The sequence below is a fragment of the Xanthomonas arboricola genome (assembly GCF_003353015.1).
Classification (GTDB): domain Bacteria; phylum Pseudomonadota; class Gammaproteobacteria; order Xanthomonadales; family Xanthomonadaceae; genus Xanthomonas; species Xanthomonas arboricola_E.
Genome location: NZ_QREM01000007.1, coordinates 1 through 56,335, shown reverse-complemented (window position 1 = coordinate 56,335; position 56,335 = coordinate 1). Strand labels below are relative to the sequence as shown.

Here is a 56,335-nt window from a genome sequence, read left to right as displayed (position 1 = left end):
TGATGACCGGCCTGATCGACCTCACCTACACCGTGGACGGCCGCTGGTACGTGCTCGACTACAAGTCCAACCGCCTGCCCAGCTACGACGCCGACGCCCTGGCCCGCGCCATGGCGCACAGCGAGTACGCGTTGCAGGCGCTGATCTACACCGTCGCCCTGCACCGCTGGCTGCGCTTCCGCCTGGGCGAGGCCTACGACTACGCCCGCGACTTCGGCGGCGTGCGCTACCTGTTCTGCCGCGGCCTGGACGCGGCGGCTTCCACCGACCCCGGTACCCCGGCCCCCGGCGTCCACGCCTGGCGCTTCGACCCGATCCTGGTCGACACCCTGGACGCCCTGTTCGCCGGCAGCGCCCCGGAGCCGATATCCAGCAACCCAGGCACGCCCGATGCCCACTAGCGCACAGCTCCTCACCGCCGACGCACCAAGGCCGCGCTCGCACCGAGAGAGTGCACACCCGGCCAGCGCCGACGCACCAAAGCCGCTCTCCTCCCGGGGCGATAAGGCACTGGTTGCCTGCCACTGGCGCGCATGCCTTGAAGCGCCCGCGCCGCTGGCGCAGGCTGGGGCGCGAAGCGGGGGTTGGGGCGAGGGTCCGTCCGCCCGTCAGGCCTCCACCGCATGAATCACCCAAACCTCTTCAGCGCGCTCATCAAGGCCGAAGCCCTGCGCACGCTGGACCTGGCCTTCGCCCAAAGCCTGCAACGCCTGGCCCCGGAGACTGACGCCCTGGTCCTGGCCGGTGCCGCCCTCGCGTCCCTGGCAGTCACCAGCGGCCATGCCGGGCTGGACCCGGCGCGCGCCAGCATCCTGCTGGACCAACGCGACGGCCCCACGCCCACCCTGCCAGACCCGGCCGACTGGCAACGCGCGCTCGCCGCCTCGCGCTGGGTCGACCAACCGGCTCCGCAAGACCCCGCCGCCGCGGACTGCCCACTGGTCCTCGAACACGGCCTGCTCTACCTGCGCCGCTACCGCGAGTACGAACGCCGCCTGGCGCTGGGCCTGCAACGCATCGCCGCCCAGTCGCCGCCGCCCTTCGACGCCGCCACGCTGGCCCCGCTGTTCGCACAGCTATTCCCGAACGCCACCGCCGCATCCCCTCTCCCCCCGGGAGAGGGTGCCCGAAGGGCGGGTGAGGGTACGGGCCTGCCCGAGCCATCTGTCGACCAAGAAGGTAAGGCCCCGCCCAAGCCATCCCACCACCAAGACGTTACGAACCCACCGGCCCAATCCCACCACCCAGACCGCCAGGCCCAGGCCGCCGCCCTGGCGCTGCGCCGCACCCTGCTGCTGGTCACCGGCGGCCCCGGCACCGGCAAGACCACCACCATCGCCCGCCTGCTGCTGCTGCGCATCGCCCAGGCACACGCATCCAACACCCCGGCACCGCGCATCGCCCTGGCCGCGCCCACCGGCCGCGCCGCCGAGCGCATGGCCGAGAGCCTGCGCCTTGCGGTCGCCCGCGCCATCGCCGACGGCATCCAGCTCGCACCCACCTCCGCTGCAGCCGCGCCCGGGCAAGCGAAGCCGTCACCGCACCCTGTCGCTTCCCCTCCCCATCAAGCGACAGAGCCAGCAAACCCCGCCGTTTCCCCTCTCCATCAAGCGACAGAGCCAGCAAACCCCGCTGCTTCCCCTCCCCATCAAGCGACAGAGCCGGCAAACCCCGTCGCTTCCCCTCTCCCGCCTGCGGGAGAGGGTGCCCGAAGGGCGGGTGAGGGCCAGCCGTCCACCTGGAACTCCCTCCTCCCCACCGGCGCCAGCACCCTCCACCGCCTGCTCGGTGTCATTCCCGATTCCCCGAACTTTCGCCATAACGCGGACAACCCGCTGCCGTTCGACCTGATCGTGGTCGACGAAGCCTCCATGGTCGACCTGCCGCTGATGTGCAAGCTGGTGGAAGCCGTGGCCGACGGCACCCAGCTGATCCTGCTCGGCGATGCCGACCAGCTGCCCTCGGTGGAAGCCGGCGACGTGCTCGCCGCCATCCTCCAGGCCGCCGGCCCCGGCGACACCCTGCAGCCGCAGGATGCACAGGCGCTGCAACCGCTGCTCGGCAACGCGCCCGCTGACACCACGCTCGCCGCCACCCACAGCGGCGGCCTGGCCGGCCACCGCGTGCACCTGCTGCGCGGCTACCGCCAGGCGCACGACTTCGCACTGGCCCCGTTGGCCGACGCCGTGCGCGCCGGCGACGCCGACACCGCCCTGGCGCTGCTGCGCAGCGGCGAGCTGGCCGGCGTGCACTTCCACGAAGACGGCGAAGACCCGCTCACCCTGGGCCGCGACGCACTGCTCGCGCACTGGCGCGCGCTGGCCGACGCGCACGACCCGGCCGCCGCCCTGCGCGATGCCGCGCGCCTGCGCCTGCTCACCGCCGTGCGCGCCGGCCCGCAGGGCGCACGCGGCCTCAACGCCCGTATCGAACAACTGCTGGCCGAAACCGGCTCCGGCGCCCGCCGCCTCGGCAGCGCCTCGCCCTGGTTCCAGGGCCGCCTGCTGCTGATCACCGAAAACAGCTACCGCCACGGCCTGTTCAATGGCGATGTCGGCATCTGCCTGCGCAGCGATGCGAGTCCCTTTTCGGGGCGCAGCGACGAAGGCCCGCCTTCAGGGCCAGGCCAGTCCGCCGCCAACCGCCACGCCCCAGGCACCGACAGCCGTGCCCAGGGCCCGTTGGTCGCCTGGTTCGAAGGCGACGGCGACGGCCAGGTGCGTGGCTTCCACCCCGCCGCACTGCCCGCGCACGAAAGCGCCTTCGCCATGACCGTGCACAAGGCCCAGGGCAGCGAGTTCGACACCGTCTGGCTGCAACTGCCCACCCGCGACGCCCGCGTGCTCAGCCGCGAACTGCTCTACACCGGCATCACCCGCGCCCGCCGCGCCCTGCACCTGGCCGGCAGCGAAGCGGTCATCCGCAGCGCACTCGCCCGGCACGCCGCACGCATCTCGGGCCTGGCATGGCGGTTGGGTGCGCAGCAGCAGGCGGCACCCGCTACGCAAGCAGCAGAACCATCCACTGTCATGCCCGTGCAGGGGTCGTTGTTCTGATGGATGCGATCCGGCGCAATGGCAGGATCACTTACGGCAAAGCGGCACGTTCGCCCATCACCATCACCGTGAATACCTGGATAGCAGGGTGTTTGCCGACAACGAGTTGCCTCCAGAGGCAGTTATTCGAAATTTTCGGATAACTGCCGCCTACGGCAAGCGTGCACGTTGAATTGAAAGATCGCGCCGAGGATGAGTCGCCATTGCCGTCTGCCCGGGAGTCGCCTGCCAAGGTGGTTCCATCCGTCCAGGGCTCGTTGTTTGATAGCTCCCAAGTCCGGAGATGATGTAAGAACGCATGACAAGGATGTGTTTGCGCTAGGGAGGAGATGATGAAAGCAGTATGGATTCTCGGGACGGTTGTGCTGACTACCTGCTTCGCCGCTACTGCGGCTGGGAGGCTGGACATCAATCTCCAGAACATGCAGACAGCGTATGTAGCGATAGCTGGAGCATCCGTCTCAGTCACGATGAACAACACAGGTGACCGGCCCATCGAGCTACCTGCCTCGTATGTTCCAGACGTGGATAAAGGTGGGAGATTGCAGACCAATCTGTTCAAGGTCCTGCAAGAGGATGGCAGCACCGTCGACTATCGCGGCATCTACGTGCATAACGTCCGCGGTTCCATGCAACCTCTTGTCTTGAAGCCCGGGCAGTCAATCGTCAGGACGATCAATCTGTCACGGAGCTACCAGATCATGCCTGGACGCACGTATTCGGTGGCGGTCTATCCGTTTGTGCGTTATCGAGAGCAATCGGAATCAAAAAGTAAAAGCACCTCAGCCGATATGACGTCTCTGAAGACTGCTACATCCAACAGCATCGAGATCACACCTCGATAGGTCTGCGATGATGGAGGGCGATGTCGCCGAGGTCGAAATTGTCGATTACCACTGAGCACGAGGCATCTGTCCATGACAGTCCTACCCAACATCCACCCAGGCGAAATCCTGCTTGAGGAGTTCCTCGAGCCGATGGGCATCAGCCAGAACGCACTGGCGCGGGCTACCGATGCACCGCCGCGCCGCATCAACGAGATCGTGCTGGGCAAGCGTGGTATCACCGCCGACACCGCCGTGCGCCTGGCTGCAGCGCTGGGCACGACCGAGCGGTTCTGGCTGGGCCTGCAGGCCGATTACGAGCTGGAACAGGCGCACCGCGCGCTGGGCGATCTGCCATCGCGGATCAAGCGGCTGGCGGCTTGAGTCGAGAGCCACACCACCGCTACGTGGATCGTGCGCTATAACCTGCCGGCCAAACGCACCATCAGATCCATGCGCTCATGCAGGATCGCCACGATCAGCGATGGAGCCTGCTCACGCGGCAGGCAGAAGATGTAATGGTGCATGCAATGCGACATGCGCAACGCAGGGTACAGCGCACTCAGATCCTTGAAAGTGCATTCCCCTGCTGCGAGATGGGCAATGCCCTGTTCCAGGTCTGCGATGTATCGGCGAGCCTGCGGCTGGCCCCAGCGTGCCGAGGTGTAGCGGATGATCCCGCGCAGATCGGCTTCGGCTGCGTCGGTGAGGACGTAGCCGTGCATCAGCCGCGACGGCCCTCGGCCAATTCTTCATCCAGGATGGTGCTGATGCTCTTGGTAGACACCTTGCCGGCAAGGCCTTCCTCGACACGTCCCCCAAGCAGGCTTTTCAACTCATGCCATGCCTGATCAGCGTTTATATCGCCAGGGAACAGGCGTTCAAGGGCGTATTGCTTGATGGTCTTGCCTTGCAAAGCCGCCAGCGCCTTCAGGCTCTGGTGCTGCTGATCGCTTAGGTCGATGGTCAAACGGCTCATGACACGCTCCGAATTCCGCACAAACCCACATTAGCACAGCCGGTCTGGCCGGCCCGTTGTTCGGTCAACAGCGCGTTGGGGCGCTACGCAGGCCATGTCAGTAGCGATTGAGAGAATCTGACAGGCCGGGTTCACAGGCCAACGCTCAGCGCCACGCGCCACGCCTAAAAAAACGCGAGGCCAGGCCTGCGCCTGACCTCGTCTGCCGTCTGGCAGGCCGGGCGGCTTACTTGCCCTTCTTTTCCTGCTTGGCCGCGCGCTTTTCCTTCAGCGTCTTGGTCGGCTCTTTCTTCTGGCTCTTCTTCTGGTCCATCCCCTTGCTCATGACACCCTCGTAGTTGCTGGATTGATCGGTCGGGCAGCGCCATGACCCTGGCGTGCCTGCGCACTGTACGGCTTGCGCGGGGTGGAAGGGCAGCGGCAGCGCAAGGCCGGGCGACGGGCGGTGCGTCCGGCCCGGCGTTTGCTCAACGCAGCAAGCGCCAGCAGCCCCCCGGCGCGCCCGGCAGGGCCACAAACGCAAACGCCCGCGTGCGACCGGCAAGGTCCACACGCGGGCGCCGGCGGCAGCGTCGGGCTTACTTGGCCGGCACGCGCTGGTACTGCTCGCCGCCGGTGTTGAGGTGGCCGTTGGTCGCGTCGATGGCGAAGTTCACCGTCTCGCCATCGTTGGTCACCTGCAGCGCCCCGTCCTTGTAGACCGCCGGGTAGCTCTCGGTCTTGGGGGTGCGGCTGAAGAACTTCGGCGTGGTGCTGCGGACCATGAAGGTCTCGCCATTGCGCTCGATGTCCATCGTCTCTTCCTGCGTCTGCACGTTGACCCAGTGGCCGACGAACTTCTCGCCCTCCACCTTGGCGCAACCGCTCACCAGCAGTGCCGCGGCCAGCGCGGTGCCCATCCACTTCATCATCGTGTGTTCTCCAGTTGAGTCTGCGGCGAGGATGGCGGGTGGGGGATGTATGGGAAGTCAAGAACCAGGACTTCTATTTAACAGCCTAGCCGCACCACAACTCATGACTAAGCTAGGTTTCGCCGGGTCTAATCATGTAACAAGAACGATACTGCCCCCGCCGCTGGCCCGAGCCGAGAAATTGTATGTGCCGCAACCATCTAGTGACGTACGCTGAGCCATCACAAGCCACCCTGTTTTTTTGATTATGGTCCCTACGAAGAGCGCCAAGTGATCTCTCTACTGCCGCCGCACGATTCCGAGCCGTTAGCAGCGCTACGTGCCAGGTTCAAAGCCATTTGTTTATCAATCGGCAGTAACAGAAACCTCTTCACCGTGCCACAGCCTGACGGGGCAGCCCATGTGGAGTTTCGAGAAGGTCTCTATCATTACGTTGTTGTCGAGCGCGGCATGGAGTTCCAGCGTCGCACAACCTCCGACATCGACGAAATACTTTACTGGTTGACCTCAAGCGTTGTTTCTGAGATTGCCCGTGACTATGAAGTGCGCAACCGCAACACGTCGCAGGACAGCCGCCGCATCTGGTTCGCAAAGCACGAAGAGCTGATGTCCTCTTTGTTTGCGCAATGGGGCGATCGAAGTAGACACGAGCACCAAGATACCCTGAAACGATTCCCCTTCAATGACTCCAACCCGATGACTCCAGATCCAAGAGATAGCACATCGCCAGAGCGCATGAATTGGCATCGCATCTTACGAAAGTGTGTGCTCATGACACTTCTTTTCGCGGTAGCGCTGTCGGCAAAGCCACTCACCTAATACCTTCTGGTAATGGTTGAAAAGCGCGCACCACAGCTACATCCCGTGGCTCCATCGCCGCAGGACGTGATCCTTATCTGGACAGCGATCGCAGATCAGCCATATCCCGGCTTACCGTTCCTGCCGAAGGATGGAGACGCCCATGCGGCTACAAAACGTAAACCGGTGGTACTGCTCGATAGATCCACGCAAACGTGTTCAGGTGCCAGAGCGCAGCAGGTGTGCGCCTCAAGTCTGGACCAAGAGCTGCTCTCAAGTTCTGCTGTCGATGCATTTGTATCGAAGCAGGCGCGAGAAGCACTGATCTTGGCGAATGCTAGCCAAGTGACGGTACGGCTACCTGACAGCGATTACGTGCGAGGAGCGCCAACCGCCACCGTCGACGCCCTGCTTATGGACGTTAACTGGGCGGCCTTCTACAAGGCGTTCCCGGGGACGGCCGGGTACTTACAACTAAGCGTCCCAGTTCTCATCGATGGAGGCTCCCATGCATTGGTGTATGCCGAACAACGCTGCGATGGACTATGCGGCACGGGCACGCTATATCTTCTGAGCCGTGCAGGTAATGGATGGGAGATCGCCAACGGGCTGGTGCTTTGGGTCAGCTGAAGTGGCCGTGCCGTCGTCGTAGTGGTGGATTTTGCAGTGGATTGTGCAGATGTCACCACTGCGAATAGATCGAAGTAAACTTGACCCCGTTCAGTCTGAAAAGGCCCGACTCAAATTCCAGCAATGCGATATATGAGTAAGAGAGTGCCTGACCAAGGCAATCTTGAGGTAGTAATAGGACCGTGCATGTCAAAAATGAGTGAGTCTGATCGCGTTATCGACTAGAGAGGCGACTTACGAGTCTATTCAAGGTATTCTTCTCGGTAGTAGCGATGAGCATATAACTAGGTCTGTATGGAAATCCACCATTACACAAGAGCATCTACACTTCCTTTGATACTAGGTACAAGGACTATTCGCTTCACGCGAGCGGATCTCCTTGACGATGCTTCAGAAGTTCCGGTTAAAAATCAGCACATAGATGCGCGATATTTTTACGTTAGCTCATGGACACTACAGGGCAACGAACAATCTGGGCAATGGCATCGTTATGGGGATGCCAGTCGTGGGGTGAGAATTAGCTTTCACGAGTCGCCTTTTGAATGGGAGAATGTAAGCGTACTAATACGCCGAGAGGTGGCTGGCGATCCTGGCGAAGATCATTTGGAAGATGTACGTTCAGTAGGAGTCAGAGTTGATGGTGTTGATGCGCCTTATCCATCTTCATCAATGTTCGGAAATGGATATATATTGATTCCAGATGGTTCGGGGACTAGGAGAGAGTTTGGCTGTGCTGTCACCTATGTCGACAACGTGGAACTCGAAGCTGCTAAGTATTGTATTAGCGACAATGGGAAAACGACAATTTATGGATCCGCATCTAATGTCGCCTGTATCAAAGCGTCGGCATGGGCCGACCAAGAAGAATATCGATATGTACTGATGGCAGTTGCTGGACCCGAAAAGACATATGTGGAGTCGCCCTCAGCCTATGAATCCGAACTTTTAGATTCTATTGAGAGTAGAGGAGTTGTGCCTTTTCCCCCAGCAAAGGTTGGTCATATTGATATTCCGCTATCTTTGGGTGCATTCGAAAAGATGACTGTCACGCTTGGTCCTTTAATTTCTCGCGAGGACAAGGAAACAGTTCTGGAGGCACTCAAGTTACTTGCCCCGAAGGCAAGTATAAAATTCAGCGCACTAAAGCTCCGCTAGATGAAGACTTTCTGTGCAAATTTACCTAGACCCCAGCTAATTCGGGATGGTATCCATGCCAGCTCGTCGGAACTTGGGCGGGAGCCTTGGGTGACGGTGTTGCCCCAAATCGGTTTGGATGGTGCCGATCGTGTAGCCACTGTTGTCGGCCGGCGCCAGCAACGGTGTCCTGAGATTGTCGCCAGCGACTTCCAATTGATAAGCGGCATATCCGCTTTCGGACGAAACGCCGACAGCAAAGTACAGCGTGGCCCGCAATTCCTGATCTGTCAGCCTGCTCATGAGTCGCTCTCGGTGTCCGCACAGGTTTCGGATGGAATTTGCTTGCCCTTGATATCAGGGTGCAGGGCGACATCTCGCTTATATGTATTGCCGAACTTCTGGTAGCGAACCAAGGCCCCCTTTTCAAGAACGAAGTAATCTTCCTCCCCCGAGAAGTTGGGGCATGCCTCATAGCCTGCCTCGCCATCATCGCTGCAGTAGCGAACGTAGAGCTTTCCGCTACGCACATCCCCTTCCAATTTTCCGCCACCTCCACGCGCGTTGGTTCCTTCGCTCCAATCTCCCGTGACATGGCTCTTCTGCTGATTGAGGTCAACGCTCAGAAAGTGGCCAGAACCGCAGGCGGTGGCGTATGCCCACTTGTTTGCAAAGTTACCGACCGTCGCACCAGCCGGTGGCGAAGCATTCGAGCATGCTGCACTCAGCGCGATCACGGTAAGTGACATGCAACGCATGATCTTCTTGTTAAGTTGTCTTTGGGCTGTCATTGAACGCTTCCTTGATCTTCGCTATCGGCGAGTCGGGCGTAGGGCACAGCGACTTTACTGCAAACAGCAGTTTTCAATTCGCTTACGGTACAAAAATCGTAGGTAGGCTGTTGGCAAAAGTCACTACTGAAGAACCGAAGTCACTACTGAAGAACCGAAATGTCTTTCGCACGCCCAAGACCGGTTGGTGTCTGAAGCAACAGCGCATCCCCATCTACTTGGTATGGAGCTGCGGCATTGCCTAACGTGGCGTTATGCGTATCGCCTGACAGTCACTCGTTGCGGTTGGGGCTTGTCTGTTCACCTTTGCAGAAATCAGGAGAGAACGGAAAACGCGGCCAGGGTACGATTCCATCCCTCTTCGTGTGAGTGCGCCTTGTTGTGGTCATGCTTCCAGCACGCCCGATGCTTGATGGCCTTCCCGCCAGCCAGTTCCAGCTCCCGTCCGGCCCCTGGTCCACGGTGTTGGAGGCGTTATGCGCGTGCTTTCCGGGGGTGGATGCCGCCATCTGGCAGGACCGCTTCGCGCGTGGGCGTGTGCTGGATGTCGAAGGCAGCGCGCTTGATGCCTCTGCGCCGTATCGCCTGGGTGCCGAGATTTTTTACTTCCGCGAGGTAGTGGACGAGCCGGTCATTCCATTTGCCGAGATGGTGGTGCATGCGGACGCGCACCTGGTGGTGGCCTGCAAGCCGCATTTCCTGCCCGTGGTGCCAGCTGGAGCGTATGTGCGCGAGACGCTGCTGACGCGGTTGGTGCGGCGCTTCGATAATCCCGCATTGGTGCCGCTGCACCGCATTGATCGCGACACCGCCGGGCTGGTGTTGTTCTCTGCCAACCCGGCCACGCGCGGAATCTACCAGGCGCTGTTTCGTGAGCGACGCATCCGCAAGCACTACCTGGCAGTGGCACCGCCGCTGCCGGGGCTGACGTTTCCGTATGTGCATCGCAGCCGGCTGGAGCCGGGTGAGCCGTTCTTTCGCATGCGCGAGGGCGTGGGTGAGCCGAACAGCGAGACGGTGATCGATGTGGTCGCGCGCGGTGCGGACACGTGGGCGTACCGGCTGGAGCCGGTCACCGGGCGCAAGCACCAGTTGCGCGTGCATATGGCCGCGCTGGGCGCACCGATCCTGCATGACCGCTTCTATCCAGAGCTGGAAGACCAGCGGCCCGATGACCCGGAACGGCCGCTGCAATTGTTCGCGCACACGTTGGCATTCGATGACCCGATCACCGGCGAGCTGCGGAGTTTTACAGCGACGGTCGGGCTGAACAATTAGGAACGAAGCACCACGCACTGCCCCGGTGGACTACTTCAGTTCCTTCTCGAACTCGGTAACGAACTTGGTCAGTGAAGTTCCGCAGGCATTGCAGAAGTCCCGCAACTGGAGAAGATCCATCCGGCGACTGCCACGCTCAACGTCACTTACATACGACTGCGGGCGCTCCAGCGCAGTGCTCAGGGCCGCCTGTGTTAGGCCCGCGGAAAGGCGAAGTTCGCGCAGTTGCTGCAGCAGGACGTCGTAATCGTCTTTGTGGATCGACTTGATTGGCATGGCGGCGACGTTGAAAGGCCGCACTGAAGCTATATCCCCTTTTCAAATATCTGAAAAAGGGATAAATTTGAAGGGCGGATATCTCGTCCGCTCACGTCGAGGACGGATGCCATGACGACTTCGAAAACCCTCAAGGCACCTACGCCAGAGGCCACGCTGCAAACGCAAGAAGAACACTTCACCTTCGGCGTCACAGTCGAGCAGATCGACCAGTTCCACACGCTCTTGCGCACGATCACCGCGCAGAGCGACATGGTGGCGGTGTGCAGCGGCAAGCCGCTGGACGCTACCAGCCTGTCGGTATTGGGCGAGAGCATTTTCAACGCCGCCCGCGCCGTGCGCGGGATCGTTGACGAGATCCACGAACAGCGGCTCGGCGGGAACGATTCGATCCCGGCGTCGCACGGCGTGCCGCGCCACGTGTGAGCCTTGCTCGCGCACCGCCCCCTAGCGCTTCTGCTGCGTGTCCATGCTAGCGTGCTGCTACCGAGAGCCGGCTGGCCGAAGGAGCGGGGCATGCGGGTCGATCCAATGCGCGACGGTGTTGCGGTTGCTGGTGGCGGGCCGGTCGCCCGTGTGGCACGGGCGCTGCTGTGGCTTGCGCTGGCCGCGTTCGCGGCCGAGTTTGTGCGTCACGTGTACCTGAAGTACGCCGCGCTGGAGTCGCCGGCATATGCCATGTTCCTGACCCGGCGCGGCTGGCTGTGGTGCCATCTGGGTGGCGGCGCCGCCGGCATTGCACTGGGCACGCTGCAGTTCGTCACGCAACGCTGGCGCAGGCACGCATGGGTGCACCGCTGGGTTGGGCGTGCCTACTTCGCCGGCATGCTGGTGGCGATGGTGGGCGCCACCGGGTTGATTGCCACCTCGCCAGCGCCGATGGTCATCCGCGTGGCCTTCGCGGCGACGGAAGCGGCGTGGCTGGTGGTGGCCTCCGCCGGCCTGGTGGCCATCCGCCGCGGGCAGGTTGGCCGGCACCGGCGCTGGATGGTGCGGGCGTACCTGGTGACCCTGGCGCCTGTGGTGTTCCGCGTGGTGCTCTACGCTGCGGTCGGGGCCGGGGTGGCTCCATCGCCCGATACGATCGCGGTATTGCTATGGGCCAGTTGGGCGGTGCCGTTGCTGATTCACATGGCGGGGAGCGCAATCGCCAATGCCATGCGCCGGCACGAGCGAATCCCCAGCAGGGCTTAAAGCATTTCGACGCGATCGCTAATCCGCCAGCGTCTACCCAGCAGTCGCCGCAGCATTAGATCTCATTGAAGACCGCGCAGCGGAACTGCTCCATGCGCTCTTTGCCAAGCGCTGGCTCCAGTTTCTGTAGTCCATCCAGCGCGCTTTCTACATCGAACGGTTGCCCTGCGAGCGTGGCAAGTGCCTGGTTATGCAGTCGGTACGCAATCCACGCGGCGCTTCCCAATGCGCTTTGATCGTTGGGGTCGACGTAGCTGGATAGAAGCAGTCGCAGCTCGTAAAGCGCTGCGGCAAAGAGTCGCTTTTCCAAATCGGCGTTGTCGCTCATGTGCGTTTGCTCGCTACGGTGATCCATTTCAACGACCGGCATCAAATGCCGAGCGTGCGCGCACCGTGCGTTGGTGCCTCTTGTTGTTGCGTCAGCGTCTGCGCGTTGTGCTGCTGCAACTGTTGGCGCTGATCGACCTGCGCCAGTTCGCGGAACGAGGTTTCCACTGGCGTCGTGACCGCTTGATCCGTTGGCATATGCGCGCGCAGATGCGCCGGGTTGCCTGGATCGCCCTGGACGACGAACACATGTTGGCCTGCCTGCGCCTCGCTCCCGGCCTTACTCAGCAACACATGGTCCACACGGTCGAGTCCATTGGCTGCCGCCAGGGTGGTCAGGCTGGCGGTCATGCATGCGCTGCGCTGGTCAGGTTGGCGCCCGAGTTGGCGGTCCAGTGCATCGACGCCTGCGCTGCATTGCTGATGCAACGCGAATCGTGGGTGACCGGGTTGATCGGGCGTGGCAACGGATGCGGCGGCCGCCACTTGCGTTGCCTGCTCCTGCGCATTGGACGGCGTGTTGTCGGACAACAGGTAAGGGCTGCGGACGATCGGCAGGTTCCGGTACGGGTCATCGGGATGGAACTCGCGCCTCAGCTCCTGCCGATTCAACCTGAGTTGGCGCGTGTCGTTGAGCTCCTGCAGTTGGTGGGCATCTCGGATGGGTTGAGATGTGGGCACCTCCCCGGTTGTGGTCACCTGGGTCCATTGTTTTGAGCGCGCGTCGTATAGCGCATAAGAACTGACCGCCCCAATCCGGTCTGGATCCGTATTGGTCAGTGCCTGGGTCGCCAATGTCCTTGCCCCAGCCATGCGGCCCATGTATGCCGCCGCATCCAGCTCCTGGTCGTTGTAGGTGTGCATGGTGTCCCAGCTGGTCGAGCGCATGCGCGACAAGCCAAGGGCCGTGTTGTCCAGCATCATCGTCCAGGCCTGTTCTGCCTCACCTTCACCGCCATGGCGCCGTGCGGCTTGCAGAAACTCGCGTGGCGTCCAGGCATTGGGATCGATCTGGTGGGCTTGGAAGGTACGGTCATGCACGTCCTGCACGTCCCGGACCGGGAGATTGAGCGCCAGGTCCGGGTGCCCGGCATTCAGTTGGCCCCGGCGTTCGTCCAGATCGCGCCGCATGAGGCTGACACCAAACTGGTTCCATTCGCGCTCGCTCATCCTGATGCCGCCATCGCGTGCGCGGTTGTCGGCGAAGATGTTTGCGGTCGCTCCGGGAGCGTTGTCGTTGCGCACCACACCCAAGGCAAGCAAGCCGTAGCCATCGTTGCCGTCCTTGTGGGCGAGGTAGTTCCAATACAGCTCGCGGTTTTCCTGCCGCGCATAGGCAGAAAGAATCCGAAGATCGTCTTGTGTCAGTCCTGGCATGCATCACCTCCTTGTCGTTAGAAAGCACTCAGGTGCCGGTGCGGGCCGGCATGAAGTCTTTCAGTGCGCTGCGTGCGCGGTCCTGGATCTTCTTCCAGTCCTTCAACGCAACGCGCACATAGTCGATCTCCACTGCGACCTTCAGTTCCGGAATGACGAAGATGTGCTCGCAGCGGGGAAGTTCGCGCTCCTTGCTGCGCACTAGCTTGCCCTCGCGGACCTCCACGCCCGACTGCTCCACCTCGCGGGACGTGCACTTGATGATGGTGTCGATGTTTCCCTGTGCGTCGCGGCTGACATACCAATCCTTGTAGTAGCTTGCGTCCATGATGGAATTGGACGGTTTCAGCCCTTGCGCCAGGTAGTGCTCGCGGTACGCAGCGATGTTGGCGTAGTAAGGCGTGAGCCCGTCTCTTTCTGCTCCCTTGATGCGCGTGTTGATATCCGCCTCCGGGGTGTCCTGCGCTGCGCCGTCCGGCGTGTACTGCCGGCGCAGGAATGCATCGGGGTCGATCCGGTCAAGGTAGCGGTAGCCGATGTTGACGGTGCGGGTGGCCACGTCCAGCTTCAGGTGGGCCCGCTCGCCAGGAGCAAACGCGTTCAACTCCGGGTACTCCAGATACAGCCCGAAGCTGCCATCGAAGTTCGGTCCCATCTGGTCGTCGAAGTAGTTGGCGGGAATCTGTAATTTGTACGGGCCCAGACACGCCTCCATGACCGGTGGCGGGCTGGTGCCGGGGTCTTGCGGACCGCCACGTTGCCGGACGCATCCCTGTTCGTTGGTCATGGTGTTAGCGCCTGTTTGTGTTGCGCTGCAGCCGGGAACGGCGAGGCCCAATGCGATGCATGCGAGGCCCGCCAGGGCCAGTGGGTGTCTCATGCATCCTCCTATGCTGCGTGCCGAAGTCGAGTATAGGCAGTGGATGGAACGGCGTGCCGCATGCGCCGACAATACGGTCCATGCCCACGGCCGGCTTTCCTGCAGATCGCCGGCTGCCGCACCTGGCGCGATGTCAGGTACGGCAGCCGGCGGGCGTCCTTGTGGACGAGCCGCGGCTGCAAGCGATGGAATGAAAGGATGCAGCCGTTGCAGCCCGGGAACTGAGTGCTTTCGTGAGCCTTGGACTTAGCGCACCTTGTACAACACCGCCGCGCCCGGCCTGGGCTCGAACATCGGCACGGTCTGCTGCTTGAGCGCGGTGCCCTTGGCGTCCCACACCAGGGTCTCGACGGGGTAGTCCTCGCTGCGGGTCATGGTGCCGATCTGCTTGACGATCACGGCCGAGCTTGCGGGCACTTCCGGGTTCCAGGCGAACACGCCCAGGCGGCCGTAGAACACTGCTGGCGCGGCGGCATCCAGGCGGCGGTCCGGGCACATGACCAGGCCGCGTTCCAGCATCACCCGCAGCGCGCCCACGGGCACGGCCCTGACGGTGGGGCCGGTGCGGTCGGTGCTGTGGCCGGGGCAGACATTGGCCGAGCGGGTGAGCATGTCCTCGACCACCTGGCGGTCGGGTTGGGCCAGCGCCGGCAGCGCGGCGGTGGACAGGGCAAGCGCGGCGAGAGCGGGTTTCCAGGGCATCTGACAACTCCTCATGAGGTGACACTCCAGTACTGCAGCCCTGCAGGTGCGGGCTGCTGCCAGTGACGCGCCCGGATGCTAGCAACGTGGACGTTAAGCACGGCCAATGGCCTGCGTGGCTTCCGGCCGGTGCGCGCACGCCGCAATCGGCCGCCAACGCCGCTGCCGGGCCGCCAGCGCTGCCCACGCCGGCCGGCACGGAATGCAACGGCCGCCGATGCCCGTCTCCGCTGTCAGGAGTCTCCCGATTGAGCGGCGGCGGCAAGGCCGATAGCGTGCCCGCTATCACACCGCTGGACTGCCCATGGAACGCGCCGACCTCATCGCATCACTGCTCACCGGTATGCGGCGTGCCGAAGATTTCCGCGCGCAGGCGTTGATCTACAGCACCGCGCACAGCCAGCGGATGGAGGCCGACTATGGCAAGGCGGCCGATGCCGAGCTGGTGCTGACGCTGTTCGCCTTCACGCCGGAGCACCTCAAGCTGCTGGGCAGCAGCGGTATCGAAAACCTGGGCGAGATCGTCTGCCACGCCTGGGCCTTGAACGGCGGCAACAACGAGGCGCTGATCGGCTGGTTCCGCAAGCCCATGAACGCCCTGGACGGGCAGACACCGGCCGCGCTGGTGCGCGGCGGCGGCCTGCAGGTGCTGTTGCTGGTGCTCCGGCAGCAGCTGGAGTGGGAGTTGTCCAAGCGCTCGGCCTGAGGATCGGGAGCGTCGCCCGCCACGCCGGTGGCCGGCACGCCGGTCGACAGCCCCGGCCGTGCATCGACGCGCTTACTGCTTCGGTCGCGCCACGGCGTACATCTCCCAGGCAATCTTCTTGATCAGGGCGCTGCTGTCCTCGCCCTCCTTGTACAGGTCGAAGTGGCTGCGGCCTTCCAGGTAGCGGAAGTCGCTCTTGGCGCCCAGGCCGTCCAGCACCGCCTGGAACTTGCGCGCGGCGCCATCCAGGTAGAACGTGTCGGCGGTGCCGACGATCAGGTGGATCTTGCCGTCCAGGTCCGGCTTGAGCGTGGGCCACTGCGCCGCCACACGCGCGGCAATGTCGTAATGCGTGCGCCAGTAGGCCACCACGGCCGGGTCCACGGTGCCGGTGTTGCGGTCGAACATCGGCAGCGGGCGGCCGTCGGGCCCGCGCGGGGAGAACACCCACTCGAACGAGGTGAGCTGGCCGCCGTACGGGCCGAGCACGCGCTCCAGCCGGGCAAAGGTTTCCACGTCGGCCACCACCTTGCCCTGGTCGCGGATCAGTGGCATCTGGCTGCCGTCGGCACGCCGGTACATGTTGGCATTGGGCGCGTACAGGTCCGGCCCGCTGAAGTCGTGGAAGTCGCTGGGATCGGGCGCGGTGGACCAGGTGCCGCCGAACAGCTTGGGGTAGCGCGTCTGCAGCCACAGCGTGGCCCAGCCGCCGGACGAATGCCCGTTCAGAAACCGGCCGTTGGCATTGCCGTCCATCTTGTACTGGCGTTCCAGCGCGGGAATCAGCTCTTCGGTCAGTGCGGTGCCCCAGGGGCCGTTGTTGACCGAGTCGGCGAACTCATGGGTGCCGGTGGGCGTGGACTGGTCCAGGAACACCCAGATCATCGGCGGCATCTGCCCGGCCGCCATCGCGCTCCAGGTGACGGCGATGCTGCCGGCAAACTGGTTGTAGCCGCTGCCAAATCCATGGGTGACATACACGGTGGGATAGCGGGCGGCGGCCTTGGCGTCGTAGCCGGGCGGGGTCAGCACGCGGGCGCGGATGGAGATCGGCCGGCCCCAGAAGGCACTCAGCGACGGGCTCACCAGCGAGGCATCGGCACTGTGCAGTTTCGCCTCGGGCACGGCATCGCGCACGGCCTGCGGTGCGCGTGGCGACACCTGCCACGGGTCGTCCGAGGCGGGCACCCGGGTGCCGAGCGTCAGTGCGGGCAGCGGGGTGCCCTTGCCCAACGTCACCGGCGTGACGGCGCTCAGCAGGTCGCCGCCATTGCGGCCGCTATAGCCGTAGCTGTGGTCCGGGTCCAGCACGGCCTGGAACAGATAGGCGCCGGCCGGCAGCGCGGAAAACCCGCTGGGGAAGGCGGTGTTGTCCAGGTCGATCTGTACGCTGGCACCGGGTGCGAGCGCGGTCACCTCCTGCGCTGCCACGGCCACGGCGGTAGGCTGGAGCGGGTTCACGCTCACCTGCTCCACCTTGCCGTCCTTGGCCTGCGCCTGCGCGTCCTTGGCCAAGGTGGCGAACACCAGCAGGCGGCCGGACACGGGCCGGTCGCTGGCCCCGTCCAGCGTGACGCGCAGCAGGCGATGGGCCGCTGCCGGTGCGGCGGCCTGCGCGGCGCAGGCGCACAGCAGGCCAACGGCCAGGCCCAGGCGGGGGGCAAGACGATGCAGGAACATGCAGATCCTTTGGTGCCAGGTGGATGAGTGGGGTGCACACGGCCCCGCGCAGACTGTAGCCAGTTCCCGGCCGACCGTGCGCCGCCATCGCGAGGTCTGGTCACCGTATCCGATCTGCCTGTCCAGGGATCACCTCCTCAACCGGACCCGACCCCGGCTCCACCCGGTATCACGAGCAGCGCAAGCCATAGCGTGAAGCTGGGTCAGCCTCGCCAGCCCCAAGTAACTAAAACGAAAGCCCGCGTCAGTTCCAACCAGGTAAATGTCTGACAGGCAGCCAATCTAATATCTTTTCTAGGTTCCGCTTGTTCCTGTTCACTGCCGGAACAATCTAAAGCCGGCTTTAGATTCGATCACTGCCATGCGCGTCCCAATCGATCAAACATTCGACATCGGCGCCTATGTCCGCGCAGTCAGCAATGCGGAAGGCTTGCTGCGGGAGCAAGACGATACGACTGTATTCCCAATTGCTGTTCACCGCATTCCAAGTGCACCATGACTTGGTTGGTCCACCGTGCGTGATGCCTCCTGCGTAGACGCCTGCACGGCCTGTTTATTGGCAACTTCGAGTTTCTGCAGGTTCTCGGCCAATGGCTGCTTGACGGCTTCGGCCTTATCCACGTGCGTGCGTAATACATCCATGTCATTTCCTGGATTTTTGTACGTCGCGAAAATATTGCCGTTTGTGTGATTGGGAATAACGTCCTGAATCTCGGGCAGCGGCGGGCGATTGAGTTTGGCCTGGACCGCCAGGGCACCGGCAATACGTTCCTTTTCTTGCTGATTGGTGTAGACGCCTGCATCCGGGCCGAGCTTATCGAGCCCCGCCAAGGCTTGCTTGAACAATGGGTCATCGCGTAGCCGCGCTTCCTGATGCGGATCGAGTGGTGCTCCGCCTGTGCTGAAGGTACGCCCTGAGTTACCTAATCCTGGCACCGACGGCTGGATCGATTCGTCGAGCTGTCGTCCCGATGCAGGCGCCCAGTGGCCGAAAACGCCATCGTTCTTTGGTTCCGGAAGGCGTACATCCCGCAGTACGCTATCGGCCAGTGTGTTGGAGTTTTGCAACTGGGGATCGTAGGGATACTTGTCATCCTTGCTCTTGGCATTGGCGACCATGCGTGCCCAGGTTCCCGACAAGTCCGCACCGTGTGTGATCTCTTCGCGATACTGCTTTTGTCCAACCGCATTCGGGTTGTCGCGATGATCGGGGTTGGCCCGGTTGTAGGGCAGGTTAGTCTCGACGTGCATGCGGCCATACGGCAATCCAGGTTGCTCATCGCCGGTCCAGCCGCTGATGGTGTGCTGCTTGCCCTCTTTATCTGTGTAGAGAAGGAATTTGTGGTGGTATTCCTTGCCCAGCGCAGACCCGATGTTCCGATATCCAACTTCAATCTTCTCGTCCATGACAGTCTCCGTTGGCTTACTGATTCTTGATGTGGACGGCGTCGACGTGTGTCACCTTGCCGTCGGTATCCAAAGAAAAAGTCATCACGACGGAACGTGCATCTGGATCAAGCATTGCCTGCCCCTTATTGTCCCTGACGACCACCCTACCTGGGGTGTCTTCAACAATCTTGGACGTTGGAGATTTGCTGAACGTCTCCAGCACAACCAACTTTGTTGTTCCCAGAGGAACGTACTTGGCAACGATGCTGCTAACGTCGACCTGTTCGAATCGAACGGGCTTTTTTGATGCATAAATCTCTTCAAGCATTGGGCTGGCTCCTGATTTCATGATGTCTTCCTGTGTCGAAGCGGTGCGTGCAGTATCTGCATTGGCGCAGGATGAAAGCGGGAGCACCGCAAGCCCAGTGAGTGCGAGCGTTGCGGCCCACCCGTTTAGCACGATGCGTGGCATGGTGATCTCCTGATACAACCAATCACTTGAATAGAATGCCCGCGAAGTCTTGAGCCTTCCCAGGCAGGCTGGTACATCAATACTCCTTCCGTGCAGACGATACCAGCGTACTACAAGCTTCCCATGGTTGATGAATAGCTGAGTTGGATCGTCAGGGCTGCCCAGGCGATCTATTTTGTGCCACATCCAAATGCATGCATTGGGATATTCCTGCAATGCACGCCTCTTCAAGTAGACGACCACAATTCAGTGGCGTTACTGGAAGTTGCAAGTCCCTAAGCGCTTCAAATAGTCGCTTTGCCTCGACTGATGCTTGATGTGAGCGATGGATAGCGCGGTGTTCGCTCCCGAATTCCAAACTGCATCACGCAACGAGGTTGTTGAGACGATTTGCCGGGTTTGCGAGGCCTTGGTCTTCAAGGATGAACACACCAGCGGCGTGGCCAGCTGGTGGCGTAGGTGTGGTGCTTCCCACACACACGCAGGGCGTCATCGTACGCAATCGATCATCTGCCGCTTGGCGTTATGCACAGGTGCCGTTGCGAATTCCATTCAAGGCGCAAGCGGCAGCCGCGCAACGGCCGCTGCCGGCACCTTGCATTACAGACCAAGGAGTGATCGAAATGAAACGTAAAACCAGCTATCGCGGTGCGCTTGCGGCCTGTGGCCTTTCATTCGTCGTGGCCGCGCTGTGCATGGACGCTGCTGTTGCAGCACCGGTCAGCAAGACGGACACGGTCACGCTGACCCATGTTTTTGCCACGCTGCAGACGGGCCAGCAGGATCAGAAGCCTGAAGACATTGCGGCATGTCGCAAGCAGGTGTCGGCACCAACATCCAAGTATCTGGGTGTGGCGGTCACCACCAAGTACTCCATCGACGTGCAATCCAAGATGATGTCCGCGTCCTCGTCGCTGCCATCGCCTGTGGCCACACAGCCGCTGACGGTGACGATACCGCTGGCGCCGTTGGGCGTGGCTGGGGAGTATGCCTTCGGCGCGTTTCGGCCGAGCGCGCTGCCCGACACCTATGTGCTGTTTTCGGTCGGGCTGGATTTCAAGGGGCCGCAGTCGTCCGTGCTGGTTCTCAACAGCGACAAACCCTACAACTGCCTGGTGACCAGCAATCCGGCGCCGTTCAAGGGAGCACTGGCTACCAAACTGGGCAAAGACCAGGGCCGCTGATGTCTGCAACCGCCGGGTAATCGGCGAACGAGCCGAAGACAGCGTCGGCTCGTTCGGCTGCTGTTTTCAAAGCAGCACGTTGGAGGGGCGGGCGAAACGGCGGTTTATCACCGCACGCGCCGGATCAACTCCACGGGTCAATGACGTCCAGCGCCATCGCCGCGAACGGTGCCGTGTCGCGAGTGGCAACGGTCAGGCCTTGCGCGGCTGCCGTTGCAGCGATGTAGGCATCGGCGCGACCGAGTGTGAGTCCTGCGGCTCTGGCTTTCGATGCGAGTGTCGCGAATGCGTGCGATGCGTCCAGATCAAACGCCAGCAGGCGCGCATTGAACAGTGGCAATACATCGCTTTCCAACCGTGCATGCAACGTGGATCGCTTGCGGCCCTCGGGCATCACGGCAATGCCATAACGCAATTCGGCCACCGTTACCACCGACAGGAACAGTGTCTCGACAGCCTGCGCATCGATCCAGGCAACGACCTTCGGGTTGGGCTGAGGCCGCCAAAGCTCGGAGATGACATTGGTATCGAGCAGGATCACTTCAGGCTGATCGGTTTGATTGCGGTCTTGTCGCGTAAGGTGTCGAACGCGTCGGCCTGTTTTGCTGTCAGGCCAGCGTCGCGGCCAATGTCCACCAGCAGGGAGCCGAGTTTGACCCGGTCTGCCGGTTTGGCCGCTGATTCAAGGATTGCGCGGATCTCCGCCTCGGTGCTGCGGCCGTGGAGTGCGGCCCTCGCGCGGATCGCGCGATGCACCTCATCGGGGATATTGCGGACGGTGAAAGAAGGCATGTCGCCCTCCCGGTGGAATCAGGTTGCTTGCACTTTAGAGAAGTGCAAGCACTTAGACAACTTCAACACACCCGGTATCGAAGCAGTCATCACCGCACCAGCCGTAGTGGCATCCGGGGCCAACCTGGCCCCACCACTTACCGATACGGCCCGGGCCCGCGCCACACCGGCTCGCCCTGCTTGTAGACCTCCATCATGTTGATGACCTCGCGGGCATCGCCGATGTCTTTCAGCTCCGGGGAGTCCGGCGGCAGCAGGCGGCATTTGCTGGAGCCGCGCTTGAGCGCGACTTCCAGCGGGCAGACCATGCGGTACTGGGTGCCGGGCAGGATGATGGCCAACTCCTTCATGCCCTGGTCGCGCCAGTTGCGCAGCTGGGTTTCGCTGCGCACTTCGTAATAGACCTGGTAGCCGCCCACATCCATGCTGGGTTGGGCGTTGCTGCGGTCGCGGCGGCGGCCTTCGCTGATGGTGGGCGTGTTGGACATGCCGTCTTCGGCGGCATCTGCCTCTTCTTCGAGCATGCCCGGTGGGCGGCCGGTCCAGGTTTCGGGGCGGCGCTGCGGCGGCGACGAGGGCTCTGCCGGCGGTTGCGGCGGGGTAGGACGCTGCACCGGTTGGGCCTGGCGTTGCTCGACCAGGCCGCCGCGGCGGGTGTTGCCTGCCGGCGGGATCGGGTTCCTGGCGGTCTTGACCAGGGTGGACTGCACCGGCGAGGCGGCCGGTGGCGGCTGCACGGGCGCGGGCGTTGGCGACGGCGGGGTGGGCGTCGGTGACGGAACCGGCTGGTCGGGCGTGGAGGTGTCGCCGACGAAATCCACCTTGGTGCGGCCACCGCTGGCCGAGCCCTGCGGCGGGGTCATGGTGGGGGTGGAGGCCGACAGCAGGATCAGCAGCATCAGCACGTGCAGCAGGGCGCTGATCAGCGCGGCGATCCACGGTTCGATGCGCTCGATCAGCGGCTCGGTGCGCGGCAGCCAGTCCTGCGACTCCAGGCGGACGTGCAGCAGCTGCAGCGCGTCGTCGCGCACGCGGTAGACCAGCACGTAGGGCGTTTGCCTGACCACCCATTCGCGGGTGCCGGCGACGCGGCCGGCGCGGCCGCGGCCGGGTTGCTCGGCCAGGGTGCGGGTGGCGTCCAGCACCTGCCGCGCCATCGCGGCGGCGGCGGTGGGGTTGAGCGCGTGGTAGTGATCCTGGGCGTGTGCGAGTTGCCTGGCGGCCGGGACGGTCCAGTCACGCCGCAACATCAACGCCCCATCTGGCGAATAACGCCGTCACCTGGGCCGGTGCGGCGAAGGCGCCCTGATCCGCTGCGGCCATGCCCTCCAGCACGGCGGCCTCGAAGCTGGCGCTGTCCACGACGCGGACCACGTCGTCCCATCCTGCCGTCTCCGGCAGCGTGTCGATCAGCGTATGGGCGTCTTGCTTGATGGCGGACATGGCACTGCGGTGGGGAGCTCTGCCGGCAAGTCTACCCGTGCGGCTCCGGTTCGCGTGTGGCAAAGGCTGGCGTGCGGTTGAGGCGTTTATTGGCCGTGGCAGGCAAACCGGTCCTGCGCGAGGGCCTCTGGTCCGTCGCGATGGCCGGACGTGGTGGCAGCGGGCCGGCCAGGCCGCCCGCGCGCGCAGAAAGTGACACTTGGCACCTTGTTCGCTACCGGGGGCGGTTTCATTCTGCGGTGTCACCTCACCCCGCAAAGGAATCGCCATGCCCGCTGCTGCCATCGCACCGCTGACGCCGTACCTGTCGATGGCGGCCATCGCCTTCCTCTACTACCGGCGCATCCGGCGCAGCTTCGGCCGCCAGCGCTGGAAGCCGGTGAACTCGGCGCTGCGTGGCGTGGTGCTGGTCGTTGCCGCAGCGGCGCTGGCATACGCGCTCCATGGCTTGCCGCAGGTCCGGCCAGGGATCGTCGTGGGGACGCTGGTCGGCATCGGGCTGGGCGCGGTATCGCTGCGCTACACGCATGCCGAATGGGTGGAGGGACGCGGCTGGTATACGCCCAATCCGTGGATCGGCGGTGGCTTGATGCTGGTGCTGCTCGGGCGCCTGGCCTGGCGCTGGGCCGATGGCGCCTTCAGCGCGGGCGCGGCGGCGGCCGGATCGCAGGCCAGCCCGTTGACGCTGGGCATCGCCGCGGCGCTGGTGCTGCATTCGCTGGTGCATCTGGGCGGGCTGTGGTGGCGGCTGCGCCAGCTGCGGCTGCAGGCGTGAGCGCCTGCGCCAGTGTGCGGCGGCAAGCGCGGGCGACAAATCCACCGCACCCGCCACCAGGCAAGCGTGGCCGGTGCCCGGGACAGGCCTGCATCACCCGCATGCTCCGCACCTGGACGCGCCGTCCGCCTCGGTCAACCACTGCCAGCGTCGGTGTGTCAGCAATGCCAGGCCGCGCCGGATGCGCCTGTCCTGCCTCCCTGCCAGGCGGTGCGGGCGGGCTGGAGCGTCTGTCCGGCCGGTGCCGGGCGGCCAACTCCAGCGCGTCAAGGCGTGCGTTGCCTACACCTGCGAGCGGATCGGCAGGACCAGCTTCTCGCCCAGCTTCTGCCGCAGCGGCCGCTTGCGCCAGCGCTCCAGCGTGTACAGCTCGGCCCGTTGCAGGTCGCGCTCGAACACCTCGGTCATCTGCGCGGCCAGGTCACGGTCGTAGACATTCAGGCTGGCCTCGTCGTTGAGGCGGAACGAGCGGATGTCGAAGTTGGTCGAGCCCACCGAGACCAGCAGGCCGTCGATGATCAGCAGCTTGGTATGCAGCATGGTGGGCAGGAATTCGTGGATGGCGATGCCGGCCTGCAGCAGCGGCTCCCAGCTGGCCTTGGAGGCCAGCCGCACCGAGACCGCATCGATATGCTTGCCCGGCAGCAGCACGCGGATGCGCACGCCGCGCGCGCGCGCGTCCAGCAGCGCGCGGGTGATCAGCGTATCGGGCACGAAGTAGGCCGCGGCCAGGTCGATGGAGCTGCGCGCCGCGGCGATGGCGATCAGGTACATCAGGTGCATGCTCTCGCTGCCGCCGGCCGGCGAGGCCACGAACAGCTGCGCGTCGCTGTCGCCGGCCGGTGCCAGCTCGGGGTAGTACTCGGCGCCATTGAGCACGCGGCCGGTGCTCTTGATCCAGTTGTCGTTGAAGGCGGCCTGCACCTGCGCCACCACCGGGCCTTCGATGCGGTAATGCGAGTCGCGCCAGTGCTCCGGGTCCTGCGCATCGCCCATCCACTGGTCGGCCACGCCGACGCCGCCGGTGAAGCCGATGCGGCCGTCGATCACCAGCAGCTTGCGATGGGTGCGGTTATTGACGCGATGCAGGTTGTACCAGGTCAGCGGGCGGTAGCGATGCACTTCCACCCCGGCCTTGGTCATGTCCTCGATCAGCGACGCATCCATCTTCAAGCTGCCGCCCCAGTCGATGGTGACACGCACCTTGACCCCGGCGCGCGCGCGCTCGGACAGCGCCTGGCTGAACTCGCGGCCGATCTCGCCCGACCAGTAGATATAGGTTTCGAAGGTGATGGTGCGCTGCGCGCTGCGGATGGCGGCCAGCATCGCCGGGAAGATCTCGTGGCCGTTGTGCAGCACCTGGATCTTGTTGCCGGGCAGGATCGCCGGCCCCAGCAACACCGACATCTCGCGCTTGAACTGCGGATCGGACACGTCGTAGCAATGGCTGGGGATGTGCTCGAGCTTTTTCTCGGGCGTGGCGAAGTTGAGCAGCAGCAGCCCCACCACCAGCGTGGTGACGACCGTGGCCACGATGATCCATGTCATGCATCCAACCCCTGTTCCCCTGCCATCGACAGCCCCAAGCGGCCAGCATTCTGGCAAGGCTGGCGTCATGCAGGTTGTGAAGGGCAATTATGAAGAGGCATGAGTAACCCGCCGCGACGTGGGCATCCTGCATGCCAAGCGGTTTATCGCCATGACTTGTCCATCGGATATCGCCTTTGCCCTCAGCGTCGTTCTGCGCTGGGGCAGGCGCATTGTCCGGTCATCATCTCAATGCGTTTGACGCGACCCGTGCAGTGGGTCTGGACAGCGCGGAAACACCGCAGTGTACGAATGGCACATGCCGATTCCAAACACCGGCCGCGCCCGCCTGGCGGTAAGCGCAGTCCTTTTGATAGCCGCTTCAAACCAATCGTAAAGTAGTTTCAACCGCTCGGCATGTGGCGCTGGATTGTTCGCCCAACGCCCTAGTATTTCGTCTTCTATCGTGAACTGGAGATGCGATTCATGGGACGTTGGAGCAACGATGGATGTGTCAGAACAAGTTGCAGGAGCCATGACGCGTTCGCGCGCAGACCTGAGCAATAGATTCAGTCACGACATCTGCGCCGATGACTGCTCGCAACGTTGGTCAATGCACAGGCACCTACAGTGCGGTCCGCTTATATCGGATGAGGTCTTCCCTTGAGATTGCTGTCCATACCAAAATTTCATAAACAGCAGCCGCAATCTGCTGCCCAAGGTCCGAGTGACACAAGAGTGGACGCGCACCAGCCGCCGGGCAATCGAGCTCCTGACCCTGGCAGTCCGCTTGCGCGCAGGCCGCCCACTCGGAAGACATCGCAGAAACCCAGCGTCAGGTCCGAGAAAAATTTACTTCAGACATTGTGTTTCACTTCTGGGGCAAGCACATCACGCAAGAACAGCCTCACGCCTGGTGGCAGGCTATCGCCTGACGCCAGTCCCACCGCTGGCGTCAGTGCATCCCGACCGACGAGTGAAATGCCTGCGGAAGCGCCAGCTATGCAGGCAACGCCTGGCCAAGCCCCGGTCAGAGCCGCGCGCGTGCCCAGAAGAGGCAAAACGCTGGCACAACTTTTCAAAGAAACAAAAGAGATGCACGAAGCTGACGCGCCACTTGGTGTTTTTAGCGATGCCATGAACAAGCCCGCTTCATCCGTTCAAGCGCATTTCCTGAACGTCGGCGGCACCAGCACGCACAGCGAAATCGAAGAGCTCGAAGAGCCGAGAAAAAATGCGGCTGCGCCAGAAGGACGTGTGGCCATCGAGGAAAAAATCAACGAAGGATTGAGCGAGGCAGAACAAGACGACATCGTCAAGCCAGACAATGAGCTTTCGATACCCTGGGCGCATGACGCCAACCCAAAAAACCTTTTCTGGCAGAAAATCGATGAATCCCACAAACAGGATATCTTCAATTTATTTTCCGATGAAGACGACATGGAAGGCATCATGCTTTATGAAAAGATCCAGGGCATGGAGCATGATGAAACGTCAGGCGCTAGCGAAACGGTCAGTCAAGATCCTGAAAAGCACAACGTCGATGTCAGCCCAGAAAGAAAAGACTTTCTGAAGAAAATAGAATTCATGGAAGCGATGGAGCGTCACTTGTTGCAGCGTTATCAGGCTCACGATCTGCGCAAGCTTCGCAAGGCGCCGGAACCGTCTGCGTCGTCGAAGGCGCTCGTGCCCCGGTTTCAAGAAGCGTCAAGGCTTGCTGCGTCAGGTTCGGAGTCGCCTGAGGGCTTGCCGATATCAGCTCCGCCAACACCGGATTATTTTCGGGACGCGTCAACCCGGGCGTCACCAGATCTCGAGCATTTTGAGTTCGCCAACGGGTCAACATCGGCAACATCGGATCGTTTTCAGGAGAACACCCGGGCGCGATACGAAGAGGCAGTAGAGATCGAGGCGAACAAGCAACGAGTCGCGCGACAAGCAAAGCGCCTCGATAAGCCATCGCCCAAAGGGTTCTTGCGTTGGCTCCGCGGCTAACATCAGTGCGAATGACCCGGTGGGCCGCTGCCTGCGCAACAGGCTGAGCTGTCCAGCTGCCGTCAGCTCTCGTCATGTGGAAACCTGTGATGGGCAGGGCTGAGGCATGCTCTAGCGAACCGGTGGCCATGATCCGGTGGTAACTCGCTGACGGGGTCGGCGTTGAATCAGGCGACTGCTTCCGGATCGTCGGTGGAGAACGCAATGTCGCGCTGGTCGTCGAGTGTGGCCAGTCGCGTGCTCAGCGCGTTGCGAATCGAGTGGTACGCCGATCCGCCCATGACCAGGCGAAACGGCGGTGGCGACTGTTCGGTGCAGGCGATCATCGCCGCGACCATGCGCTGCGGGTCGCCGACGATGACCCAGCTGCCGTCGTCCAGCGCGCGGCTGAGGGCGTCGACCGGTGTGCCGAGGTAGTCGGACGGGATGTCGGTCCTGACCAGCGCGGCGCCGAAGTTGGTGCGTGCCGGGCCGGGTTCGGCCAGGGTGAAGTGGATGCCGAAGCCGGCCACTTCCTGCGCGGCGGCTTCGACGAAGCCTTCGATGCCCCATTTGCTGGCGTGATACAGGCTGAAGCCGGGATAGGCGATCTGGCCGCCTTCGGACGACACCTGCACCACGTGCCCGCCGCCTTGGCGATGCAGGTGCGACAGCGCGGCCTGGATCAGCGTGATGGAGCCGATGAGGTTGGTGCCGATGAGATCGCGCACCTGCGCGTCGGTGGCGGCCTCAGCGGCACCGAGCGTGCCGTAGCCGGCGTTGCTGACCAGCACGTCGATCCTGCCCAGGGCCTGGAAGGCCCGGGTGACGGTCTCGCGCACCGCTGCGCTGTTGCGCAGATCCAGCTGCAGGACGGTCAATGCGTCGCCGTGCGCGGCCTGCAGATCGGCAAGCGCTTCTGCGCGCCGCACGGTGGCCGCGACGCGATCGCCGCGCGCCAGCAATGTTTCGACCAGGCCGCGGCCGAAGCCGGAGGATGCGCCTGTGATGAGCCAGGTCCGGGACATGGTGGGTTGCCTGTGCGTGGAAGGGAATTCCACTCTAGGCGCGGGGAATTGATGGGTCTATGCCATAGAATCCGGATGAGTTGATGTGAAATAGCCACCAATGCCGAAGCCGACCTTCAATGACCTGGCCGCGTTCACGAGCGTCGCGGTGCATCGCAGCTTTCGGCGTGCGGCCGCCGAGCTGGGGCTGGCACCGTCCTCGCTCAGCCATCTGATCAGCGCGCTGGAACGCAACCTCGGCGTGCGCCTGCTGCATCGAACCACGCGCAGCGTGTCGCTGACCGAAGCAGGCGAACGGCTCTACGCCAAGCTGGTGCCGGCGTTGCAGGACGTCGAACAGGCGCTGGGCGAACTGGATGCCTTCCGGAGCGGACCCACCGGTACGGTGCGCATCAATGCTCCCGAAGTGGTGGTGCGGCTGTTGTTGCAGCAGGTGGTGCCGCAGGTGCTGGCGCGTCATCCGGCGCTGTCGGTGGACCTGGTGAGCGAAGGGCGGCTGGTGGACATCGTGGCGGCCGGCTTCGATGCCGGCATTCGCCTGAGCGAGTCGGTGCCGCAGGACATGATTGCGGTGCCCTTTGGTGGGCAGACGCGTTTCATCGCGGTGGCCGCACCTGCGTATCTGCAGCATGCCGGCTACCCGGACACGCCGGACGATCTGCATCGCCATGCGTGCATCCGGCATCGCATGCCCAGCGGCAGGCTGTATCGCTGGGAGTTCGAACGGCGCGGCCAGGAGGTGGCGATCGACGTGCCGGGGCGGCTGACGCTGGACCAGCTCCTGATGATGAGCGAAGCCGCCGAGGCCGGCCTTGGCATCGCCTATGTGCCCGAGCATGCGGCGATGGCCGCACTGGCGCGCGGCACGTTGGTGCGCGTGCTGGAGCAATGGTGTCCGGCGATTCCGGGACTGGTGCTGTATTACCCGGGGCATCGACAGATTCCACCCGGGCTGCGCGCATTCATCGAGACGCTCAGGCAGGTGTTGCCGTAGCCGTCGATCGGCATCCAGGGCGGTCACGCCCATGATGGGCCGCAGGCGTCGCGGCCGACCTCGAAAGCGGGCTGAAGCGCGTGCGCCGATGCGGGTTGGGGTGCCTGTATATGCGCCGAAATGCTTACATGCGTCACACCAGCAGGCACCTATACTTCCGGGGTGTCCCACCCCACGAGGTTCTGTCTGCATGAGCGCACCCCCAACGTCTCCGATCGCCGCCGGTTCTGGCGCAGCCCCCGGTAGCCTTCGCCGTTCGGTGTCCAATACGCTCAAGGGATCGGCCGGCAATCTGGTCGAGTGGTACGACGTCTACGTCTACTCGGTATTTGCCACCTACTTCGAATCGCAGTTCTTCTCCAAGGAAGACAAGAACGCCACGATGTTCGTGTGGGCGATCTTTGCGATGACCTTTTTGATGCGCCCGATCGGTGCGTGGTACTTCGGCCGCTTTGCCGACCGCTACGGCCGCCGCCTGGCGTTGACCATCTCGGTGTCGATGATGGCGCTGTGCTCGTTCGTCATCGCGGTGACGCCGACAGTGGCCACGATCGGCATCGCCGCGCCGATCATCCTGCTGCTGGCGCGCCTGCTGCAGGGCTTTGCCACCGGTGGCGAATACGGCACCAGTGCGACCTATATGTCCGAGGCGGCGATTCCGGGACGGCGCGGGTTCCTGTCTTCGTTCCATTACGTCACGTTGGTCGGCGGGCACGTGCTGGCGCAGACCACGCTGCTGGTGATGCTGCATTTCTTCGATGCGCCGCAGGTGTCCGAGTGGGGCTGGCGCGTGGCATTCGGCCTGGGCGGCATCGGCGCGCTGGTGGTGTTCTGGCTGCGCCAGACCATGGACGAGTCGCTGAGCTCCGAATCCATTGCCGATTCGCGCACCGGCAAGGCCAAGGCGTCGGGCTCGATGCGCGAGCTGTTCGTCAACCAGTGGCGCCCGCTGCTGCTGTGCTTCCTGATCACCGCCGGCGGCACCATCGCGTTCTACACCTATTCGGTGACCGGGCCGAAGATGATCCAGACCGCGTTCGCCGGCGGCGACGTGATGGCCGGCACCATCATCAACCTGGTCGCGCTGACGGTGCTGATGCTGATGCAGCCGGTGGGCGGCTGGCTGTCGGACATCGTCGGGCGCAAGAGCCTGCTGGTGTTCTTCGGTATCGGCGGGGGGCTCTACACCTGGTTCCTGGTGATGGAACTGCCCAAGCAGACCGACTGGCTGACCGCGTTCGCGATCCTCACCGTGGGCTTTGTGATCCTGACCGGCTACACCTCGATCAATGCGGTGGTGAAGGCCGAACTATTCCCCACCCATGTGCGCGCGCTGGGCGTGGGCCTGGGCTATGCGCTGGCCAACTCGGCCTTCGGCGGCACCGCGCCGCTGCTGTACCAGGCCTCGTTGAAGACCGGCCACGTCAGCGAGTTCGTGATCTACGCAACGGCGGTGATCGCGGTGTCGTTGGTGGTGTACATGTTCTTCCTCACCAACAAGGGCAGCAACTGGCTGGACGACGAAGCGGCGATGCAGCAACGCAAGCGCTGATGTGCTTTGCCCTTCGCCCGTCGGGAGAAGGTGCCCCGCAGGGGCGGATGAGGGTACGAGCGAAGCCTAGTGACATTGAATACGCAAGGAGGCTTCGCCCCGTACCCTCACCCCAACCCCTCTCCCGGCGGGAGAGGGGCTAACGGCAGCTGCATCGTTGATACGCCGAAGTGCTGCGGCGCCGGCTGCACAAACAAGCTGTAACGCAAACCAATCAAACCCAGCAACGCATCGTCGCGATGCCTCCCTGCCGGCACCTTGCCGACGCGCGCCAGCGAGGCATCCAGCCGCGCACGCAAGGCATCCGGCGCAGGCAGCGGGCGCTTGCGTGCCACCTGCTGCCGGTAGTGCGCGGCAACTTCGGCCAGGATCGCGTCCACCGCCTCGATGCTCGGCTGCGGCAAACCGTGCCGCGCGCTGCGCAGTTGCAGGATGTTCAAGCCCACGCGCACTTCGTTGAGCATGTCCAGCGAGGCCAGCTCGCTGCCTTCCGGTGTCAGGGCCAGCCGTGGTGCGAGCAGGCCCAGCAGGTCCAGCATGCGGGCGGCAAAATGCGGCCGATCCTGCGCGCCGCGGCCGTCGGCGGCATCGGCCAGCGTGCGCCAGCCCTGGCGCACCAGCCGGCGCGCGCTCCATTCGGCACCCACCGAGCGGAACAGCCGCGTCAGCACCACCGCAAATCCAATCCCCAGCACCATCGCCACCGCCGCGTTGACGAAGCTCTGGATATTGGCGTTGTAGGTGTTCTGCAGGCTCAACAGCGCGGTGAGGTTCACCACCAGCGGCAGCGCGATCAGCATGGTCTTGGGGCGGTGCAGCAATGCGCCGATCGGCAGGAACACCGCCGCCAGCACCAGGACCAGCATCGGGAAATCGTGGATGGCCGGAAAGATGCCGAACAGATAGATGCCGGCGACCACGCTGGCCACCACCGCCCAGGTCAGGAACGACAGCATGCTCGGCGCCGGGTCGTCCTGCGCGGCGAAGAAGGCGGCGGTCACCGCGGCCATCATCGCGCCGTTGCCGCCGCCTTCCCAGCCGATACCGATCCACAGCACGCAGTACGCCATCAATGCGAAGCCCGCGCTCAGTGCGGAAAACGCGGCCATGCCGAAGTCGACATGGCGCGTGGCGCTGGCAGGTGCCGGCGCATCGGCTGTGTCGCGCGGTGACCAGGTCAGTCGCTGCAGCAACGAGGGGTGCATGCGCGAACGCGCGGCGGGTTCGCTTTGTGCGGTGTCAGCCCGTTCGGATGATTCCGCCGTTGCAGGTGGTCTCGCCGCAGCCGGCAACGCACGCAGCACCGGCATCGCCGTGCCGTGCACCACTGCCTGCTGCAGCGCGCGGCAGTCCTGCCACAGGTCGAGCAGCTCTTCCAGCCGCAGCAGCAGGCTGGCCAGCAGCAGATGTTCGATGTCCTGATCCACCACCGGGCGCAGGGCGGCGATGCGTGCACGCAAGGCGTCCACGTCCGCATCGCTGCCTGCGTCCTCGCCCTGGTCCACCCAGGCCGCGACGTCCTCCAGCAGCGTGGCCGTCTCGGGCGGCAACGCCGACCCATCGCGCTGCAACGCATCCAGCCGGTCGGCCACCGACGACAGCACCGGCAGCAGCATCAGCATGCGTGCGCGCAGCTGTTCCAGCGTGGGTACCGCACCGGCATGGCGTGGGTCGTCGTGGCGCACGAAGGCGATCAAGGCCTCGAACTGCACAAGATCGGCGGCCAGCCGGTTGCGCGGTGCCTGCGCTGGCCCACGCTGCAGCACCTGCCGGCACCATTGCGCGGCGTCGCGCATCCAGTTGCCGATGCGCGCGGTCAGCATCGGCTTGACCGAGGCGGGGAACACCAGCGCGGCGAACAGCACCGCCATCACCGTGCCCAGGATGATCTCCTCGCTGCGCGCCACCACGGTGTCGAAGATGCCTTCCGGCGCGGTCACCGCCGGGAAGCCGATGAAGGCGGTGGTGTAGCCGGCCAGCAGAAACGCATAGCCGCGCGGGCCGCGATTGAGCAGTGCCAGGAACAGGCAGGCCGACAGCCACAACGCCATCGCCGCACTGAGCAGCAGCGGCGTCTCCACCAGGTTCGGCAGCATCACCAGGGTCGCCGCGCCGGCCAGCAAGGTGCCGAGCACGCGGTACACGCCCTTGGCGCGGGTGGGGCCGAGCAGCGGCTGGGAGACGATGTAGACCGTGGCCATCGCCCAGTACGGCCGCGACAGGTTGCCGGCCAGCCCCACGTACAACGCCGCGATCGACGCGGCGAAGGTCTTGGCCGAAAACAGCCAGGCCTGGCGGTCGCGCAGCAGCGCACTCATCGCGCGGCCGTGGCGTCGGTGCGGCCGGCGGTCGCTTCCCAACCGCCACCCAATGCCAGGAACAGCTGCAGTTGATCCTGCGAGACCTGCGCCTGCGCATTGGCCAGCGTCATGTCGGCGGTGGCCAGCGTGCGCTCGGCATCCAGGCTGGACAGATACGGCGTGCGCCCGCCCTGGTACAGGCGCCGGTTCTGCGCCGACGCCAGCTCGGCCTGTTGCTGCGCCTGCTCCAGCAGGTGCAGGCGGTCCAGGTCATGCGCATAGCGCGACAGGCTGGTCTGCACCTCGCGCAGCGCCTGCAGCACGGTGTGGTCGAACTGCGCCAGCGCCGCGTCGGCGCCGGCCTCGGTGGCGCGCACCCGCGCACGTGCGCCGCTGGAGGGCAGCGTCCACGAGATCAGCGGGCCGAACGACCAGGCATGCGTGGCCGGCTCGCCGACGTCGGCCAGCAGGCCGGTGGCGCCGATCGAACCGCCCAGACGGATGTCCGGATACAGCTCGGCAGTGGCCACGCCGATGCGCGCGGTGGCTGCCGCCAGCCGGCGTTCGGCCTGGCGCACATCCGGGCGACGCGCCAGCAGTGCGCGGCCGTCGCCGATCGGAATCGGTTGCTGCAAGGCCGGCGCGTGCGCACAGCTGTCCACGCCGGCCGGCACCTCGCCGGGGGTCTTGCCGAGCAGCGCGGCCAGTTGATACCCGGCGGCCTGGCGGCGCGCGCGCAGCGGCGGCAGCGCCGCTTCCAGCATCGCCACCTGTGCGGTGGCGCGGGCCAGGTCGGGCGGGGTGCCGCGGCCGGCAGCGATCAGGCGCTGGGTGATGTCGCGGCTGCGTTGCTGCAACTGCAGCGAATGCTCGGCCACGTGCAGCTCATGGTTGGCGTGGCAGATCTCCACGTAGCTGCCGGCGACCTGCGCGGCCACGTTGACGCGCGCCAGATCGATCGCGGCCTGGGCGACCTGCGTATCGGCCTGCGCGGCCTCGGCGCCGCGTTGCAGCTTGCCGAACAGATCGAACTGGTACGACACCCCGAGCTTGCCATCGGCCAGGTTGAACACCGGCAGCTTTTCCTGCTGCAGGAAGGCCTGCGCCGAGACCTGCGCGCGGCTGACGCCGGCCTCCACCTCGTAATCGAAGCCGCCCGCGTCCAGCGCCTGTTCGTACACCGCGGCGGCGCGGCGCAGGTTGGCACCGGCCACCTTCAGCTCGACGTTGTCGCGCAAGGCCTGTTCGATCAGGCCGTCCAGCATCGGGTCCTGATACAGCGCCCACCAGCGTGCCGGCAGCGGCGCACCGGCCTGCACCTGGGCGTCGCCGGTGTCGCCAAACGCGGCGTTGGCGGCTGGGCGCTGGTAGGCCGACTCCGCCGGCATGGCGTAGTTCGGGCCGACCGTGGTGCATGCGCTCAATGCGGCCAGCAGCGTGGCCAGTCCCAGGGGACGCAAGACGCTGCGGTTCATGGCGCGGCCTTGGCCTGCACGCGGGCAGGCGCGTTGGCGGCAGCGTCACGCACGGCGTCCGGCAGGATGCTCACGGTGGCGGTGCGCCCGGCGATCAGCTGCACATGCGCCGGCACCTGATCCAGCACGATGCGTACCGGGATGCGCTGCGCCAGCCGCACCCAGTCGAACGCCGGGGTGACGTTGGGCAAGGCGCCGGCGCTGCCGCTGCGGTAACGGTCCTCGATCCCGGCGGCGATGCTCTGCACATGCCCGTGCAAGGTGGCCGGCTCGCCCATCAGGTGCACGTCCACGCGCTGGCCGGCATGCACGCCCTGCAGGCGGGTCTCCTCGAAATAGCCATCGACGCGGAACGAGCCGGTATCCAGCACCGCCACCACCGGGCGCCCGGCACTGACGTAATCGCCCACGCGCACGGTGCGGTCGCTGATGTGGCCGTCGGCCGGGCTGCGCACCTGCGTGCGCTCCAGGTTGAGCTGGGCCAGGTCCACCGCCGACTGCGCGGTGGCCACGGCGGCCTGCGCCTTTTGCACATTGGAGCGGCGCACCTCGGCATCTTCGGCGGCCACCAGGTCCTGCAGGCTGCGGTCGCGCGCGATCTCGCGGCGCAGCTGGCTCAGCGTGGCCTGGCGTTCGGCCAGCGCGGCGCGCGCCTGTTCCAGTGCGATCGCATAGCGCGCGCGGTCCACCACGAACAGCAGCTGGCCGCGCGTCACCGCCTGGTTGTCGGCCACCGCCACCTGCTCCACCAGCCCGGACACATCCGGCGCCACCTGCACCACATCGGCGCCCACGTGCGCATCGCGCGTCCACGGGGCCTCCATGTAATACCGCCACAGGTGCTGCAGCACCACCGCAGCCACCACCACCATCGCCAGGGTCAGCAGCGCCGGCCCCGCGGTCTTGATCAGCTTTTTCACGATTGCATCCAACGGGTCAGGAAAAACAGGCCACCCAGCAGCGCGATGTACAGCGCCAGGTTGAACAGCGCCGGGTGCCAGATGTGCCGGTAGGCGCCGGCCCGGGTCAGCAGCGCGCCGATGGCGCTGTTGAGCAGGTAGGCCAGCGTCATCAACGCCAGCAAGGTGGGAACGAACACACCGTAGAGACTGAATTCGCCGTACATCGGGACGTCCTGCATCGCTAAAGAAAAACACCACCGGGCAGCGCCGGTACGCCGCCTTGCACACTCACCGCGCATGGCGACCAACAGACCTGCTGCGTGGCCGCCAGGCCGGCGCGGCCAGTGCGGAACCGGCACGCTCCACGCACGGGGGACGGTGCCTCCGCGCTGTCGGTCGCTGCCGCTCGGGCGCCTGCCGCGGTCCGTCAGCCGCTCGGGTCGGACTGGCCCAGCCGCGCATGCGCCTGCGCGATCTGCTCCCACAACGTCAGCACCACCTGCACCTGTGCCTCGCTGAGCGTGCCGAACACCTCCGCACGCAGCGCATCCAGGCGGACCTCGATGCGCCCGACCAGCGCCTGGCCTGCGTCGGTGAGCCACAGCTGGTTGGCGCGGCGGTCGCTGCTGTCGGCCTCGCGCCGGACCAGGCCCTGCGCGGCCAGCTTGTCCAGCAGCCGCACCAGCGAGGGGCCTTCCATGCCCAGCTGCTGGGCCAGCGCCACCTGGCGGATGCCGCCGCCGGAGCGGCCGACCATCAGCAACGGCCCGGTGCAGGCGCTGGACAGCCCGAAGTCGGCAAATGCCTGGTCGGCCAGCCGCTGCCATTGGCGGGCGGCGACCAGCAGGCCGGAGCTGAGCTGGGCACGGGCGGAAGGAACGCTGTTCGTCATAATAGATAGGATGCTATCAATTCAACAATGAATCAATAGTCACTGAACCCGCGCAAGCCGGCGCAACCGCCACTGGGGCGGCCGGCCCGTCCTCGGGTACCATGCTCGCCCCCTTTGGGTGCACCTGCGCATGAGCCAGTCCGACCAGCCCGATTCCCCCGTCACCCAGGCCCAGGCCGAAGATGCCGTGCGCACCCTGCTGCGCTGGGCCGGCGAAGACCCGGCCCGCGAGGGCCTGCTGGATACCCCGCGCCGGGTCGCCGAAGCCTATGGCGACTGGTTCAGCGGCTACCGCGAGGAACCGCGCGAATACCTGGAACGCACCTTCGAAGAGGTGGCCGGCTACGACGAGCTGATCGTGCTGCGCGACATCTCCTACGAAAGCCATTGCGAGCACCACATGGCGCCGATCATCGGCAAGGTGCACGTGGGCTACCTGCCGCGCGGCAAGGTGGTCGGCATCAGCAAGCTGGCACGCGTGGTGGAAAGCTATGCGCGGCGCTTCCAGGTGCAGGAAAAGATGACCGCGCAGATCGCCCAGTGCATCCAGGACGTGCTGCAGCCGCGCGGCGTCGGCGTGGTGGTGGAAGGCGCGCACGAGTGCATGACCACCCGCGGCATCCACAAGCGCGGCGTCAGCATGGTGACCTCCAAGATGCTGGGCAGCTTCCGCGAGGACGCGCGCACCCGCGCCGAATTCCTGCAGTTCATCGAAGTGGGCGGCAAGCGTTGAGGCAGCCGTTGCCGTCGCCATGAAGCACCAGGCACGTATCGCCGGCTATCGCCAATTGCGCGAGCAGCCGGTGTGGAAACTGCTGGCCGCCGACCACGCGCCGGAGCTGATCGGCCTGCTGCAGACGGTGTTGCTGGACGGCGAACGCCGCCTGCCCGCGGGCGTGCTGCACGAGCGCCTGCAGCGCCAGCTCGACGTGCTGCGTGCCGACGAACTCTCGCGCGAGTTGCCGCGCACCGCGCAGGCCTATCTGGCGCATTGGCTGGCCCAGGGCTGGCTGGAACGCCGCCTGCCCGAAGGCGCAGCCGAAGAAGAATACGAGTTGTCGCGCGCGGCCACCCAGGCCATCCGCTTCATTGTCGGCCTGCGCGAGAGCAGCAGCAGCGCCACCGAAAGCCGCCTGTCGCTGGTGATCCAGCAGCTGGTGCAGCTGGCTGGGCAGACCGAAGCCGATCCGGAGCTGCGCCTGGCCGCCTTGCGCGATGAACGCGCGCGCATCGATGCCGAGATCGAACGCGTGGCATCGGGCCGCGTGGCCGCACTCGACGGCAAGCGCGCGCTGGAGCGCGCCCGCGACCTGATCCATCTGTCCGACGAGCTGGCCGAGGATTTCCATCGCGTCCGCGACGATTTCGAACAGCTCAACCGCCAGTTCCGCGAGCGCATCATCGACGACGAAGGCGCGCGCGGCGATGTGCTGGAGCAGCTGTTCAACGGCGTGGACGTGATCGCCGACAGCGAGGCCGGGCGCACCTTCGAGGCGTTCTGGAGCCTGCTCAACGACACCCAGCAAAGCAGCCAGCTCGATCAGGCGCTGGATGCGCTGCTGGCACGCGGCTTCGCCCGCAAGCTGGACCGGCGCGAGCGCGCCTTCCTGCGCGGGCTGACCGGCACGCTGCTGGAGCGCGGCGGCGAGGTGCACACGGTGATGCAGCACTTCGCGCGCAGCCTGCGCGGTTTCGTGCAGAGCCGCGGCTATCTGGAGCAGCGCCGGCTCAATCAATTGCTCCGGCAGGCGCAGGGCGAAGCCCTGCAGCTGCGCGACAGCCTGCACGCCACCACCGCCACCGGCTACACGCAGGCGTTGAGCGCTGCCCGCCTGCGCTCGCTGTCGCAATGGCGCCTGCACGACCCGCGCCTGACCCAGGTCGATGGCCGCGTGCAGGCTGCCGACGCGGCGGACATCTCGCTCGACAGCGTGGGCGATCTGGTCGCGCAATCGGAGATCGACGTGCGCAGCCTGCGCCGCGACCTGCACGAACTGCTCGGTCAACGCCCGCGCCTGACCATCGGCGATGCGCTGCAGCAGCGCCCGGCCGTGCAGGGCCTGGGCAGCGTGATCGGCTACCTGTCGCTGGGTCCCCGCCACGGCGTGGTGATCGACGGACAGATGGAAACGGTGCAATGGGAAGGCGGCGACGGCGCGCTGCGGCGCGCACGCATTCCGCTGGTGTGGTTCACCCGGGAGAAACGCAATGAACTGGACTGAGGACACCCGCCTGGATGCGGACGAGGACACGGGCGCGTCGGCCGCTGCCGGCCGCACGCCGCTGCCGGAGCCATCGCCTGCACAGCCGCAAGGCGAGCTGTTCCTGGGCGACACCGGCACGCTGCCGTTCGACGCACGGCGCGCGCTGTGCCAGCTGCTGGCCGGCCCCAGCATCGACGCACAACGCCACGGTGCGCTGTGGCCTGCGCTGCTGCGCAACGAGGCGGCGATCCGCCAGGTGTTGTGCGAGCTGTTCCTGGAACTGGTGCTGGACCGCGAGGGCGGGGTGGCCTTCACCCGTCAGGCCGACACCGCCGAGCTGGAATCGCCGACCCTGCTGCGCAGCGCGCCGCTGACCTTCATCGAATCGGTGCTGCTGCTGTTCCTGCGCCAGCAACTGGCCGAGGCCGACACGCGCGGCGAGCGTGCGGTGGTGGACGAGGCGCAGCTGGTGGAGGCGCTGTCGGTCTACGAGAAGAACGTGTCCACCGACCGCGCCGGATTTGCGCGACGGGTGATGACGGCGATCGGCAAGATGCGCGACAACCAGTTGCTGTCGCGCCTGCGCGGCAGCGAGGAGCGCTACGAGGTCTCGCCGGTGCTGAAGCTGTTGTTCTCGGCCGAGGACGTGCAGGCCCTGGTGGTGGCGTACCGCGGCTTGCGCGAGGGAGACGTTGTGTCGGAGTGATGTCGCCTGCATCCAGGACGTCCAATCCCTTCTCCCACCGGGAGAAGGTGCCCGAAGGGCGGATGAGGGTACGGCCAATAGCGATGCCCGACGTGTGACGTGTGGAGTATGTGTGGTTATGCGTTGCACGAAGAAAGTCAGCAACTGGCACGCTCTGTCGAACGCGAGTGATTTCTTCATGGGCTGCACTGAGGCATCAGCTTCCCTCCATCGAATGGCACTCGGTCTCGTCATTACCAGTGTCGACAGCGCATCACCCCCCGTAGGAGCGGCCCAGGCCGCGAAGGGCCGTCCCCGTACCACCGCCAGGCCACCGCACTACCGCCTGTCCCGCACCACCCAACACCCCGCTTCAAACATGCGTGATGTGCTTCGTCCTCAGCGTTACCCGTCATCCCGTTTTTGGTGAGTGAGCCATGAATTCCCAGTCCAACCTGTCGCCGGCGCAGCCGGGCGCGTCCCTGTTCACTGATTCGCTTGCCGAGCAGCGCGCGCAGCAGTTCCGCATGCGGCGGCTGCAGGTGCACAACTGGGGCACGTTCAACGGCCTGACCGAGGTGCCGATCGCCGAGAAGGGCTTCCTGTTCGTCGGCCGCTCCGGGTCGGGCAAGTCGACCCTGCTGGATGCGATGTCGGCACTGCTGACCCCGCCCAGCATCGTCGACTTCAACGCCGCCGCACGCGAGGCCGAGCGCAGTGGACGCGATCGCAGCCTGGTGTCGTATGTGCGTGGTGCCTGGGCCGATCAGCAGGACAGCGCCTCGGGCGAAATCGCCACCCAATACCTGCGCAAGGGCGCCACCTGGTCGGCGCTGGTGCTGGAGTACCGCAACGCGCATGGCGAGACGGTCAGCCTGATTCGCCTGTTCTGGATCGCCGGCAGCGGCAATGCCGCGGCCGATGTGCGCCGTCATTACATGGTCGCGCCGCGCAGCTTCGATGTGGCCAGCGAGCTGGATGGCTTCGACCTGGACCTGCGCAAGCTCAAGGCGCGTCTGGGCGAGGAGGTTGCGCATTTCGACGGCTTCGCCGGCTACGCGGAGCGTTTCCGGCACGTGCTGGGCATCGGCAACGAAATGGCGTTGCGCCTGCTGCACAAGACCCAGTCGGCCAAGAACCTGGGCGATCTCAATGTGTTCCTGCGCGGCTTCATGCTGGACGAGCCGCGCACGTTCGAGGCCGCCGACCGGCTGGTGGAAGACTTCGCCGAACTCGACGGCGCACACCATGCAGTGGTCACCGCACGCCGGCAGGTGGAAACGCTGAGCCCGGCACGCGAACACCATGCGGCGCTGATGGCCTTGCGCCACAGCGTCGGCGAGCTGCGCGAGCTGCAGCTGGGCGTGGACAGCTACCGCGAACAGCAGCGTCTGGCCTTGCTGGACACGCGGCTGCAGGAGCTCGACAGCCAGGACCGCGGATTGGCCGGCGAGGAAGGCCAGCGGCGCGAATCGCTGGACAATCACGAACAGAAACTGGCCGGGCTGGAACGCGAACAACGCGCCGCCGGTGGCGAGCAGATCGAGGAACTGGAGCGCGAGCGCGCACGGGTCGAACGCGAGCGCGACGAGCGTCTGCGGCGGCGCGCGCAGATCGAACAGGCCTGCCGCCAGCTCGGCACCGCCCTGGCCGCAGGCGCCAGCGGCTTTGCCGCCCAGGTAGAGCATGCCCAGACCGTGCTCGAGAACGGCAAGCACGACGCCAGCGCGCTGGACGAGGCGATCGCCGAGCGCATGGGCGCGCGCCGCGACGACGAGCGGCGCTTTGCCGAGATCCGCGCCGAACTGGAGGCGTTGAAGCGCGCGCCGTCGAGCATGCCGGCGCCGATGCAGGCCTTGCGGGCGCGCCTGTGCGAGGACACCGGCATTGCCGAAGCGGCACTGCCGTTCGTTGGCGAACTGGTGCAGGTGCGCGAGGATCAGGCCGCCTGGCGCGGGGCGATCGAGCGCGTGCTGAGCGGTTTCGCGCAGTCGCTGCTGGTGGACGAGCGGCATTACGCGCAGGTCAGCGAGTGGGTCAACCGTACCCACATCGGCACGCGGCTGGTGTACTTCCGGGTGCGTCGCAACGATGCGCTGCATGCACGCACGCCGGATGCACGTGCATTGCCGGGCAAGCTGCAGCTGCGCGAGCATGCCTTTACCGAGTGGTTGCGCAACGAGCTGATGCGCCGCTTCGACTACGAATGCGTCGACAACGCCGCCGCGTTGCGCAATGCCGACCGCGCCATCACCCGCGAAGGGCAGGTCAAGCATCCGGGCGATCGCTATGAGAAGGACGACCGCCACGCGGTCAACGACCGCAAGCGCTGGCTGCTGGGCCACGACAACCGCGACAAGCTCAAGGTGTTCGAGCGCGAAGCGCAGACGCTGGCCCAGCGCATCGCCGGTTGCGATGCCGACGTGGCCGCGCTGCGCAGGCAACGCGAGCAGGACCAGGAACGGCAGCTGGCCGCGCACACGCTGGTGGAGCGCGACTGGGACGAGATCGATGTCGGCCCCAAGCTGCAGCGCCTGAGCGATATCGACGAACAGCTGCAGCAGCTGCGCGAAGGCAACAGCGGCCTGCGCGCACTCGGCCAGGCGATCGAGACCGCACGCACCCTGCGCGACCAGGCCAAGCGCACCTACGAGGACGTGCGGCTGGAGCGCGCACAGCTGGCGCGCGAACGGGTCCGGCTCGAACAGCAGCACGCCGCCTGCGCCAGCCGTGCCGGCACCGCCGCGCTCACGCCTACCCAGCTGCAGGGCCTGCGCGAACGCCTGGCGGCGCTGGCACCGCTGTCGCTGGACAATCTGGAAGCGCATTTCCGCGTGGTCGAGCGCGGCCTGGCCGAGCAACTGGCCGAGAGCCAGGGCCGCGACAGCCGGCTCAGCGCGCAGCTGCTCGATTGCTTCCGCAAGTACTGCCAGCAGTGGCCGGAAGACAGCGGCGATTTCACCGTGAGCCTGGCCAGTGCCGACGATTTCCTCGCACGCCTGGATCGGCTGGAAAGCGATGGCCTGCCGCGCCACGAGCACCGCTTCTTCGACCTGCTGCAGACCCAGAGCAAGAACAATCTGCTGGCCCTGCAGCGCCACACCGCCGAGGCCCACAAGGGCATCAAGCAGCGCATGGACGAGGTCAACGCCAGCCTGGAGCAGGTGCCGTTCAATCGCGGCACGCTGCTGACCATCGAGGTCAGCGACCGTCGCCTGGGCGAGGTGCAGGACTTCCAGCAACAGTTGCGTGCGGTGCTGTCGCATCAGCAGACCGAAGACCGCGCACTGGCCGAGGCGCAGTTTTCCACCTTGCGCGCATTGGTGGCGCGCCTGGGCGCACAGGAACCGGAGGCACGCCGCTGGCGCGAGCAGGTGCTGGACGTGCGCCTGCATGTGGAATTCATCGGTGTCGAACTGGACGCACAGACCCGCACGCAGGTGGAGATCTACCGCAGCGGCGCCGGCAAGTCCGGCGGCCAGCGCCAGAAGCTGGCAACCACCTGCCTGGCCGCCGCGTTGCGCTACCAGCTCGGCGGCGAAGACGGCGAGCTGCCGCGCTACTGCGCGGTGGTGCTGGACGAGGCCTTCGACAAGGCCGACAACGAATTCACTGCGCTGGCAATGAACATCTTCGAGAACTTCGGCTTCCAGATGGTGGTGGCCACGCCATTGAAGTCAGTGATGACGCTGGAGCCGTTCATCGGCGGTGCCTGCTTCGTGGAGATCAGCGGCCGGCACAACTCCGGCGTGCTGTTGATCGAATACGACGCGCAGGCGCAGCGACTCCAGTTGCCCGAGCGCTCGCGCGGGGACGAGGCTGGTGCAGCGGTTTCGGAGCAGACGGTGGGTACTGCGCAGCCCGAGGATGCAGCGCATGCGGGCCACGGTCAGGCGCCGGTGGACCGCGTCGGTGCCGCTTCTGGCCAAGAGGCTGCGGTCGTGCAGGATGCTCCTGACCAGAACGACGTGGCAGCCAGGGCGGGCAAACGCGCCAGCAAGGTCACGCCGGCATCGGCGTCGGCTGTTCAAGACGCGCCGACGCCCTCGCAAGCCGCCGCGTCCAACCCACGTGCGGGATCAGGCAAGTCGGCAGCGGCCAAGACTGCAGCGGGCAAGGCCGCATCGGCCAAGCTTGCGTCAGCCAAACCCGCCTCCAAACCCGCCTCAGCCCGGCGTGCCTCGCCTGCCGCGAGCACGCCGGGCAAGCCGGCAACCCCGACCAAAGCCGCCAAGACGCCGGCAACCACCCGGGTGGCCTCCCGGCGCACGAGCGCGTCCGTCAAGCCGACTGCCAAGCCGACTGCCAAGCCGAACAAGGCCGCGACAACCACGGCAGCGCCGAAGACGCCTGCTTCCAGGCCGGCGGTAGCGAGCAAACGCGCCAGCACGGCGCTGCGTGGCGCAACCAAGGCAACCGCGGCGCGCGGCGCTGCCAGGCTCGCGCCAGCCAAAACGACAGTGGGCAAGGCGCGCCCCGCGCCAACGCGCGGGTCTGCAGGCAAGCCACGCGGAAAACGCTGAGCGCGCCGCCCGGGAGCACCTGCCTCACCGCACTGCGGTCGCAGGCGTCGCGGGGCAGGCGCATCGCAAGGCGACACATGCAGATAAGAATCGTTATCATTAGCGGCCCGGATGTGCTCGCCAGCGTGCGCATCGCCCTGCTGAAGATCCCGATGACCCCACTGCCTGCGCCTCGCCACCTGTTGTTCGTGTCCCTGTTTGCCGCATTGCCGGCCTCCGCCCAGGAGGCCAGCCTGCTCGATGCCATCGTGGTCAGCGAAAAGCGCGCCCTGTACCGGCCGGAAAAGGCCGCCGGCGCCACCCGCACGCAGACGCCGGTGGAGCGCATTCCGCAGGCGATCCAGGTGGTGCCGCGATCGGTGATCGACGAACAGCAACTCACCCGGCTGGTGGATGTGGTGGCCAATGTCTCCAACGTGCAGCCCGGCGGCACCCAGGGCAATCGCTCGGAAACCTTCGTCATCCGCGGCTTCGAGACCTCTTCGTACGCAGTCGACGGCATCCTGCTCAACCCGGCGCAGAACTTCACCGAGACCGTGCGCGATCTGGCCAACGTCGCCCAGGTGGAAGTGCTCAAGGGCCCGGCGGCGGTGCTGTACGGGCGCGGCGAACCCGGCGGGGTGATCAACCTGGTCACGCTGCGCCCGGATCCGGTGTTCGGTGGCAATGCCTCGGTGCAGGTGGCCGAACACGGCCTGCGCCGCGTGCAATCGACCGTCACCGGCCCGCTGGGTTCGACCGTGTCGGCACGGCTCAGCGCCGCCGCACAGGAGACCGGCAGCTTCCGGGACGCGCAGGCCGATGGCGATCGCGTGTTCGTCTCGCCTTCGCTGGCCTGGCGGCCGACCGCGCAGCTGCGGGCCGACCTGGATCTGGAATACACGCGCCAGACCAGCCCGGGCGATCGCGGCCTGGTCGCCATCGACGGCGTGGTGCGTGGCCCTGCCGAGCGCAGCTTCGGCGAGCCGTGGTCGCGCAATCACGGCAGCGCGCGCACCGCACGCGGGCGTATCGAGTACGACGCCACCGACTGGCTGACGCTGCGGCAGATCCTCAACCACCAGGACGGCGACAGCGGCCGCAACGTGGCCGACTTCACCGGCTTCAGCGCCGACCGCGCCTTCCTGCAGCGCCGTGCCGTGCGCCAGGACCAGCAGGTGCGCGCCACCACCTCGCAGACCGAGGCGCTGGCGCGTTTTGCCACCGGCCCGTTGCGCCATCAGGTACTGGCCGGCGCCGAGTACGTCGATGCGCATCGCCACACCGACGAAGCGCGTGCGCCGCTGGCCCGCATCAGCGTGCGCAATCCGGTGCAGGGTGCCTTGCCGGGCACCTATGTGCCGGCCCGCGAGATCGACGTCGATGCGCGCTATGCCGCGTTGTACCTGCAGGACCAGATCAGCATCGGCGAGCGTTGGGACGTGCTGGCCGGCGTGCGCTGGGACGATGTGCAGCAGACCACCATCGACAACGGCGCGCGCACCCGCGAGGACGGTCGACGCGCCTCGCCGCGGATCGGCGTGGTGTGGAAGGCGGCGCCGCAGCTGTCGCTGTACGCCAACACCTCCACCTCGTTTCGGCCGCGCAGCGCCACGCTGTTTTCCGGCGGCAGCGCGCCACCGGAGACCGGCCGCCAGTACGAGCTCGGGCTGAAGAGCGCGCTGTTCGACAACCGCGTGCTCGCCACCGCCGCCGCATTCCAGATCACCAAGGACAACGTCGCCACCAGCGATCCGGACAACAGCGGCTTCGTGCTGGTCACCGGCCAGCAACGCGTGCGCGGGCTGGAGCTGGACATCACCGGCGAGCTCACCCAGAACTGGCGCCTGATCTTCGGCGCCGGTTATCTGGACGCCCAGGTCACCCGCGACACCGTCATCCCGGTCGGCAACCGCCTGCGCGGCGTGCCGCGCGTCAGTGCCAGCCTATGGAGCACCTACCACGTTGCCAGCGGACCGCTGTACGGCCTGACCCTGGGCGCCGGCGCGGTGCACGTGGGCGAGCGCGAGGGGAATCTCGCCAACAGCTATCGCATTGCCGGCTACACGCGTTTCGATGCCTCGGCGGCCTACCGCTTCGGCGGCCGTTACCAGCTGGCGCTGATGCTGCGCAATGTCGCCAACCGCTTCTACATCGAGCAGCCGGTGACGCAGACCACCAATTATCCCGGCGCGCCACGCACCTTGTCGGCGACGCTGAGCGTGGATTTCTAAACGCCGTGCAGCAGATCCCAGCCCATCTTGCCGATCAGCACGATCACCAGCACCAGGAACAACGTGCGGATCAGCGGCGTGCCGCCGCGTAGTGCCATCCGCGTGCCGGCGACCGCACCGGCCACGTTCGCCACCGCCATCGGAATGCCGATCGCCAGCATCACCTGGCCGCTGGGCAGGAAGAACGACAGCGCCGCCAGGTTGGTGGCCAGGTTCACCACCTTGGCCGCGGCCGAGGCGCGCAGAAAGTCCAGCCCGAAGAAGCGGATGAACAGGAAGATCAGGAAACTGCCGGTGCCGGGCCCGAAGAACCCGTCGTAGAAGCCGATCGCCGCACCCATCGCCAAGGCAGTGACCAGTTCGCGCCGGCCGATCTGGCGTGGGCGATGCAGCGCACCGAAGTCCTTCTTGATCAGCGTGTAGACCAGCATCGCGATCAGCAGCACCAGGATCAGCGGCCGCACCGCCTGCCTGGGCATCAGGCTGACCGCGGTCGCGCCGAGAAACGAGAACGTAAACGCCGCCGCCGTCGCGTACAGCACCGGCCGCCACGGAAAGCGCACAGTGCGCGCATAGCGCCATGCCGATGCGCCGGTGCCGAACATCGCACTGAACTTGTTGGTGCCCAGAATCAGCGACGGCGTCTGCTGCGGCAGCGTGGCGAACAAGCCCGGCAGCTGGATCAAGCCACCGCCGCCGACGGCTGCATCCACCAACCCGGCAACGAAGGCGATGCACAGCAGCCACGGCAACTCGGTGGGAATCAGGTCCAGCAAGGCGGCGCTCCGCACGACGGGGGCGACAGCATAGCCGCCGCACCGCGCGGCGTAATCCCACAGCAAGGGTGGGGAGTGGGGCGCAAGCAAGCGGCCTTCAAAAGCCCTTCTCCCCCCGGGAGAGGGGTTGGGGTGAGGGTACGGGAGCCAAGCACCGGCTTCCTCCCCAATCCCCAATCCCCAATCCCTTCCCGCACAATTGCCCGATGCCGACCTCCATCCCCACCGATCCCTGTCCCTGCGGCCGCGCCGCCGACTACGCGCAGTGCTGCGGGCAATACCACGCCGGCGCCGCCGCACCCGATGCCGAGAGCCTGATGCGTGCGCGCTACAGCGCCTACGTCCGCCGCGATGTGGATTACCTGCTCGCCAGCTGGCATGCGTCCACGCGCCCACCCGCGTTGTCGCTGGACGAGGGCGGCCGCACCACCTGGCTCGGCCTGACCGTGCAACGCGCCCTCGTCACCGGCACCGACACGGCCGAGGTGGCGTTTCTGGCCCGCTACCGTATCGGCGGCGGCAGTGCGGTGCGCATGACCGAACACAGCCGCTTCGTGCGCGAAGACGGCCAGTGGTACTACCTCGACGCACGCTGAGCAGGCGCAGGCCTGGATGCGTCTCGCGCCCGGGCCGCACACCGTGAAGCCGTTCAGCCCGACGAACGGCACGCACCGGTGGGCTTTCTCGACGCCACGTTCGCAGCCGATCCCGGAAGCTTGCCGCCTCGGCGGAGCGCGCCGCGGGGCGGACACGATGATGGCAACCTTCAATCTCTGGCAGTGGGTGCTTCTGGCCATCGCGGTGTTTGCGATCGTGCTGCCGGCGTGCCTGGCCACTGCACTGATCTGGTTCGGTCCCCGCCACGATGCTCCACGCCGGGCCCGCGCCCGCCGTGCGTCCGAGGCCAGCGCCTCCACCCCGGCCCTGTCGCTGCTGACCGGCATCACCGGCGACGGCAACTAGGCCCGGCAATCGACGCCGCCGGGTTGCCACGGCGCATCCGCCAGGCGCGCCGGTTCGGCATCTCGGCATCGGCACGCGCCATCGCTGGCTGGAAGGTCATCACCTCATCGGGTCATCCAGCGGCCTGGTTGCGCGCATCGGCCTGGAAGGCGTGCGCCGCACCCTCACCCCGGCGCGTTGCCACCAGCGAGCGCAGCGCACGCTGACGCGGCGGCATCGCGACAATCGCCACCTGCACGCCTGCAACCAGCCAGGTTGGCTATCCTCGACGGCTCGACTGCCGCAGGAGCGCTCCACCGCATGACCTCCGTCCACACGCCGGCCACCGCGCCGTGACGCCGCCCCGGCGCGTCCTGCCCGCACTGCTGGCGCTGCTGCCGCTGATTGCCTGCGCCGATCCGGCCTTCGACCGCTGCCTGGCCGGCCTGCAGACCCAGGCCGCCGCCAAGGGCGTGCAGGCCGCCGACTTCCAGCGTTTCACCGCCGGCCTGGCGCCCGATCCCAGCGTGTTGCCGCTGCTCGATGCCCAGCCGGAATTCACCACCCCGATCTGGGACTACCTCGCCAGCCTGGTCGACAGCCAGCGCGTGGCCGACGGCCGGGCCATGCTGGTCACCCATCGCGACCTGCTCACGCGTCTGTCCGACCAGACCGGCGTCGATCCGGCCACCATCGTGGCGGTCTGGGGCGTGGAGAGCGACTACGGCCGCGTCACCGGCAAGCGCCCGCTACTGGTCTCGCTGGCCACGCTGTCGTGCGCCGGCCGCCGCCAGCCGTTCTTCCGGGGCGAATTTCTCGCCTTGCTCGGCCTGCTGCAGCAAGGCGACCTGTCGCCGGATGGCTTGACCGGCTCCTGGGCCGGCGCCTTCGGGCAGACCCAGTTCATGCCCTCCACCTATGCCCGCATCGCGGTGGATGGCGACGGCGACGGCCGCCGCGACCTGGTCGCCAGCATTCCCGACGCGCTGGCCTCCACCGCCAACTATCTGGTCAAGGCCGGCTGGGAGCGCGTCCGTCCCTGGGGCATGGAAGTCCGCCTGCCTGCCGGCTTCGATGCCAGCAAGGCCGGCCGCACCCGGCGCCAACCGCTCCAGGCCTGGCAAAACGCCGGCCTGCTCGGCACCGACGGCAAGGCGCTGGCGCCGGCCGGCCTGCCCGCAGAAACCCCGGCCGCCCTGCTGCTGCCGGCTGGCGCAACCGGCCCGGCATTCCTGGTGTTCCGCAACTACGACGCGATCTACGCCTACAACGCCGCCGAAAGCTACGCGCTGTCGATCGCGCTGCTCGCCGACCGTCTGCGCGGTGGCGCCGGCCTGGTCGCCGCCTGGCCCACCGACGACCCCGGCCTGGGCCGCCCCGAACGGCGCGAACTGCAGCAATTGCTGCTGGCCCGCGGCCACCTGATCGGCGAGGCCGACGGCATGATCGGCACCGCCAGCCGGCGCGCCATCCAGGCTGAGCAGACCCGCCTGGGCCTGCAACCGGCCGACGGCCGCCCCGGCCAGCGCATCCTCACCGCCCTGCGCGCCGCCCCGCCGGTCACTGCCGCGGCCACCGTCCGCGCCACCGCCTTCAAGCTGCCGGCCGCCTATCCCGCGTTCGCCCAATCTCCCATCGTCCACAAGGCATCCCCCATGTCCGACACCACCGGCCTGACCACAGGCGACTTCCACGGTTTCCCCTCGCTGTTGATCGACACCCCGTTCTCCACCGCGGCCATCAGCCTGTTCGGCGGCCAGCTGCTGTCGTTCGTGCCCAAGGGCGGGCAGGACGTGATGTGGCTGTCGCCCACCGCCAAGCAGCCGCCCACCCCGATCCGCGGCGGCGCCCCGGTGTGCTGGCCGTACTTCGGCCGCCAGGACCAGACCGGCGAGGTCCCCGCGCACGGCTTCGTGCGCACCGTGCCCTGGCAGCTCACCGAGAGCCGGCGCGAGGACGACGGCACCGTGGTGCTCACGCTGACCCCGCCCAGTTTCGACGACCTGGCGCTGCGCCTGCGCATGACCCTGCGCATCGGCCGCACCCTCGAACAACGCCTGATCACCGAAAACACCAGCCCGGCCCCGGTGCGCTTCACCCAGGCGCTGCATAACTATTTCCGCGTCGGCGACGCGCTCACCGTCAGCGTGCAGGGCCTGGACGGGCTGGACTACCTGGACAAGTACGAGAACTACGCCACCGCCCACCGCCAGCAAGGCGACTGGAGCCTGCGCGACCCGCGCGACCCCGGCCGCAGCGACCGCATCTACACCAACGCCGGCGGCCGCTACACCCTGACCGATCCGGTGCTCGGCCGCCGCATCGGCATCGCCACCGAAGGGAGCCGCTCGCTGGTGGCCTGGAACCCGGGCGAAGAGGCGGGCAAGAAGATGGCCGATGTAGGCGATGGCTGGCGCGACTACGTCTGCCTGGAAGCGGCCAACGCCGGCCCGGACGTGATCGAACTGGCCCCCGGCGCCAGCCACACGCTGAGCCAGACCATCAGCGTCGAGTAAGCGATCACCGGCACCACGCCACCCCCTTCTCCCGCTCGCGGGAGAAGGTGCCGGTCCCGGCGGCAGCCAACGCCGGCCCAGGCATGATCGAACTGGCCCCGGCGCCAGCCACACGCTGAGCCGGACCTTCAGCGTCGGGCAGCCGATCACCGGCACCACTCACCGGCACCACGCCACTCCTTCTCCCGCTCGCGGGAGAAGGTGCCGGTCCCGGCGGCAGCCAATGCCGGCCCGGACATGATCGAACTGGCCCCGGCGCCAGCCACACGCTGAGCCGGACCATCAGCGTCGGGCAGCCGATCACCGGCACCACTCACCGGCACCACGCCACTCCTTCTCCCGCTCGCGGGAGAAGGGGCCCGAAGGGCGGANTCAGCGTCGGGCAGCCGATCACCGGCACCACTCACCGGCACCACGCCACTCCTTCTCCCGCTCGCGGGAGAAGGGGCCCGAAGGGCGGATGAGGGCCAGCGGCCATCCAGGCACCCAGCACCAGCCACCCGGCGGCGCTTGGGTCCGCACCCATCAATGCACCCCCGGCAACCGGTCTCCATCCGCAGCTACACTTCCCGCCTCGCTACCCTGGGCTGCGCGATGTCTCCCTCCGCCGATTCCGCTCCCGCCCCGGGCCGGCGCCGCGCCGCGCTGATCTTCATCTTCATCACCGTGCTGATCGACGTGCTGTCCTTCGGCGTGATCATTCCGGTGCTGCCGGATCTGGTGCGCCAGTTCACCGGGGGCGACTACGCCGTCGCGGCCGGCTGGATCGGCTGGTTCGGTTTCCTGTTCGCCGCCATCCAGTTCGTCTGCTCGCCGCTGCAGGGCACCCTGTCCGACCGCTACGGCCGCCGCCCGGTGATCCTGCTCTCGTGCCTGGGGCTGGGCCTGGATTTCATCCTGATGGCGGTGGCCCATTCCCTGCCGATGCTGCTGCTGGCGCGGGTGATCTCCGGGGTGTGTTCGGCCAGCTTCTCCACCGCCAATGCCTACATCGCCGACGTCACCCCGGCCGACAAGCGTGCCGGCGCGTTCGGCATGCTTGGCGCCGCGTTCGGCATCGGGTTTGTTGCCGGGCCGTTGATCGGTGGCTGGCTGGGCAGCATCGGCCTGCGCTGGCCGTTCTGGTTTGCCGCCGGGCTGGCGCTGCTGAACGTCCTGTATGGCTGGTTCGTCTTGCCCGAATCGTTGCCCGCCGAACGCCGCACGCCACGCCTGGACTGGTCGCATGCCAACCCGCTGGGTGCGCTCAAGCTGCTGCGCCGTTATCCGCAGGTGTTGGGCCTGGCCTCGGTGGTGTTCCTGGCCAACCTGGCGCACTACGTCTATCCCAGCATCTTCGTGCTGTTCGCCGGGTATCAGTATCACTGGAGCCCGCGCGAGGTGAGCTGGGTGCTGGCCGGCGTCGGCGTGTGCAGCATCATCGTCAATGCGCTGCTGGTCGGCCGGTTGGTGCGGTGGCTGGGCGAACGCCGTGCGCTGCTGCTGGGCCTGGGTTGCGGGGTGGTCGGTTTCGTCATCTACGGGCTGGCCGACAGCGGCATCGCGTTCCTGGTCGGCGTGCCGATCAGCGCGTTCTGGGCGATCGCCGCACCGGCCGCGCAGGCCCTGATCACCCGCGAGGTCGGCGCCGATGCGCAGGGCCGCGTGCAGGGCGCGCTGACCAGCCTGGTCAGCCTGGCCGGCATCGCCGGTCCGTTGTTGTTTGCCAACGTGTTTGCCTGGTTCATCGGCCGCGGCGCACCGCTGCATCTGCCTGGCGCCCCCTGGTTGCTGGCGGGTCTGCTGCTGGCCGCAGGCTGGGTCATGGCCTGGAAGCGGGCAGGGCGGGGCGCCGGCGTGGCCGCTACGCAGGGCTGATGCCAACCTATTCAGCTTGCGCTCGCGCCCGCTTTATCCGATTTGCGCAGTCACTGCTAGGCTGATGCACTCCGTGCTGCGGTACCGCCTCGACTTCCTATGTGTCCTGACACCCTGGCTGTTCCGCCCTCGGCCGCGCTCGCGCTGCGCCATGCCACGCAGGACACCCATCGCCTGGTCGAAACGGCTCCGCTGATGCAGGCGCTGGGGCAGGGGCGGGTCGATCGCGCCGCCTACGCGCTGATCCTGCGCCGGCACCATGCCCTGCTGTCCGGTTTCGAAGCGCAACTGAGCGACTGGCTCGGCACCCTGATCGGCAGCGGCTGGCGGTATCGCCGCCGTGTACCGGCCTTGCGCGAGGACCTGCACACGCTCGGCCAGCAACCGCAGGCAGCCATCGCGGCGCCCGCCGCCGGCAGCGATGCCGCGCGCTGGGGCATGCTCTACGTCATCGAAGGCTCGCAACTGGGTGGGCGGATGATCGCGCGCACCTTGCGCAAGCAGCAGCCCGCGCTGGCCGACGCCTTGCGGTACTTCGAACTGGCCAACGACGATCCGGCCGGCTGGCGCCGTTTCCAGGCGGTGCTCGACCAACGCCTGGACACCAGGTCCGCGCGCGAGGCCGCCATCGACGGCGCGCAGCGCATGTTTGTCCACTTCCACACCTGTCTTGCAGCGGAGCCACGCCCGTGAATCAGCCCACCGAACCCCTGGATATGGATGTCTGTGCGCGTGAGCCGATCCATATCCCCGGCCTGATCCAGCCGTACGGCGTGCTGCTGGTGATCGAGCCGGCCGACGGCTGCATCGTGCAGGCCAGCACCACCGCCGCCGAGCTGCTCGGCGTGCCGCTGGCCGAGCTGCTGGGCATGCCGTACACGCAGGCACTCGAACTGCCCGGCGAGCAGCCGTTCGCGGTGGAGGACCAGGCACAGCACCTGCTGCATGCCGACGTGCGCTTCCCCCTGCGTGCGGCCCCCACCGACCATCCCTGGGTGGCGGCCTGGCACCTGTATCCGGAGCAGTGGCTGGTCGAAATCGAGCCGCGCGACGCACGCCTGATGGACGTCACCCTGCGCGAGGCGCTGCCGCTGTTGCGCAGCATCGAGCGCGATCCCGGCATTGCCGAAGCCGCCGTGCGCGCCGCCAAGGGGCTGCGCAGCATGATCGGCTTCGACCGGGTGATGGTGTACCGCTTCGACGAAGAGTGGAACGGCGACGTCATCGCCGAAGCGCGCCAGCCCGACCTGGACGCTTATCTCGGCCTGCATTACCCGGCCACCGACATCCCGGCCCAGGCGCGCGCGCTGTACCTGCGCAACCGCGTCCGCCAGATCGCCGATGTCGGCTATCGGGCCTCGCCGATCGAGCCCACGCTGCATCCGCGTCTGGGCACCCCGGTGGACCTGAGCGATGTCAGCCTGCGCAGTGTCTCGCCGGTGCACCTGGAATACCTGGCCAACATGGGCGTGACCGCCACCCTGGTGTCCTCGATCGTCGTCAACGATGCGCTGTGGGGGCTGATCGCCTGCCACCACTACAGCCCGCACTTCACCAGCCACGCCATGCGCGATGCCACCGATGCGGTGACCCGCGCGCTGGCCGGGCGCATCGGCGCATTGCAGGCGGTGGCGCGTGCGCACATGGAATCGGTGCTGCTCACCGTGCGCGAGAAGCTGATCACCGACTTCAACGACGCCGACCAGATGACCGTGGAAATGCTCGCCGACATGGCGCCGGACCTGATGGACGTGGTCGACGCCGACGGCGTGGCGATCTTCCATGGCAGCGAGATCAGCCGGCATGGCAGCACCCCGGATGCGGACGCACTGCGCCGCATCCGCGACCACATCGAATCCGAACACCACGACGCCCTGCGCGAAGACGCGGTCGGCGCCCTGCATGTGGACGCGATCGGCGAGGTGTTTCCCGAGCTGGCCGACCTCGCCCCGCTGGCCGCCGGCTTCATCTTCGTGCCGCTGATGCCGCAGTCGCGCAGCGCCTTGCTGTGGACCCGCCGCGAGCAGGTGCAGCAGGTCAAATGGGCCGGCAATCCGCAGCTGGCCAAGCTGCCGGACATCCCCAACTCACGGTTGTCGCCTCGCAAGAGCTTCGACCTCTGGCAGGAAACCGTGCGCGGCCGCGCCCGACGCTGGTCGCCGTTGCACCTGGAATCGGCGCGCAGCCTGCGCGTGCTGATCGAACTGATGGAGCGCAAGCGCTTCCAGCAGGACTTCAGCCTGCTCGAAGCCTCGCTCTCGCGCCTGCGCGACGGCGTGGCCATCATCGAACGCGGCCGCGCGGCCGCGCACCGGCTGATGTTCGTCAACCCGGCCTTTGCAGACCTCAGCCAGACCGAAGTGGCCGACCTGATCGGTTGCGACATCCTGTCCCTGCTGGCCAGCGATGCCGCCCCGTCCAAGGTGGAGCTGCTCGAAGACGCGCTGCGGCAAGGACGCGCCGCCTACGTCACCCTGCCGCTGCGCGCGCAGGGCGGCGCGCCGGTCTACCGCCAGTTCCATCTCGAACCGCTGCCCAGCCCCAATGGCGTCACTGCCCACTGGCTGTTGCAGCTACGCGACCCCGAGTAAGCGCGGCCGCCAACGCAAGGGGCTGCCGCGGCCCAACGCGGCCGCCAGCTGCAGCCAGCCGGGGGCTGCCGGGTGCGCACGGCGCGCAAGAGCCGCAATGTCGGGGATTGCGCACCGGCCGCGCCCGCCCGGCGATCAGCGCAGTCGTGCCAACAACGCCCTAGGCCCGCGGCCGCATCACCAGCAGGGTGATCGTTCCCGCCACCAGGCCCCAGAACGAGGCCCCGATCCCGCCCAGCGTCAGCCCCGATGCGGTCACCAGGAAGGTGATCAAGGCCGCTTCGCGCTCGCTGTCGTGCTGCAGCGCCGCCGCCAGGCTGTTGCCGATCGTGCCCAGCAGGGCGATCCCGGCGATCGCCATCACCAGCTCGCGCGGGAAGGCCGCAAACAGCGCCGCCACGGTCGCGCCGAACACGCCGATCAGCACATAGAACACGCCCGCGCTTACCGCAGCCATGTAACGTCGCGCCGGATCCTCGTGCGCCTCGCGGCCCATGCAGATCGCCGCGGTGATGGCCGCCAGGTTCAAGGCATAGCCGCCGAACGGTGCCAGCAGCGCATTGACCACCCCGATCCAGCCGATCGTCGGCGAGATCGGCACGCTGTAGCCGGAGGCGCGGATCACCGCCACGCCCGGCACGTTCTGCGAGGCCATGGTGACCACGAACAACGGAATCGCCAGCCCGAACAGCGCCGCCCACGACAACGCCGGCAGCACCAGCACCGGCCGGGCCAGTTCCAGCGGCACGCTCTTCCACTGCATCAACCCGCTGCCGGCCGCAATCGCCACGCCGACCAGCAAGGTCGCAATCACCGCATAGCGTGCAAGCCAGCGTCGTCCGGCCAGATAGGTCGCCAGCATCGCCAGCGCCAGCCCCACCTGGGCCTGCATCGCCACGAACAGGTCCAGCCCGAAGCGCAACAACACCCCGGCCAGCATGCCCGAGGCCAGCGAGATCGGAATGCGCCGGATCGCCCGCTCGAACAGGCCCGAGAAACCGGCCAGCATGCCAAGCACCGCCGCCAGCACGAACGCACCGACCGCCTCGCGCAACGGCACCCCGGTCGCACTGCCGATCAACATCGCCGCGCCCGGCGTGGACCAGGCCGTCACCACCGGCACCCGGTAGCGCAGCGACAGGCCGATGCAGGTCACGCCCATGCCGATCCCGAGCGCCCACATCCACGAGGCGATCTGCGCCTGGTCCGCCCCCAGGTGACGTGCCGCCTCGAACACGATCACCGCAGAACTGGCAAAGCCCACCAGTACCGTGACGAAGCCCGCGGCAATCGCAGGCAGGGACAGATCGCCAAGCAGGCTGCGGGAAGGAGGCATCGTGAGCTCTCTATCTGGTGACCGCATTCTCACCGAGCGCGCCCGCGATCGATACCGCAGCAGCGTGCGTGATCGGTCCCCGGCCCTCGTTCCGTGTCCCGTATCGAAGGCACGCGGTTGCGCTACCGAAGACGTGATCGTTTGCGGGTGGAGCAGCAGGGCGGATCACCGTAAGAAGGAAGAGGGGAATCAGGCCGCGTGCATGGGGGCGATGACGCCCCTGTCATGCCGGTGTCAAAAAGTGCTTGCACTTCTGCACAGTCTCGATAAACTGCGCGGCCTCGCTCAGGACGGCGGCGCTTCTCGAAGCACCGCAACAACGAACGGGGCGAATCGGAAACATCACAAGGTGTTGACGAAACGAAAAAGCCGGCTATGATGGGCGGCTCGCTACACGGAAAGATGCTTCGGCAGATTGAAGTGCAGCGGCGGCAACTTCCTCTTCACGAG

Annotated in this window: 52 protein-coding genes and 1 pseudogene (1 of these 53 cut by a window edge); 27 read left to right on the top strand and 26 right to left on the bottom strand. The window is 66.1% G+C overall.

All coding sequences use genetic code 11. From position 1 onward, the window contains the following. The 4 genes from recB to C0541_RS03685 form a co-directional block, all read left to right on the top strand. Window positions 1–401, top strand: partial view of an exodeoxyribonuclease V subunit beta gene (recB, locus tag C0541_RS03700; protein ID WP_115045851.1) — the final stretch only. The gene continues 3,526 nt to the left of window position 1, outside the view; only the last 401 of its 3,927 coding nucleotides appear in the window; its start codon lies beyond the left edge, outside the window; the stop codon is at window positions 399–401. A 222-nt stretch (window positions 402–623) separates the two neighbouring features. Continuing rightward, complete coding sequence (gene recD / locus C0541_RS03695; RefSeq protein WP_115045849.1) at window positions 624–3,056, top strand: exodeoxyribonuclease V subunit alpha; 2,433 nt, start codon at window positions 624–626, stop codon at window positions 3,054–3,056. A gap of 332 nt (window positions 3,057–3,388) precedes the next feature. After that, window positions 3,389–3,901, top strand: coding sequence for a hypothetical protein (locus C0541_RS03690; RefSeq protein ID WP_238601252.1), 513 nt, complete (start codon window positions 3,389–3,391; stop codon window positions 3,899–3,901). A 72-nt stretch (window positions 3,902–3,973) separates the two neighbouring features. Next, window positions 3,974–4,264 (top strand): HigA family addiction module antitoxin, encoded by a 291-nt coding sequence (locus C0541_RS03685; protein WP_115045843.1) that lies wholly within the window; start codon window positions 3,974–3,976, stop codon window positions 4,262–4,264. A 35-nt stretch (window positions 4,265–4,299) separates the two neighbouring features. Here C0541_RS03685 and C0541_RS03680 read toward each other — a convergent pair whose 3' ends face one another. The 3 genes from C0541_RS03680 to C0541_RS03665 all read right to left on the bottom strand — a co-directional run bounded on the left by C0541_RS03680 (window position 4,300) and on the right by C0541_RS03665 (window position 5,770). Next, entirely contained in the window at window positions 4,300–4,605 is a 306-nt protein-coding gene (locus C0541_RS03680; protein WP_164740290.1) for a type II toxin-antitoxin system RelE/ParE family toxin, read from the bottom strand. Beyond that, the gene (locus C0541_RS03675; protein WP_115045839.1) at window positions 4,605–4,859 is read right to left on the bottom strand and encodes an antitoxin; all 255 of its coding nucleotides are present in this window, start codon (window positions 4,857–4,859) and stop codon (window positions 4,605–4,607) included. The genes C0541_RS03680 and C0541_RS03675 overlap by 1 nt, the downstream gene beginning before the upstream one ends. 578 nt (window positions 4,860–5,437) lie before the next feature. Continuing rightward, window positions 5,438–5,770, bottom strand: a complete 333-nt coding sequence (locus C0541_RS03665) for a hypothetical protein (protein WP_115045837.1) — start codon at window positions 5,768–5,770, stop codon at window positions 5,438–5,440. A 270-nt stretch (window positions 5,771–6,040) separates the two neighbouring features. On the opposite strand from C0541_RS03665, the gene C0541_RS03660 reads away from it, so the two are divergent. The 3 genes from C0541_RS03660 (at window position 6,041) to C0541_RS03655 (ending at window position 8,353) form a co-directional block, all read left to right on the top strand. After that, window positions 6,041–6,589, top strand: coding sequence for an Imm63 family immunity protein (locus tag C0541_RS03660; protein WP_153064947.1), 549 nt, complete (start codon window positions 6,041–6,043; stop codon window positions 6,587–6,589). Between the two features lie 12 nt (window positions 6,590–6,601). Next, window positions 6,602–7,198: a hypothetical protein gene (locus C0541_RS20630; RefSeq protein ID WP_153064946.1), complete on the top strand. Its 597-nt coding sequence runs from the start codon at window positions 6,602–6,604 to the stop codon at window positions 7,196–7,198. Between the two features lie 294 nt (window positions 7,199–7,492). Further along, window positions 7,493–8,353 (top strand): DUF2971 domain-containing protein, encoded by an 861-nt coding sequence (locus C0541_RS03655; protein WP_115045832.1) that lies wholly within the window; start codon window positions 7,493–7,495, stop codon window positions 8,351–8,353. Between the two features lie 36 nt (window positions 8,354–8,389). On the opposite strand, the gene C0541_RS03650 is transcribed toward C0541_RS03655, so the two are convergent. After that, a complete protein-coding gene (locus C0541_RS03650; protein ID WP_238601251.1) occupies window positions 8,390–8,635 on the bottom strand; it encodes a hypothetical protein in 246 nt (81 codons plus the stop codon). After that, window positions 8,632–9,123, bottom strand: a complete 492-nt coding sequence (locus C0541_RS03645) for a hypothetical protein (protein ID WP_115045830.1) — start codon at window positions 9,121–9,123, stop codon at window positions 8,632–8,634. Before C0541_RS03645 ends, C0541_RS03650 begins: the two co-directional genes overlap by 4 nt. Before the next feature lie 405 nt (window positions 9,124–9,528). Here C0541_RS03645 and C0541_RS03640 point away from each other — a divergent pair, with 405 nt between their 5' ends. Then, complete coding sequence (locus C0541_RS03640) at window positions 9,529–10,401, top strand: RluA family pseudouridine synthase (protein WP_193725856.1); 873 nt, start codon at window positions 9,529–9,531, stop codon at window positions 10,399–10,401. Window positions 10,402–10,431: 30 nt separating this feature from the next. On the opposite strand, the gene C0541_RS03635 is transcribed toward C0541_RS03640, so the two are convergent. Continuing rightward, complete coding sequence (locus C0541_RS03635; RefSeq protein ID WP_115045825.1) at window positions 10,432–10,677, bottom strand: helix-turn-helix domain-containing protein; 246 nt, start codon at window positions 10,675–10,677, stop codon at window positions 10,432–10,434. 111 nt (window positions 10,678–10,788) lie between these two features. Here C0541_RS03635 and C0541_RS03630 point away from each other — a divergent pair, with 111 nt between their 5' ends. Then, a complete protein-coding gene (locus C0541_RS03630; RefSeq protein WP_115045823.1) occupies window positions 10,789–11,103 on the top strand; it encodes a hypothetical protein in 315 nt (104 codons plus the stop codon). Between the two features lie 105 nt (window positions 11,104–11,208). Beyond that, window positions 11,209–11,871: a DUF2306 domain-containing protein gene (locus C0541_RS03625; protein ID WP_115045821.1), complete on the top strand. Its 663-nt coding sequence runs from the start codon at window positions 11,209–11,211 to the stop codon at window positions 11,869–11,871. A gap of 55 nt (window positions 11,872–11,926) precedes the next feature. Here the strand turns inward: C0541_RS03625 and C0541_RS03620 are convergent, their stop codons facing one another. From C0541_RS03620 to C0541_RS03605, 4 genes are all read right to left on the bottom strand, one after another. Then, on the bottom strand, window positions 11,927–12,199 hold the full coding sequence (locus tag C0541_RS03620; protein WP_153064945.1) for a hypothetical protein: 273 nt from the start codon (window positions 12,197–12,199) through the stop codon (window positions 11,927–11,929). Window positions 12,200–12,240: 41 nt separating this feature from the next. After that, window positions 12,241–13,575, bottom strand: a complete 1,335-nt coding sequence (locus tag C0541_RS03615) for an XVIPCD domain-containing protein (RefSeq protein ID WP_115045817.1) — start codon at window positions 13,573–13,575, stop codon at window positions 12,241–12,243. Window positions 13,576–13,603: 28 nt separating this feature from the next. Next, window positions 13,604–14,362, bottom strand: coding sequence for a hypothetical protein (locus C0541_RS03610; RefSeq protein WP_115045815.1), 759 nt, complete (start codon window positions 14,360–14,362; stop codon window positions 13,604–13,606). Window positions 14,363–14,701: 339 nt separating this feature from the next. Next, window positions 14,702–15,157 carry a hypothetical protein gene (locus tag C0541_RS03605; RefSeq protein ID WP_161959866.1) on the bottom strand — a complete coding sequence of 152 codons (456 nt, stop codon included), beginning with the start codon at window positions 15,155–15,157 and terminating at the stop codon, window positions 14,702–14,704. A 304-nt stretch (window positions 15,158–15,461) separates the two neighbouring features. Between C0541_RS03605 and C0541_RS03600 the strand changes: the two genes are divergently transcribed. Beyond that, on the top strand, window positions 15,462–15,863 hold the full coding sequence (locus C0541_RS03600; protein WP_115045808.1) for an antitoxin Xre/MbcA/ParS toxin-binding domain-containing protein: 402 nt from the start codon (window positions 15,462–15,464) through the stop codon (window positions 15,861–15,863). Between the two features lie 72 nt (window positions 15,864–15,935). Here the strand turns inward: C0541_RS03600 and C0541_RS03595 are convergent, their stop codons facing one another. The 3 genes from C0541_RS03595 to C0541_RS21245 form a co-directional block, all read right to left on the bottom strand. Continuing rightward, the gene (locus C0541_RS03595) at window positions 15,936–17,543 is read right to left on the bottom strand and encodes an alpha/beta hydrolase (protein ID WP_115045807.1); all 1,608 of its coding nucleotides are present in this window, start codon (window positions 17,541–17,543) and stop codon (window positions 15,936–15,938) included. A 474-nt stretch (window positions 17,544–18,017) separates the two neighbouring features. Beyond that, window positions 18,018–18,950: an XVIPCD domain-containing protein gene (locus tag C0541_RS21520; protein WP_338016120.1), complete on the bottom strand. Its 933-nt coding sequence runs from the start codon at window positions 18,948–18,950 to the stop codon at window positions 18,018–18,020. 16 nt (window positions 18,951–18,966) lie between these two features. Then, window positions 18,967–19,620: a DUF6393 family protein gene (locus tag C0541_RS21245; protein WP_238601250.1), complete on the bottom strand. Its 654-nt coding sequence runs from the start codon at window positions 19,618–19,620 to the stop codon at window positions 18,967–18,969. Between the two features lie 407 nt (window positions 19,621–20,027). Here C0541_RS21245 and C0541_RS03580 point away from each other — a divergent pair, with 407 nt between their 5' ends. After that, complete coding sequence (locus C0541_RS03580) at window positions 20,028–20,588, top strand: hypothetical protein (RefSeq protein ID WP_115045804.1); 561 nt, start codon at window positions 20,028–20,030, stop codon at window positions 20,586–20,588. A gap of 124 nt (window positions 20,589–20,712) precedes the next feature. Here the strand turns inward: C0541_RS03580 and C0541_RS03575 are convergent, their stop codons facing one another. The 4 genes from C0541_RS03575 to C0541_RS03560 all read right to left on the bottom strand — a co-directional run bounded on the left by C0541_RS03575 (window position 20,713) and on the right by C0541_RS03560 (window position 22,823). Continuing rightward, on the bottom strand, window positions 20,713–21,129 hold the full coding sequence (locus C0541_RS03575; RefSeq protein WP_115045802.1) for a type II toxin-antitoxin system VapC family toxin: 417 nt from the start codon (window positions 21,127–21,129) through the stop codon (window positions 20,713–20,715). Beyond that, entirely contained in the window at window positions 21,126–21,380 is a 255-nt protein-coding gene (locus C0541_RS03570; protein ID WP_102582218.1) for a FitA-like ribbon-helix-helix domain-containing protein, read from the bottom strand. Before C0541_RS03570 ends, C0541_RS03575 begins: the two co-directional genes overlap by 4 nt. A gap of 137 nt (window positions 21,381–21,517) precedes the next feature. Continuing rightward, entirely contained in the window at window positions 21,518–22,630 is a 1,113-nt protein-coding gene (locus C0541_RS03565; protein ID WP_115045800.1) for a type II toxin-antitoxin system RelE/ParE family toxin, read from the bottom strand. Next, the gene (locus C0541_RS03560; protein WP_115045799.1) at window positions 22,617–22,823 is read right to left on the bottom strand and encodes a hypothetical protein; all 207 of its coding nucleotides are present in this window, start codon (window positions 22,821–22,823) and stop codon (window positions 22,617–22,619) included. Before C0541_RS03560 ends, C0541_RS03565 begins: the two co-directional genes overlap by 14 nt. 268 nt (window positions 22,824–23,091) lie before the next feature. Here C0541_RS03560 and C0541_RS03555 point away from each other — a divergent pair, with 268 nt between their 5' ends. After that, window positions 23,092–23,598, top strand: coding sequence for a hypothetical protein (locus C0541_RS03555; protein ID WP_115045797.1), 507 nt, complete (start codon window positions 23,092–23,094; stop codon window positions 23,596–23,598). Between the two features lie 282 nt (window positions 23,599–23,880). On the opposite strand, the gene C0541_RS03550 is transcribed toward C0541_RS03555, so the two are convergent. Then, window positions 23,881–25,146, bottom strand: coding sequence for a phospholipase D-like domain-containing protein (locus C0541_RS03550; RefSeq protein ID WP_161959863.1), 1,266 nt, complete (start codon window positions 25,144–25,146; stop codon window positions 23,881–23,883). 960 nt (window positions 25,147–26,106) lie between these two features. Here C0541_RS03550 and C0541_RS03545 point away from each other — a divergent pair. Next, complete coding sequence (locus tag C0541_RS03545) at window positions 26,107–27,120, top strand: hypothetical protein (RefSeq protein WP_115045794.1); 1,014 nt, start codon at window positions 26,107–26,109, stop codon at window positions 27,118–27,120. A gap of 167 nt (window positions 27,121–27,287) precedes the next feature. On the opposite strand, the gene C0541_RS03540 is transcribed toward C0541_RS03545, so the two are convergent. Beyond that, complete coding sequence (locus C0541_RS03540) at window positions 27,288–28,127, bottom strand: SDR family oxidoreductase (protein WP_115045792.1); 840 nt, start codon at window positions 28,125–28,127, stop codon at window positions 27,288–27,290. Window positions 28,128–28,227: 100 nt separating this feature from the next. Between C0541_RS03540 and C0541_RS03535 the strand changes: the two genes are divergently transcribed. Beyond that, window positions 28,228–29,121, top strand: a complete 894-nt coding sequence (locus C0541_RS03535; protein WP_115045790.1) for a LysR family transcriptional regulator — start codon at window positions 28,228–28,230, stop codon at window positions 29,119–29,121. A gap of 190 nt (window positions 29,122–29,311) precedes the next feature. Next, a complete protein-coding gene (locus tag C0541_RS03530; RefSeq protein ID WP_115045788.1) occupies window positions 29,312–30,673 on the top strand; it encodes an MFS transporter in 1,362 nt (453 codons plus the stop codon). A 107-nt stretch (window positions 30,674–30,780) separates the two neighbouring features. On the opposite strand, the gene C0541_RS03525 is transcribed toward C0541_RS03530, so the two are convergent. From C0541_RS03525 to C0541_RS03505, 5 genes are all read right to left on the bottom strand, one after another. After that, window positions 30,781–32,991 (bottom strand): FUSC family protein, encoded by a 2,211-nt coding sequence (locus tag C0541_RS03525; RefSeq protein ID WP_115045786.1) that lies wholly within the window; start codon window positions 32,989–32,991, stop codon window positions 30,781–30,783. Continuing rightward, the gene (locus C0541_RS03520; protein WP_115045784.1) at window positions 32,988–34,448 is read right to left on the bottom strand and encodes an efflux transporter outer membrane subunit; all 1,461 of its coding nucleotides are present in this window, start codon (window positions 34,446–34,448) and stop codon (window positions 32,988–32,990) included. Before C0541_RS03520 ends, C0541_RS03525 begins: the two co-directional genes overlap by 4 nt. Continuing rightward, window positions 34,445–35,368 (bottom strand): efflux RND transporter periplasmic adaptor subunit, encoded by a 924-nt coding sequence (locus C0541_RS03515; protein ID WP_161959862.1) that lies wholly within the window; start codon window positions 35,366–35,368, stop codon window positions 34,445–34,447. Before C0541_RS03515 ends, C0541_RS03520 begins: the two co-directional genes overlap by 4 nt. Continuing rightward, complete coding sequence (locus tag C0541_RS03510; protein WP_115047231.1) at window positions 35,365–35,574, bottom strand: DUF1656 domain-containing protein; 210 nt, start codon at window positions 35,572–35,574, stop codon at window positions 35,365–35,367. The genes C0541_RS03515 and C0541_RS03510 overlap by 4 nt, the downstream gene beginning before the upstream one ends. 203 nt (window positions 35,575–35,777) lie before the next feature. Further along, a complete protein-coding gene (locus tag C0541_RS03505; RefSeq protein ID WP_115045779.1) occupies window positions 35,778–36,242 on the bottom strand; it encodes a MarR family winged helix-turn-helix transcriptional regulator in 465 nt (154 codons plus the stop codon). 130 nt (window positions 36,243–36,372) lie between these two features. Here C0541_RS03505 and folE point away from each other — a divergent pair, with 130 nt between their 5' ends. From folE to C0541_RS03480, 5 genes and pseudogenes are all read left to right on the top strand, one after another. Next, window positions 36,373–36,975, top strand: coding sequence for a GTP cyclohydrolase I FolE (folE, locus tag C0541_RS03500; protein WP_104543982.1), 603 nt, complete (start codon window positions 36,373–36,375; stop codon window positions 36,973–36,975). Between the two features lie 19 nt (window positions 36,976–36,994). Beyond that, window positions 36,995–38,464, top strand: coding sequence for a DUF3375 domain-containing protein (locus C0541_RS03495; protein WP_115045777.1), 1,470 nt, complete (start codon window positions 36,995–36,997; stop codon window positions 38,462–38,464). After that, window positions 38,451–39,152 carry a DUF4194 domain-containing protein gene (locus tag C0541_RS03490; protein ID WP_115045776.1) on the top strand — a complete coding sequence of 234 codons (702 nt, stop codon included), beginning with the start codon at window positions 38,451–38,453 and terminating at the stop codon, window positions 39,150–39,152. Before C0541_RS03495 ends, C0541_RS03490 begins: the two co-directional genes overlap by 14 nt. Before the next feature lie 416 nt (window positions 39,153–39,568). Continuing rightward, window positions 39,569–43,036, top strand: a pseudogene (locus C0541_RS03485) (ATP-binding protein); the annotation flags it as partial. Window positions 43,037–43,806: 770 nt separating this feature from the next. Then, window positions 43,807–45,867 (top strand): TonB-dependent siderophore receptor, encoded by a 2,061-nt coding sequence (locus C0541_RS03480; RefSeq protein WP_161959861.1) that lies wholly within the window; start codon window positions 43,807–43,809, stop codon window positions 45,865–45,867. Here C0541_RS03480 and C0541_RS03475 read toward each other — a convergent pair. Continuing rightward, window positions 45,864–46,643 carry a sulfite exporter TauE/SafE family protein gene (locus C0541_RS03475; RefSeq protein WP_193725882.1) on the bottom strand — a complete coding sequence of 260 codons (780 nt, stop codon included), beginning with the start codon at window positions 46,641–46,643 and terminating at the stop codon, window positions 45,864–45,866. The two genes, C0541_RS03480 and C0541_RS03475, sit on opposite strands and share 4 nt — an antisense overlap. Before the next feature lie 206 nt (window positions 46,644–46,849). Between C0541_RS03475 and C0541_RS03470 the strand changes: the two genes are divergently transcribed. From C0541_RS03470 to bphP, 6 genes are all read left to right on the top strand, one after another. Beyond that, entirely contained in the window at window positions 46,850–47,239 is a 390-nt protein-coding gene (locus C0541_RS03470) for a YchJ family protein (protein ID WP_115045769.1), read from the top strand. Between the two features lie 160 nt (window positions 47,240–47,399). Further along, window positions 47,400–47,606 (top strand): hypothetical protein, encoded by a 207-nt coding sequence (locus tag C0541_RS03465; protein WP_115047227.1) that lies wholly within the window; start codon window positions 47,400–47,402, stop codon window positions 47,604–47,606. Window positions 47,607–47,938: 332 nt separating this feature from the next. Then, window positions 47,939–50,101, top strand: a complete 2,163-nt coding sequence (locus C0541_RS03460; protein ID WP_115045767.1) for a lytic murein transglycosylase — start codon at window positions 47,939–47,941, stop codon at window positions 50,099–50,101. A 594-nt stretch (window positions 50,102–50,695) separates the two neighbouring features. Next, entirely contained in the window at window positions 50,696–51,958 is a 1,263-nt protein-coding gene (locus C0541_RS03455) for a TCR/Tet family MFS transporter (RefSeq protein WP_115045765.1), read from the top strand. 99 nt (window positions 51,959–52,057) lie between these two features. Further along, the gene (locus tag C0541_RS03450) at window positions 52,058–52,651 is read left to right on the top strand and encodes a biliverdin-producing heme oxygenase (protein ID WP_115045763.1); all 594 of its coding nucleotides are present in this window, start codon (window positions 52,058–52,060) and stop codon (window positions 52,649–52,651) included. Then, window positions 52,648–54,549 (top strand): bacteriophytochrome BphP, encoded by a 1,902-nt coding sequence (gene bphP, locus C0541_RS03445; RefSeq protein WP_115045760.1) that lies wholly within the window; start codon window positions 52,648–52,650, stop codon window positions 54,547–54,549. Before C0541_RS03450 ends, bphP begins: the two co-directional genes overlap by 4 nt. Window positions 54,550–54,709: 160 nt before the next feature. Here the strand turns inward: bphP and C0541_RS03440 are convergent, their stop codons facing one another. Beyond that, window positions 54,710–55,885, bottom strand: a complete 1,176-nt coding sequence (locus C0541_RS03440; protein ID WP_115045758.1) for a benzoate/H(+) symporter BenE family transporter — start codon at window positions 55,883–55,885, stop codon at window positions 54,710–54,712. Window positions 55,886–56,335 lie beyond the last annotated feature (450 nt).

Bases quoted from the DNA above. Each gene is read 5' to 3' on its own strand.
- C0541_RS03540 (WP_115045792.1), bottom strand. From the start codon at position 28,127: ATGTCCCGGACCTGGCTCATCACAGGCGCATCCTCCGGCTTCGGCCGC.
- C0541_RS03470 (WP_115045769.1), top strand. From the start codon at position 46,850: ATGCCGACCTCCATCCCCACCGATCCCTGTCCCTGCGGCCGCGCCGCC.
- recD (WP_115045849.1), top strand. From the start codon at position 624: ATGAATCACCCAAACCTCTTCAGCGCGCTCATCAAGGCCGAAGCCCTG.
- folE (WP_104543982.1), top strand. From the start codon at position 36,373: ATGAGCCAGTCCGACCAGCCCGATTCCCCCGTCACCCAGGCCCAGGCC.
- C0541_RS03635 (WP_115045825.1), bottom strand. From the start codon at position 10,677: ATGCCAATCAAGTCGATCCACAAAGACGATTACGACGTCCTGCTGCAG.
- C0541_RS03595 (WP_115045807.1), bottom strand. From the start codon at position 17,543: ATGTTCCTGCATCGTCTTGCCCCCCGCCTGGGCCTGGCCGTTGGCCTG.
- C0541_RS03555 (WP_115045797.1), top strand. From the start codon at position 23,092: ATGCCCGCTGCTGCCATCGCACCGCTGACGCCGTACCTGTCGATGGCG.
- C0541_RS03665 (WP_115045837.1), bottom strand. From the start codon at position 5,770: ATGATGAAGTGGATGGGCACCGCGCTGGCCGCGGCACTGCTGGTGAGC.
- C0541_RS03570 (WP_102582218.1), bottom strand. From the start codon at position 21,380: ATGCCTTCTTTCACCGTCCGCAATATCCCCGATGAGGTGCATCGCGCG.
- C0541_RS03535 (WP_115045790.1), top strand. From the start codon at position 28,228: ATGCCGAAGCCGACCTTCAATGACCTGGCCGCGTTCACGAGCGTCGCG.
- C0541_RS03610 (WP_115045815.1), bottom strand. From the start codon at position 14,362: ATGACCAACGAACAGGGATGCGTCCGGCAACGTGGCGGTCCGCAAGAC.
- C0541_RS03675 (WP_115045839.1), bottom strand. From the start codon at position 4,859: ATGAGCCGTTTGACCATCGACCTAAGCGATCAGCAGCACCAGAGCCTG.
- C0541_RS03645 (WP_115045830.1), bottom strand. From the start codon at position 9,123: ATGACAGCCCAAAGACAACTTAACAAGAAGATCATGCGTTGCATGTCA.
- C0541_RS03545 (WP_115045794.1), top strand. From the start codon at position 26,107: ATGCCTGCGGAAGCGCCAGCTATGCAGGCAACGCCTGGCCAAGCCCCG.
- C0541_RS03560 (WP_115045799.1), bottom strand. From the start codon at position 22,823: ATGTCCGCCATCAAGCAAGACGCCCATACGCTGATCGACACGCTGCCG.
- C0541_RS03650 (WP_238601251.1), bottom strand. From the start codon at position 8,635: ATGAGCAGGCTGACAGATCAGGAATTGCGGGCCACGCTGTACTTTGCT.
- C0541_RS03550 (WP_161959863.1), bottom strand. From the start codon at position 25,146: ATGACATGGATCATCGTGGCCACGGTCGTCACCACGCTGGTGGTGGGG.
- C0541_RS03490 (WP_115045776.1), top strand. From the start codon at position 38,451: ATGAACTGGACTGAGGACACCCGCCTGGATGCGGACGAGGACACGGGC.
- C0541_RS21520 (WP_338016120.1), bottom strand. From the start codon at position 18,950: ATGGACGAGAAGATTGAAGTTGGATATCGGAACATCGGGTCTGCGCTG.
- C0541_RS03615 (WP_115045817.1), bottom strand. From the start codon at position 13,575: ATGCCAGGACTGACACAAGACGATCTTCGGATTCTTTCTGCCTATGCG.
- C0541_RS03480 (WP_161959861.1), top strand. From the start codon at position 43,807: ATGACCCCACTGCCTGCGCCTCGCCACCTGTTGTTCGTGTCCCTGTTT.
- C0541_RS03625 (WP_115045821.1), top strand. From the start codon at position 11,209: ATGCGCGACGGTGTTGCGGTTGCTGGTGGCGGGCCGGTCGCCCGTGTG.
- C0541_RS03495 (WP_115045777.1), top strand. From the start codon at position 36,995: ATGAAGCACCAGGCACGTATCGCCGGCTATCGCCAATTGCGCGAGCAG.
- C0541_RS03505 (WP_115045779.1), bottom strand. From the start codon at position 36,242: ATGACGAACAGCGTTCCTTCCGCCCGTGCCCAGCTCAGCTCCGGCCTG.
- C0541_RS03685 (WP_115045843.1), top strand. From the start codon at position 3,974: ATGACAGTCCTACCCAACATCCACCCAGGCGAAATCCTGCTTGAGGAG.
- C0541_RS03620 (WP_153064945.1), bottom strand. From the start codon at position 12,199: ATGAGCGACAACGCCGATTTGGAAAAGCGACTCTTTGCCGCAGCGCTT.
- C0541_RS03450 (WP_115045763.1), top strand. From the start codon at position 52,058: ATGTGTCCTGACACCCTGGCTGTTCCGCCCTCGGCCGCGCTCGCGCTG.
- C0541_RS03440 (WP_115045758.1), bottom strand. From the start codon at position 55,885: ATGCCTCCTTCCCGCAGCCTGCTTGGCGATCTGTCCCTGCCTGCGATT.
- C0541_RS03605 (WP_161959866.1), bottom strand. From the start codon at position 15,157: ATGCCCTGGAAACCCGCTCTCGCCGCGCTTGCCCTGTCCACCGCCGCG.
- C0541_RS03600 (WP_115045808.1), top strand. From the start codon at position 15,462: ATGGAACGCGCCGACCTCATCGCATCACTGCTCACCGGTATGCGGCGT.
- C0541_RS03640 (WP_193725856.1), top strand. From the start codon at position 9,529: ATGCTTGATGGCCTTCCCGCCAGCCAGTTCCAGCTCCCGTCCGGCCCC.
- C0541_RS03465 (WP_115047227.1), top strand. From the start codon at position 47,400: ATGGCAACCTTCAATCTCTGGCAGTGGGTGCTTCTGGCCATCGCGGTG.
- C0541_RS03525 (WP_115045786.1), bottom strand. From the start codon at position 32,991: ATGAGTGCGCTGCTGCGCGACCGCCAGGCCTGGCTGTTTTCGGCCAAG.
- C0541_RS03455 (WP_115045765.1), top strand. From the start codon at position 50,696: ATGTCTCCCTCCGCCGATTCCGCTCCCGCCCCGGGCCGGCGCCGCGCC.
- C0541_RS03655 (WP_115045832.1), top strand. From the start codon at position 7,493: ATGGAAATCCACCATTACACAAGAGCATCTACACTTCCTTTGATACTA.
- C0541_RS03510 (WP_115047231.1), bottom strand. From the start codon at position 35,574: ATGTACGGCGAATTCAGTCTCTACGGTGTGTTCGTTCCCACCTTGCTG.
- C0541_RS03680 (WP_164740290.1), bottom strand. From the start codon at position 4,605: ATGCACGGCTACGTCCTCACCGACGCAGCCGAAGCCGATCTGCGCGGG.
- C0541_RS03630 (WP_115045823.1), top strand. From the start codon at position 10,789: ATGACGACTTCGAAAACCCTCAAGGCACCTACGCCAGAGGCCACGCTG.
- C0541_RS03690 (WP_238601252.1), top strand. From the start codon at position 3,389: ATGAAAGCAGTATGGATTCTCGGGACGGTTGTGCTGACTACCTGCTTC.
- C0541_RS20630 (WP_153064946.1), top strand. From the start codon at position 6,602: ATGGTTGAAAAGCGCGCACCACAGCTACATCCCGTGGCTCCATCGCCG.
- C0541_RS03520 (WP_115045784.1), bottom strand. From the start codon at position 34,448: ATGAACCGCAGCGTCTTGCGTCCCCTGGGACTGGCCACGCTGCTGGCC.
- C0541_RS03565 (WP_115045800.1), bottom strand. From the start codon at position 22,630: ATGTTGCGGCGTGACTGGACCGTCCCGGCCGCCAGGCAACTCGCACAC.
- C0541_RS03580 (WP_115045804.1), top strand. From the start codon at position 20,028: ATGAAACGTAAAACCAGCTATCGCGGTGCGCTTGCGGCCTGTGGCCTT.
- C0541_RS03530 (WP_115045788.1), top strand. From the start codon at position 29,312: ATGAGCGCACCCCCAACGTCTCCGATCGCCGCCGGTTCTGGCGCAGCC.